55 protein-coding genes, 1 tRNA gene and 1 pseudogene (2 of these 57 only partly in view) are annotated in these 55,608 nt (G+C 72.9%); 31 read left to right on the forward strand and 26 right to left on the reverse strand.

Annotation, left to right across the window (positions count from 1 at the left end):
- The 11 genes from ACFPL3_RS33635 to katG all read left to right on the forward strand — a co-directional run.
- On the forward strand, nt 1-928 hold the 3' portion of the coding sequence (locus ACFPL3_RS33635) for an ABC transporter substrate-binding protein (protein WP_343942988.1). It extends 335 nt beyond the left edge of the window; the window shows 928 of its 1,263 coding nt (coding positions 336-1,263); its start codon lies off the left edge, out of view; the stop codon is at nt 926-928.
- Nucleotides 925-1,905 carry a branched-chain amino acid ABC transporter permease gene (locus tag ACFPL3_RS33640; RefSeq protein ID WP_343942989.1) on the forward strand — a complete coding sequence of 327 codons (981 nt, stop codon included), beginning with the start codon at nt 925-927 and terminating at the stop codon, nt 1,903-1,905. Before ACFPL3_RS33635 ends, ACFPL3_RS33640 begins: the two co-directional genes overlap by 4 nt.
- Nucleotides 1,902-2,948 carry a branched-chain amino acid ABC transporter permease gene (locus ACFPL3_RS33645; RefSeq protein WP_343942990.1) on the forward strand — a complete coding sequence of 349 codons (1,047 nt, stop codon included), beginning with the start codon at nt 1,902-1,904 and terminating at the stop codon, nt 2,946-2,948. The genes ACFPL3_RS33640 and ACFPL3_RS33645 overlap by 4 nt, the downstream gene beginning before the upstream one ends.
- Nucleotides 2,945-3,676 (forward strand): ABC transporter ATP-binding protein, encoded by a 732-nt coding sequence (locus ACFPL3_RS33650; RefSeq protein ID WP_343942991.1) that lies wholly within the window; start codon nt 2,945-2,947, stop codon nt 3,674-3,676. The genes ACFPL3_RS33645 and ACFPL3_RS33650 overlap by 4 nt, the downstream gene beginning before the upstream one ends.
- A complete protein-coding gene (locus tag ACFPL3_RS33655) occupies nt 3,663-4,364 on the forward strand; it encodes an ABC transporter ATP-binding protein (RefSeq protein WP_343942992.1) in 702 nt (233 codons plus the stop codon). The genes ACFPL3_RS33650 and ACFPL3_RS33655 overlap by 14 nt, the downstream gene beginning before the upstream one ends.
- The gene (locus ACFPL3_RS33660; protein WP_343942993.1) at nt 4,364-5,698 is read left to right on the forward strand and encodes an MmgE/PrpD family protein; all 1,335 of its coding nucleotides are present in this window, start codon (nt 4,364-4,366) and stop codon (nt 5,696-5,698) included. Before ACFPL3_RS33655 ends, ACFPL3_RS33660 begins: the two co-directional genes overlap by 1 nt.
- The gene (locus tag ACFPL3_RS33665; protein WP_343942994.1) at nt 5,680-6,300 is read left to right on the forward strand and encodes an aspartate/glutamate racemase family protein; all 621 of its coding nucleotides are present in this window, start codon (nt 5,680-5,682) and stop codon (nt 6,298-6,300) included. Before ACFPL3_RS33660 ends, ACFPL3_RS33665 begins: the two co-directional genes overlap by 19 nt.
- Complete coding sequence (locus tag ACFPL3_RS33670; RefSeq protein ID WP_343942995.1) at nt 6,297-7,664, forward strand: FAD-dependent oxidoreductase; 1,368 nt, start codon at nt 6,297-6,299, stop codon at nt 7,662-7,664. Before ACFPL3_RS33665 ends, ACFPL3_RS33670 begins: the two co-directional genes overlap by 4 nt.
- Complete coding sequence (locus tag ACFPL3_RS33675; protein WP_343942996.1) at nt 7,661-9,136, forward strand: dihydroorotase; 1,476 nt, start codon at nt 7,661-7,663, stop codon at nt 9,134-9,136. Before ACFPL3_RS33670 ends, ACFPL3_RS33675 begins: the two co-directional genes overlap by 4 nt.
- Nucleotides 9,133-10,323: a CaiB/BaiF CoA transferase family protein gene (locus tag ACFPL3_RS33680; RefSeq protein WP_343942997.1), complete on the forward strand. Its 1,191-nt coding sequence runs from the start codon at nt 9,133-9,135 to the stop codon at nt 10,321-10,323. Before ACFPL3_RS33675 ends, ACFPL3_RS33680 begins: the two co-directional genes overlap by 4 nt.
- Nucleotides 10,324-10,421: 98 nt before the next feature.
- Complete coding sequence (katG, locus tag ACFPL3_RS33685; protein ID WP_343942998.1) at nt 10,422-12,677, forward strand: catalase/peroxidase HPI; 2,256 nt, start codon at nt 10,422-10,424, stop codon at nt 12,675-12,677.
- Here the strand turns inward: katG and ACFPL3_RS33690 are convergent.
- Nucleotides 12,616-13,362 carry a hypothetical protein gene (locus tag ACFPL3_RS33690; protein WP_343942999.1) on the reverse strand — a complete coding sequence of 249 codons (747 nt, stop codon included), beginning with the start codon at nt 13,360-13,362 and terminating at the stop codon, nt 12,616-12,618. The two genes, katG and ACFPL3_RS33690, sit on opposite strands and share 62 nt — an antisense overlap.
- 73 nt (nt 13,363-13,435) lie before the next feature.
- On the opposite strand from ACFPL3_RS33690, the gene ACFPL3_RS33695 reads away from it, so the two are divergent.
- Both ACFPL3_RS33695 and ACFPL3_RS33700 read left to right on the forward strand, forming a co-directional pair.
- Entirely contained in the window at nt 13,436-14,068 is a 633-nt protein-coding gene (locus tag ACFPL3_RS33695) for a GNAT family N-acetyltransferase (protein ID WP_343943000.1), read from the forward strand.
- Nucleotides 14,065-14,703 (forward strand): hypothetical protein, encoded by a 639-nt coding sequence (locus ACFPL3_RS33700; RefSeq protein ID WP_343943001.1) that lies wholly within the window; start codon nt 14,065-14,067, stop codon nt 14,701-14,703. The genes ACFPL3_RS33695 and ACFPL3_RS33700 overlap by 4 nt, the downstream gene beginning before the upstream one ends.
- Here the strand turns inward: ACFPL3_RS33700 and ACFPL3_RS33705 are convergent, their stop codons facing one another.
- Together ACFPL3_RS33705 and ACFPL3_RS33710 are read right to left on the reverse strand one after the other, a co-directional pair.
- The gene (locus tag ACFPL3_RS33705; protein ID WP_343943002.1) at nt 14,704-14,955 is read right to left on the reverse strand and encodes an Atu4866 domain-containing protein; all 252 of its coding nucleotides are present in this window, start codon (nt 14,953-14,955) and stop codon (nt 14,704-14,706) included.
- A 68-nt stretch (nt 14,956-15,023) separates the two neighbouring features.
- Nucleotides 15,024-16,193 (reverse strand): erythromycin esterase family protein, encoded by a 1,170-nt coding sequence (locus ACFPL3_RS33710; protein WP_343943003.1) that lies wholly within the window; start codon nt 16,191-16,193, stop codon nt 15,024-15,026.
- A 59-nt stretch (nt 16,194-16,252) separates the two neighbouring features.
- Between ACFPL3_RS33710 and ACFPL3_RS33715 the strand changes: the two are divergent.
- Both ACFPL3_RS33715 and ACFPL3_RS33720 read left to right on the forward strand, forming a co-directional pair.
- Nucleotides 16,253-16,960 (forward strand): annotated as a pseudogene (locus ACFPL3_RS33715) (TioE family transcriptional regulator).
- A 56-nt stretch (nt 16,961-17,016) separates the two neighbouring features.
- The gene (locus ACFPL3_RS33720) at nt 17,017-17,712 is read left to right on the forward strand and encodes a response regulator (protein WP_343943004.1); all 696 of its coding nucleotides are present in this window, start codon (nt 17,017-17,019) and stop codon (nt 17,710-17,712) included.
- On the opposite strand, the gene ACFPL3_RS33725 is transcribed toward ACFPL3_RS33720, so the two are convergent.
- Both ACFPL3_RS33725 and ACFPL3_RS33730 read right to left on the reverse strand, forming a co-directional pair.
- Entirely contained in the window at nt 17,693-18,295 is a 603-nt protein-coding gene (locus tag ACFPL3_RS33725) for a sortase domain-containing protein (protein ID WP_343943005.1), read from the reverse strand. The genes ACFPL3_RS33720 and ACFPL3_RS33725 overlap by 20 nt on opposite strands.
- Nucleotides 18,292-19,224 (reverse strand): excalibur calcium-binding domain-containing protein, encoded by a 933-nt coding sequence (locus ACFPL3_RS33730; protein ID WP_343943006.1) that lies wholly within the window; start codon nt 19,222-19,224, stop codon nt 18,292-18,294. Before ACFPL3_RS33730 ends, ACFPL3_RS33725 begins: the two co-directional genes overlap by 4 nt.
- Before the next feature lie 741 nt (nt 19,225-19,965).
- On the opposite strand from ACFPL3_RS33730, the gene ACFPL3_RS33735 reads away from it, so the two are divergent.
- Nucleotides 19,966-20,040, forward strand: a tRNA-Ile gene (locus tag ACFPL3_RS33735).
- On the opposite strand, the gene ACFPL3_RS33740 is transcribed toward ACFPL3_RS33735, so the two are convergent.
- Together ACFPL3_RS33740 and ACFPL3_RS33745 are read right to left on the reverse strand one after the other, a co-directional pair.
- Nucleotides 20,009-20,425 (reverse strand): hypothetical protein, encoded by a 417-nt coding sequence (locus tag ACFPL3_RS33740; protein WP_343943007.1) that lies wholly within the window; start codon nt 20,423-20,425, stop codon nt 20,009-20,011. The genes ACFPL3_RS33735 and ACFPL3_RS33740 overlap by 32 nt on opposite strands.
- Nucleotides 20,426-20,519: 94 nt before the next feature.
- Complete coding sequence (locus ACFPL3_RS33745) at nt 20,520-21,095, reverse strand: dihydrofolate reductase family protein (protein ID WP_343943008.1); 576 nt, start codon at nt 21,093-21,095, stop codon at nt 20,520-20,522.
- 121 nt (nt 21,096-21,216) lie between these two features.
- On the opposite strand from ACFPL3_RS33745, the gene ACFPL3_RS33750 reads away from it, so the two are divergent.
- Nucleotides 21,217-22,410 (forward strand): YncE family protein, encoded by a 1,194-nt coding sequence (locus ACFPL3_RS33750; protein ID WP_343943009.1) that lies wholly within the window; start codon nt 21,217-21,219, stop codon nt 22,408-22,410.
- Here the strand turns inward: ACFPL3_RS33750 and ACFPL3_RS33755 are convergent.
- From ACFPL3_RS33755 to ACFPL3_RS33780, 6 genes are all read right to left on the reverse strand, one after another.
- A complete protein-coding gene (locus tag ACFPL3_RS33755) occupies nt 22,400-23,248 on the reverse strand; it encodes a MerR family transcriptional regulator (RefSeq protein WP_343943010.1) in 849 nt (282 codons plus the stop codon). The genes ACFPL3_RS33750 and ACFPL3_RS33755 overlap by 11 nt on opposite strands.
- A 48-nt stretch (nt 23,249-23,296) precedes the next feature.
- Nucleotides 23,297-24,049, reverse strand: coding sequence for an SDR family NAD(P)-dependent oxidoreductase (locus tag ACFPL3_RS33760; RefSeq protein WP_343943011.1), 753 nt, complete (start codon nt 24,047-24,049; stop codon nt 23,297-23,299).
- A 29-nt stretch (nt 24,050-24,078) separates the two neighbouring features.
- Nucleotides 24,079-25,170, reverse strand: a complete 1,092-nt coding sequence (locus ACFPL3_RS33765) for an alkene reductase (RefSeq protein ID WP_343943012.1) — start codon at nt 25,168-25,170, stop codon at nt 24,079-24,081.
- A gap of 97 nt (nt 25,171-25,267) precedes the next feature.
- Complete coding sequence (locus ACFPL3_RS33770) at nt 25,268-25,735, reverse strand: MarR family winged helix-turn-helix transcriptional regulator (protein ID WP_343943013.1); 468 nt, start codon at nt 25,733-25,735, stop codon at nt 25,268-25,270.
- A gap of 31 nt (nt 25,736-25,766) precedes the next feature.
- The gene (locus ACFPL3_RS33775) at nt 25,767-26,720 is read right to left on the reverse strand and encodes an SMP-30/gluconolactonase/LRE family protein (RefSeq protein WP_343943014.1); all 954 of its coding nucleotides are present in this window, start codon (nt 26,718-26,720) and stop codon (nt 25,767-25,769) included.
- Nucleotides 26,717-27,574, reverse strand: coding sequence for an MmyB family transcriptional regulator (locus ACFPL3_RS33780; protein WP_343943015.1), 858 nt, complete (start codon nt 27,572-27,574; stop codon nt 26,717-26,719). Before ACFPL3_RS33780 ends, ACFPL3_RS33775 begins: the two co-directional genes overlap by 4 nt.
- Nucleotides 27,575-27,734: 160 nt before the next feature.
- Here ACFPL3_RS33780 and ACFPL3_RS33785 point away from each other — a divergent pair, with 160 nt between their 5' ends.
- The 4 genes from ACFPL3_RS33785 to ACFPL3_RS33800 are packed head-to-tail and all read left to right on the forward strand — an operon-like array spanning nt 27,735 to nt 31,309.
- The gene (locus ACFPL3_RS33785) at nt 27,735-28,382 is read left to right on the forward strand and encodes an ABC transporter permease (RefSeq protein ID WP_343943016.1); all 648 of its coding nucleotides are present in this window, start codon (nt 27,735-27,737) and stop codon (nt 28,380-28,382) included.
- Entirely contained in the window at nt 28,375-29,544 is a 1,170-nt protein-coding gene (locus ACFPL3_RS33790) for an ABC transporter ATP-binding protein (protein WP_343943017.1), read from the forward strand. Before ACFPL3_RS33785 ends, ACFPL3_RS33790 begins: the two co-directional genes overlap by 8 nt.
- Nucleotides 29,541-30,344, forward strand: coding sequence for an ABC transporter permease (locus tag ACFPL3_RS33795; RefSeq protein WP_343943018.1), 804 nt, complete (start codon nt 29,541-29,543; stop codon nt 30,342-30,344). Before ACFPL3_RS33790 ends, ACFPL3_RS33795 begins: the two co-directional genes overlap by 4 nt.
- The gene (locus ACFPL3_RS33800; protein WP_343943019.1) at nt 30,341-31,309 is read left to right on the forward strand and encodes a glycine betaine ABC transporter substrate-binding protein; all 969 of its coding nucleotides are present in this window, start codon (nt 30,341-30,343) and stop codon (nt 31,307-31,309) included. Before ACFPL3_RS33795 ends, ACFPL3_RS33800 begins: the two co-directional genes overlap by 4 nt.
- Before the next feature lie 6 nt (nt 31,310-31,315).
- On the opposite strand, the gene ACFPL3_RS33805 is transcribed toward ACFPL3_RS33800, so the two are convergent.
- The gene (locus tag ACFPL3_RS33805) at nt 31,316-32,227 is read right to left on the reverse strand and encodes a DoxX family protein (RefSeq protein ID WP_343943020.1); all 912 of its coding nucleotides are present in this window, start codon (nt 32,225-32,227) and stop codon (nt 31,316-31,318) included.
- Nucleotides 32,228-32,341: 114 nt separating this feature from the next.
- On the opposite strand from ACFPL3_RS33805, the gene ACFPL3_RS33810 reads away from it, so the two are divergent.
- Genes ACFPL3_RS33810 through ACFPL3_RS33820 form a run of 3 tightly spaced genes read left to right on the forward strand, consistent with a single transcriptional unit; the run spans nt 32,342 to nt 35,487 of the window.
- Nucleotides 32,342-33,286 (forward strand): ROK family protein, encoded by a 945-nt coding sequence (locus ACFPL3_RS33810; RefSeq protein ID WP_343943021.1) that lies wholly within the window; start codon nt 32,342-32,344, stop codon nt 33,284-33,286.
- Nucleotides 33,287-33,341: 55 nt separating this feature from the next.
- Entirely contained in the window at nt 33,342-34,952 is a 1,611-nt protein-coding gene (locus ACFPL3_RS33815) for an alkaline phosphatase D family protein (RefSeq protein ID WP_343943022.1), read from the forward strand.
- Between the two features lie 13 nt (nt 34,953-34,965).
- Nucleotides 34,966-35,487: a GNAT family N-acetyltransferase gene (locus ACFPL3_RS33820; RefSeq protein ID WP_343943023.1), complete on the forward strand. Its 522-nt coding sequence runs from the start codon at nt 34,966-34,968 to the stop codon at nt 35,485-35,487.
- Here the strand turns inward: ACFPL3_RS33820 and ACFPL3_RS33825 are convergent.
- A complete protein-coding gene (locus tag ACFPL3_RS33825; RefSeq protein ID WP_343943024.1) occupies nt 35,465-36,040 on the reverse strand; it encodes a hypothetical protein in 576 nt (191 codons plus the stop codon). The two genes, ACFPL3_RS33820 and ACFPL3_RS33825, sit on opposite strands and share 23 nt — an antisense overlap.
- 89 nt (nt 36,041-36,129) lie before the next feature.
- Complete coding sequence (locus tag ACFPL3_RS33830; protein WP_343943025.1) at nt 36,130-36,870, reverse strand: maleylpyruvate isomerase family mycothiol-dependent enzyme; 741 nt, start codon at nt 36,868-36,870, stop codon at nt 36,130-36,132.
- Nucleotides 36,871-36,943: 73 nt separating this feature from the next.
- Here ACFPL3_RS33830 and ACFPL3_RS33835 point away from each other — a divergent pair, with 73 nt between their 5' ends.
- From ACFPL3_RS33835 to icmF, 3 genes are all read left to right on the forward strand, one after another.
- A complete protein-coding gene (locus ACFPL3_RS33835) occupies nt 36,944-37,210 on the forward strand; it encodes a hypothetical protein (RefSeq protein ID WP_343943026.1) in 267 nt (88 codons plus the stop codon).
- A 53-nt stretch (nt 37,211-37,263) separates the two neighbouring features.
- The gene (locus ACFPL3_RS33840; RefSeq protein WP_343943027.1) at nt 37,264-37,854 is read left to right on the forward strand and encodes a phosphotransferase; all 591 of its coding nucleotides are present in this window, start codon (nt 37,264-37,266) and stop codon (nt 37,852-37,854) included.
- Between the two features lie 91 nt (nt 37,855-37,945).
- Nucleotides 37,946-41,158: a fused isobutyryl-CoA mutase/GTPase IcmF gene (gene icmF, locus ACFPL3_RS33845; protein WP_343943028.1), complete on the forward strand. Its 3,213-nt coding sequence runs from the start codon at nt 37,946-37,948 to the stop codon at nt 41,156-41,158.
- Between the two features lie 33 nt (nt 41,159-41,191).
- Here icmF and ACFPL3_RS33850 read toward each other — a convergent pair whose 3' ends face one another.
- Together ACFPL3_RS33850 and ACFPL3_RS33855 are read right to left on the reverse strand one after the other, a co-directional pair.
- Nucleotides 41,192-42,439: an MFS transporter gene (locus ACFPL3_RS33850; protein ID WP_343943029.1), complete on the reverse strand. Its 1,248-nt coding sequence runs from the start codon at nt 42,437-42,439 to the stop codon at nt 41,192-41,194.
- Nucleotides 42,436-42,921, reverse strand: a complete 486-nt coding sequence (locus ACFPL3_RS33855) for a MarR family winged helix-turn-helix transcriptional regulator (RefSeq protein WP_343943030.1) — start codon at nt 42,919-42,921, stop codon at nt 42,436-42,438. The genes ACFPL3_RS33850 and ACFPL3_RS33855 overlap by 4 nt, the downstream gene beginning before the upstream one ends.
- 59 nt (nt 42,922-42,980) lie before the next feature.
- On the opposite strand from ACFPL3_RS33855, the gene ACFPL3_RS33860 reads away from it, so the two are divergent.
- Nucleotides 42,981-43,775 (forward strand): aminoglycoside phosphotransferase family protein, encoded by a 795-nt coding sequence (locus ACFPL3_RS33860; RefSeq protein ID WP_343943031.1) that lies wholly within the window; start codon nt 42,981-42,983, stop codon nt 43,773-43,775.
- A gap of 93 nt (nt 43,776-43,868) precedes the next feature.
- Here ACFPL3_RS33860 and ACFPL3_RS33865 read toward each other — a convergent pair whose 3' ends face one another.
- From ACFPL3_RS33865 to ACFPL3_RS33900, 8 genes are all read right to left on the reverse strand, one after another.
- Nucleotides 43,869-44,906, reverse strand: coding sequence for an NAD(P)-dependent oxidoreductase (locus ACFPL3_RS33865; RefSeq protein ID WP_343943032.1), 1,038 nt, complete (start codon nt 44,904-44,906; stop codon nt 43,869-43,871).
- Entirely contained in the window at nt 44,903-45,997 is a 1,095-nt protein-coding gene (locus ACFPL3_RS33870) for an ABC transporter ATP-binding protein (protein WP_343943033.1), read from the reverse strand. The genes ACFPL3_RS33865 and ACFPL3_RS33870 overlap by 4 nt, the downstream gene beginning before the upstream one ends.
- Nucleotides 45,994-47,103, reverse strand: a complete 1,110-nt coding sequence (locus ACFPL3_RS33875; protein WP_343943034.1) for an ABC transporter ATP-binding protein — start codon at nt 47,101-47,103, stop codon at nt 45,994-45,996. Before ACFPL3_RS33875 ends, ACFPL3_RS33870 begins: the two co-directional genes overlap by 4 nt.
- Entirely contained in the window at nt 47,103-47,972 is an 870-nt protein-coding gene (locus ACFPL3_RS33880; RefSeq protein WP_343943035.1) for a carbohydrate ABC transporter permease, read from the reverse strand. The genes ACFPL3_RS33875 and ACFPL3_RS33880 overlap by 1 nt, the downstream gene beginning before the upstream one ends.
- Nucleotides 47,973-47,977: 5 nt before the next feature.
- Nucleotides 47,978-48,916 carry a carbohydrate ABC transporter permease gene (locus ACFPL3_RS33885; RefSeq protein ID WP_343943036.1) on the reverse strand — a complete coding sequence of 313 codons (939 nt, stop codon included), beginning with the start codon at nt 48,914-48,916 and terminating at the stop codon, nt 47,978-47,980.
- 81 nt (nt 48,917-48,997) lie between these two features.
- Entirely contained in the window at nt 48,998-50,434 is a 1,437-nt protein-coding gene (locus tag ACFPL3_RS33890) for an ABC transporter substrate-binding protein (RefSeq protein WP_343943037.1), read from the reverse strand.
- Nucleotides 50,431-51,096, reverse strand: a complete 666-nt coding sequence (locus ACFPL3_RS33895) for a histidine phosphatase family protein (protein WP_343943038.1) — start codon at nt 51,094-51,096, stop codon at nt 50,431-50,433. Before ACFPL3_RS33895 ends, ACFPL3_RS33890 begins: the two co-directional genes overlap by 4 nt.
- The gene (locus ACFPL3_RS33900; protein ID WP_343943039.1) at nt 51,093-52,643 is read right to left on the reverse strand and encodes an FGGY-family carbohydrate kinase; all 1,551 of its coding nucleotides are present in this window, start codon (nt 52,641-52,643) and stop codon (nt 51,093-51,095) included. Before ACFPL3_RS33900 ends, ACFPL3_RS33895 begins: the two co-directional genes overlap by 4 nt.
- Before the next feature lie 226 nt (nt 52,644-52,869).
- Between ACFPL3_RS33900 and ACFPL3_RS33905 the strand changes: the two genes are divergently transcribed.
- The 3 genes in view from ACFPL3_RS33905 to ACFPL3_RS33915 are tightly spaced (at most 43 nt apart) and all read left to right on the forward strand, a layout consistent with a single transcriptional unit that may run on beyond the window.
- Nucleotides 52,870-53,694: a DeoR/GlpR family DNA-binding transcription regulator gene (locus ACFPL3_RS33905; RefSeq protein WP_343943040.1), complete on the forward strand. Its 825-nt coding sequence runs from the start codon at nt 52,870-52,872 to the stop codon at nt 53,692-53,694.
- Nucleotides 53,695-53,737: 43 nt separating this feature from the next.
- Nucleotides 53,738-54,385, forward strand: coding sequence for a class II aldolase/adducin family protein (locus ACFPL3_RS33910; RefSeq protein ID WP_343943041.1), 648 nt, complete (start codon nt 53,738-53,740; stop codon nt 54,383-54,385).
- Nucleotides 54,382-55,608 carry the 5' portion of an FGGY-family carbohydrate kinase gene (locus tag ACFPL3_RS33915; protein WP_343943042.1) on the forward strand. The gene runs 276 nt beyond the window's last position, so the window shows 1,227 of its 1,503 coding nt (coding positions 1-1,227); the start codon lies at nt 54,382-54,384; its stop codon lies beyond the right edge, outside the window. Before ACFPL3_RS33910 ends, ACFPL3_RS33915 begins: the two co-directional genes overlap by 4 nt.

Below are 55,608 nucleotides of genomic sequence, written 5' to 3' on the forward strand. Positions count from 1 at the left end.
CGCGGTCGGCCTGGTCGGCACCTACCAGAGCGCGGTCACCGCGAACGTCTCGTCGGTGGCCGAGCGGAACAAGGTGCCGCTGGTCATCGACGTCTCCACCGCCGACTCGATCCTGGAGCAGGGCTACAAGTACACGTTCCGCGTGCAGCCCAGCTCCTCGGTGCTCGGCGCGCAGGCGGCGAAGTACCTGAGCGAGGTCTCCACCGCCGCGAACACCCCGGCCAAGACCGTGGCGATCCTGCACGAGCAGGGCCCGTTCGGGAGCGGGATCCGCGACTCGTTCACGGCGCAGGCGCAGGAGCTCGGCATGACGGTCGGCCCGGTCATCGCGTACGACGCGGCGAGCGTGCCCGACCTCACCACGCAGATGACGCAGGTCAAGGCCGCCGACGTGGACGTGCTGGTGGTGACCGGCTACTACCGCGACGGCGTGCTCGCGGCCCAGGCCGTGCAGACGGTGCAGCCGGGCGTCGACGCGGTGTTCGGCGTGGCCAACGGCGCGTTCGACCTGCCGCAGTTCCCGGCCGAGGTCGGCCAGGCGGGCGAGGGCTTCTTCGACGCGAACTACCACGCCGACATGACCAAGCCCGCGATGCAGGAGCTCGCCTCCCGCTACGAGCAGCAGTACGGCGACGCGATCCGCACCGGTGCGGTGCTCAGCTACGACGCGGTGCAGGTGATCGCCCAGGCGCTCGAGAAGGCCGGGGCGGCCGACCCCACGGCCGTGCGGGACGCCATCGCCTCCGGCGAGGTCGACACATTGCTGGCCAGCGGCGGCCCGATCGCGTTCGACGACACGGGTGAGAACCGCAACGCCATCCCGATCCTCATGCAGGTGCAGGGCGGTGCCGTCCGCCAGGTCCACCCGGACTCGTTCGCCGAGGCCGCTCCGCTCTACCCCGGTCAGCCGGCGCCCGCGGCGCGATGACCACCACGGCACCCGCCGACGCCCCGGCCCGCCCCCGGATCCCCTGGGGGCGGGTGGCGGCCGTGCTCGGCGTGATCGTCCTCGCGATCGTGCTCGCCTACGTGCAGTCGGGCAGCGGCATCGTCGTGTCCCAGGCAGTGATCACCGGGATCCTGGTCGGCGGGGTCTACGGCCTCGTCGCGATGGGCCTCACCCTGATCTTCGGCGTGCTCGACATCGTCAACTTCGCGCACGGGTCGTTCCTCGCGCTCGCGCTGTTCGCCACGTACTGGCTGGTGGCCTCCACCGGGATGCACCCCTACGTCGCGCTCGGCGTCTGTACCGTCCTGATGTTCGCGCTCGGTGCGCTCGTGCAGCGTGGCGTCCTCGCAGGCGCGATGGGTCGGCCGCTGGAGAACCAGCTGCTCATCACGCTCGGGCTGGCGATGGTGGTCGAGAACGCGCTGCTGCTGTTCTTCGGCGCCGACCCGCGCTCGGTCACCCTGCCCGGCGACCGCGGCGTGCCGATCCTCGGCGCGGTGGCCGACCTGTCGCGCATCCTCGCCTTCGCGGGGGCGATCCTGCTGGCCGGGCTGCTGTTCCTGCTGCTGCAGCGCACCCGCCTGGGCACGGCCATCCGCGCGGTGGCAGCCCACCACGTCGGCGCGGAGCTGGTCGGGATCGACACCCGCCGGATCCACATGGTGACGTTCGCGATCGGCACCGCGTGCGCGGGCGCGGCCGGCGCGCTCGTGGCCCCGCTCGTGACGATCGAGCCGACCACCGGCGCCCAGTTCAACATCATCGCGTTCATCGTGGTGGTGCTCGGCGGCATGGGCAACGTCGCCGGGGCGCTGGCGAGCGGCCTGGTCATCGGCCTCGCCGAGCAGGTGGGCGGGCTGCTCCTGCCGGGGCAGAGCCCGCTGCTGTCGGTCTTCATCGTGTTCGTGCTCGTCCTCTTCCTGCGCCCGCAGGGCCTGTTCGGGAGGTCCGGATGACGGCCGCACCCACCATGACCGACGAGCCCGCGCCGCCGGCCGCGCTGCCGCGGCAGCCGTGGAACCGCCACCTCACCGTGGTGGCCGTGCTGGCGGTGCTGCTCGTGCCGTTGCCGCTCGTGCTGCCCGGTGCGCAGGAGGCCGTGGTCGTCCGCGTTCTGATCTTCGCGATCCTGGCCATCGGCTGGAACGTCATGAGCGGTTTCGGCGGCATGTTCAGCTTCGGCCACGCCGCCTACTTCGGCCTCGGCGCCTACACCACGGCCTGGCTGCTCGTCGAGCACGACGTCTCGCCCTGGATCGGGATGGTCGCGGGCATGGCCGTCGCGGCGGGCTTCGCCACGGTCATCGGGTTCCTCGCCCTGCGCTACAGGCTGCGCGGCGCCTACTTCGCGCTCGCGACGTTCGCGTTCGCCGAGATGCTGCGGCTCTGGGCCACGAACAGCGACTTCGTGAACCGCGCCGAGGGCTACCACGTGCCGCTGCTGCCGGAGAACTCGTGGTGGTACCTGCAGTTCGAGCCGGGGTCGCCCAACTACTTCTGGATCGCGCTCGGGCTCACGGTCGCCGCGCTCGTCGTCAGCATCCTGTTCCTGCGGTCGCGGGCCGGGCAGTTCACCCTCGCCGCCCGCGACGACGAGGACGCGGCGGCGAGCGTCGGCATCCCCGTGATGCGCTACAAACTCGTGACGATGGCGCTCGCGGGCGCGATCAGCTCGGTCGCCGGCGCGTTCTACGTGCAGTACTACCTGTTCGTCGACCCCGACCTCGCGTTCGGGTCGAGCCAGTCGATCCAGGCGATCCTGCCCGCCGTGATCGGCGGCGTCGGCACGGTCTGGGGCCCGGTGATCGGGGCGGCCGTGCTCGGCCCGCTGTCCGACGTCACCGCGACGGTGCTGCGCAACCCGCCGCCGTTCCTGGAGTTCCTGCAGGGCCGGGGCGGTCTCGACGTGATCCTCTACGGGGTCCTGCTGATCGTGATCATCCTGCTCCTGCCCAAGGGCATCTACGGGGCGCTGCGCGACAGGTGGTCGCGCCGATGAGCCTGCTGCGCGTGGAAGGGCTCACGAAGTCCTTCAAGGGCCTGCGTGCCGTGGACGACGTCGGTTTCGAGGTGGCCGAGGGGGCCATCCTCGGGATCATCGGACCCAACGGCGCCGGCAAGACCACCACGTTCAACCTGGTGACGGGCGCGCTCGCCCCGGACGCCGGCGCCGTGCACCTCGACGGCACGGACATCACCGGCCGCCCGCCGCACCGCGTGCTCGCCGCCGGGATGGCGCGCACGTTCCAGCTGATGCGCCCGTTCTACTCGATGAGTGTGCTGGAGAACGTCACGATCGCGGTGCTCGCGGGCGGCGGGTCCCGGCGGAACGCGCGCACCACGGCCGCGGAGGTGATCGAGCGGGTCGGCCTCGGCCGGTGGCGCGACGCACCCAGCGAGGGCCTCCCCACGGCCGCGCTCAAGCGCCTCGAGCTCGCCAGGGCGCTCGCGAGCAGGCCACGCGTGCTGCTGCTCGACGAGGTGCTGGCCGGCCTCGTGCCCGCCGAGCGCGAACCGGTGATGGACCTGCTCGACGAGCTGCGCACCCAGGACGGCGTCACGCTCGTGTTCGTCGAGCACATCATGGCGGCGGTCATGCGCCTGTCCGACTCGGTCCTCGTGCTCGACCTGGGGCGGGTGCTCACCCACGGCGCGCCCGAAGAGGTCACGCGGGACCCGCGGGTGATCGAGGCCTACCTCGGGGAGGAGCCCGATGCTGACCGTTGAGGGCCTGTCGGCCGGCTACCACCACCTGCAGATCCTGCACGGCATCGGCCTGACCGTCGGCGAGGGTGAGATCGTCGCCGTCGTCGGGGGGAACGGGGCGGGCAAGACCACCACGCTGAAGACGATCTCCGGGATGCTGGCGCCGACCGCGGGCACCGTGACGTTCCGCGGCGACCCCGCCGTCGGGGTGCGGCCCAGCGAGCTGGTGCGGCGCGGGCTCGTGCACGTGCCGGAGGGCCGGGCGCTCTTCGGCCCGCTCACCGTGCTGGAGAACCTGCGGATGGGCGCCTGGACGCGCGGCGGGAAGCAGGTCGACGACGACCTCGCCGAGGTCTTCGCGCTCTTCCCGATCCTCGCCGAACGCCGCAGGCAGTCGGCCGAGACGCTCTCCGGGGGCCAGCAGCAGATGCTCGCGATCGGGCGGGCGCTGATGGCCCGCCCGCGGCTGCTGATGCTCGACGAGCCGTCCACCGGGCTGTCGCCGAAGCTCACGTGGGCCGTCCTCGACGCCGTGCGGGCGATCCGCGACCGGGGCGTCGCCGTGCTGCTGGTGGAGCAGAACGCCGCGCAGGCCCTCGACATCGCCGACCGCGCCTACGTGCTGGAGAGCGGCAGCATCGTGCTCAGCGGCACCGGCTCCGAACTGGCCCGGGACGACCGCGTCCGCGCCGCATACCTGGGGTTGTGATGGACGCTGCCGGAGCGACGGCCAAGGCCGGGGCGTGGGCCGCCGCGCTGCGCTGGGACGACGTCCCGCCGCGCGTGCGGGAGCGGCTCGAACTGGTGCTGCTCGACACGCTCGGGGTGGCCCTGGCCGGGGCGCGGGAGCCGGAGCAGCGGCGGCTCGTGGAGGCGTGGCGTCCGGCGGACGGCCCCGCTCCCCTGCTGGGCGCGGGCCGCACCACCACCGTCGAGGCATCCGCGTGGCTGAACGCGGCCGCGCTCGTGCGGCTGGAGCTCGACGAGGGCAACAAGTACGCCAAGGGCCATCCCGCGGCGCACGCGTTCCCCGCCGTGCTGGCGCTGGCCGCCGAGCGGGGTGCGTCCGGCCCGGAGACCATGGCCGCGCTCCTCGTGGCGTACGAGGTGGCGAGCCGGTTCGGGCGGGCCACGAGCCTGCGGGCCGGTGCCCACCCGCACGGGTCGTGGGGTGTGGCCGGGGCGGCCGCCGGGTGCGCCCGGCTGCTCGGCCTCGGCGCGGACGACGTCGCGGCGGCGATCGACACCGGGGCCGGGCTGCCGGTCGCGGGCCACTTCGGCAGCGCGCTGGACGGCAACCCGGTGCGCGACGCGTGGATGGCCGCCTCCAACCTCTCCGGCCTCGCCGCCGCCCGGATGGCGCTGGGCGGCGTCGCCCGCAACACCGGAACCGCCGCGATCGCGCTGGGCGAGCTGCTCGGCGGGTTCGACCCGGACGCGGTGGCCGACGGGCTCGGCGAGCGCTGGGACGTCGAGCTGGGCTACTTCAAGCGGTACGCGGCCTGCTCGTTCACCCACCCGGCCGCCGACGTGGTGCTCGCGCTCCGCCCCGAGATCCCGGTCGACGACGTGCGGGAGGTCGTGGTCGAGACGCACGCGCTCGCGGCCGGGCTCACCCGCACGACCTGGGACTCCCGGCTGGGCGCGCTGTTCTCCACCCCGTTCGTCGTCGCATCCGCGCTGGTCCACGGGCACGTGCGCCCGGCAGCGTCGAGCGGCGCAGCCCTGCACGATCCCCGCGTCGAGGCGCTCGCGGCCCGGGTGGTGGTCCGGGAGGCCCCCGACCTCACCGCGCGGCTCCCCGACGAGCGCGCCGCGCGCGTAACCGTCCGGCTCCCGTCCGGGGACGTCACGCGCGAGGTGCCGAACCCGGTGGGCGACAGCGCCCACCACCCGATGGACGCCGCCGCGCTGCAGGACCTGCTGGCGGAGCTGCTCGGCTCCGCCACGGCCATCGAGGTCGCCCGGTGCAGCGCCGAGCTCGCGGCGGCCGGCGACGTCTCGATCCCGCTCAGGAGGCTTGCGTGCGCATCCACGCCGTGACACCGATCCACGTCGACGCCGGCGAGCTGGCCCGCCGCCAGGAGCGCTACGACGCGCTGTGCCCGCCGGGCCTGCACCTCGAGCTGCACGACATCGGCCCGGACGCGCCGCGCGCGCTGGACACCGCCGAGGAGGTCCGCGAGTCCGAGCGGCTCGTCGTCGACGCACTGCGGGCCGCCCCGCCCGGGTACGACGTGCTCCTGCCCGACTGCGTCCTCGACCCCGGCGTCAGCCTGCTGCAGGGCGAGCTGCCGGTCGTCGGCATCCTGCGCCTGTCGATGGGCTGGCAGGTGCTCACCGGACGGCGCGCGGGGGCGGTGGCCCGCAACAAGGCCATCGCGGACGAGCTGGCCGGCAAGGTGGCGGAGTACGGCTGGTCCGGGCAGTTCACCGGCGTCCGCGTGCTCGACCTGGACGTGGACGCGATCGCGGACGCCCAACGCTGGGACGACGCGGTCGGCGGCGCTCTCGCGGCGCTGGAGGGTGACGGGGCGGCGGCCGTCATCAACGGCTGCTCGGCCGTGGCCGTGCCGGAGCGGCCCGGGCTGCCCGTGGTGGACCCGACGGCGCTCGCGCTGCGCGTGCTGGCGGCCGGGGCATGAGCGGGACGGGACCCGACCTCGTCGTCGCGGGAGCGGGCGGCGGGCTCGTCGCCGCGCTGCGGGCCGCGCAGCAGGGCCTCGACGTGCTGGTGGTCGAGGCGAGCGAGCACTACCGCCGCGGGAACAACACCTCGATGTCCACGGCGATGATCCCCGGGGTCGGCACGGGCTGGCAGCGGGCCGCCGGCATCGCGGACTCCCCCGACCTCTTCGTCGACGACGTCCGGCGCAAGACGAAGGGCACCGGGGACGAGCGGCTGGCCCGCGCGCTCGCGGAGGTGAGCCCGCGGCTCGTCGAGTGGCTGGCCGACGACACCGGCCTCGCGCTCTCCCTCGTCACCGATTTCCACTACCCCGGCCACTCGGTCGACCGCTGCCACACGGTGGAGGGCCGGCACGGCACGGTGCTGCTCGACCACCTCGCCGCCGCGGTGGCCGCCTCGCCCCGGATCGACGTCATGGCGCCGGCCCGGCTCGTCGACGTGCGGGTGGACGACGCGGGCGCGGTGCGCGCGGCCGTCGTGGAGACGCCCGACGGCGCCCGCGAGGAGATCGGGACGCCGGCCGTGCTGCTGGCCACGAACGGCTACGGCGCCGACCCCGGGCTCGTCGCCCGGCACTGCCCGGAGATCGCCGGCGCCGTCTACCACGGCAGCGAGACCTCCCGCGGCGACGCGCTGCGCATCGGGGAGGCGCTCGGCGCGCAGACCGCCTTCCTCGACGCCTACCAGGGCCACGCCGCGCTCGCCCAGAAGTCGGCCACGCTGGTCGGCTGGGCCACCGTCATGCACGGCGGGGTCGTGCTCGACCTCACCGGCCGCCGCTTCGGCGACGAGACCACCGGCTACTCCGAGTACGCCGCTGTGCTCGCGGGACGGCCGGACGCCACGGGGTGGCTGGTGTTCGACCGGCGCATCCACGACGCGTGCCTGCCGTTCACCGACTTCCGCCAGACCGTCGACTCCGGTGCGCTCGTCTGGGCCGACGATGCCGAGGCCCTGGCCGAGGCGACCGGGCTCCCTGCCGGCGAGGTCGCCGCGGAGCTCGGCGCGCCGGCCCGGGTCGACGGGGCCGACCGCTTCGGCCGCACCGACTTCGAGGCACCGCTGGAGCCGCCCTACGCGGCGGTCCGCGTGGTGCCCGCGCTGTTCCACACCCAGGGCGGGCTCGTCGTCGACGGATCCGCCCGCGTGCTCCGGACCGACGGCGCCCCGATCCCCGGGCTCTACGCCTCCGGCGGCGCCGCGGCCGGTATCTCCGGCCACGGCGCGTCCGGCTACCTGGCCGGCAACGGCCTCCTCCCAGCGCTGGGCCTGGCGTTCCTGGCCGCCGATCACGTCGCCTCGACGGAAGGACCCCGATGAAGAAGATCCAGACCCTGATCACGAACGTCACCGTCGTGCGGCCCGACACCGGTGCCCCGGACGGGGACAGCCTGGACATCGGCATCGCGGACGGGAAGTTCGTGCGCGTCGAGGCGGGCATCCCCGCCGAGGAAGCCGAGACCGTCGTCGACGGCCGCGGCCTGCTCGCCTTCCCCGGTGGCGTCGACGCCCACCAGCACTGGGGGATCTACAACCCGCTGGCGGAGGACACCGCCACCGAGAGCCGTGCGAGCGCGCAGGGCGGGGTCACCACGGGCCTGACCTACATGCGCACCGGGCAGTACTACCTCAACCGCGGCGGCCCCTACTCCGAGTTCTTCCCGCAGGTGCTCGCGAGCAGCGCGGGGCGCTCGTACATCGACTACTCCTTCCACCTCGCGCCGATGTCGAAGCAGCACATCGACGAGATCCCGGCGATCGTCGAGGACTTCGGCGTGACCTCGTTCAAGATCTTCATGTTCTACGGCAGCCACGGCCTGCACGGGCGCTCGTCGGACCAGAGCTCGTTCCTCATGATCCCGCCGGACGAGCGCTACGACCTCGCGCACTTCGAGTTCGTCATGCGCGGCATCCAGGAGGCCCGGGAGAAGCTGACCGACGTCGCCCCGTACGTCTCGCTGTCGCTGCACTGCGAGACCGCGGAGATCATGACCGCGTACACGAAGCTCGTGGAGCAGGACGGCACGCTCGAGGGCCTCGCCGCCTACAGCGCGTCGCGCCCGCCGCACTCCGAGGGCCTCGCCGTCACGATCGCGTCGTTCCTCGCCGACGAGACCGGCCTGCCGACTATCAACCTGCTGCACCTGTCGTCGCGCAAGGCGATGAAGGCCGCCATGCTGATGGCGAAGACGTTCCCGCACGTCGACTTCCGCCGCGAGGTGACCATCGGGCACCTGCTCGCCGACATCGACACCGCCAACGGGATCGGGTCCAAGGTCAACCCGCCGATCCGCTCCCGCGAGGACGTCGAGGCGCTGTGGGAGCACGTGCTCGCGGGCGACGTGAGCTGGGTCGTCTCCGACCACGCCTGCTGCAAGGACGAGACGAAGTTCGGCGACCCACGCGAGGACGTCTTCGCCGCGAAGTCCGGCTTCGGCGGCGCGGAGTACCTGCTGCCGGGCCTGGTCAGCGAGGGCCGCCGGCGGGGTCTGTCGAACCAGCGGATCGCCCAGCTGACGTCGTGGAACCCCGCGCAGCGCTTCGGCCTGGTCGGCAAGGGCACGATCGCCCCCGGCTACGACGCCGACCTCTGCCTCGTCGACACGTCCTCGTCGTGGACGGTGCACGCCCAGGACTCGCTCTCGACGCAGGAATACACGCCGTTCGAGGGTTTCGAGCTGGGCGCGCGCGTCACCGACACGTGGGTGCGCGGCCACCACGTGCTCGACCGCGGCAACGTCGTCGGCGACCCGCAGGGGCAGTACGTGCGCCGGCCCCAGACCAACCGATGACCGGCCCGCTCGAGGGGATCCGGGTCCTCGACGCCTCGACGATCCTCGCCGGACCGCTGGTGGCTCAGATCCTCGGCGACTACGGGGCCGACGTCGTGAAGATCGAGCACCCCACCCGCGGCGACGGGATGCGCGGCCACGGGCTCGACAAGGACGGCGAGCCGCTGTGGTGGAAGATGATCAGCCGCAACAAGCGCACGGTGGGGCTCTACCTCGGCGACCCCGACGGCGCGCAGGTCTTCCGCACGCTCGCCCGCACGGCCGACGTCGTCATCGAGAACTTCCGGCCCGGCACCCTGGAGCGCTGGGGCCTGGGCTACGACGTACTCTCCGCGGACAACCCCGGGCTGATCCTGCTGCGCGTCACCGGCTTCGGGCAGCGCGGGCCGTACGCGAAGCGGGCGGCGTTCGGCACGCTCGTGGAGTCGATGAGCGGATTCGCCCACCTCACCGGCCAGCCCGACGGCCCGCCCACGCTGCCCGCCTTCGGGCTGGCCGACTCGATCGCGGGCATGGCCGGAGCCGCCGCGGTGTCGATGGCGCTCTACCGGCGCCAGCTCGACGGCCAGGGCCAGGAGATCGACCTCGACCTGCTCAGCCCGATCATGACGGCCGTCGGGCCCGGCGTGATCTACGCCGACCAGCTGGGCATCGACCAGGAGCGCACCGGCAACCGCTCGACGTTCAACGCGCCGCGCAACACCTACCGCACCGAGGACGGGCAGTGGGTGGCGATCTCGACGAGCGCAGGCAGCATCGCCCACCGCGTGCTGGAACTGGTGGGCCACCCCGAGGTCACCCAGGAGGCGTGGTTCGCGACCGGCCGCGGGCGCGCCCAGCACGCCGACCTGCTCGACGAGTACGTCGGGAGCTGGATCGCCGAGCGCACTCGCGACGAGGTGACCGCCGCGTTCGAGGAGGCAGGCGCCGCCGTCGCCCCGATCTACCGGCCCAGCGAGCTCCTCACCGACCCGCAGGTCCAGGCCCTCGACATGATCACCACCGTGGACGATCCGGAGCTGGGGCCGGTGCGCATGCAGAACGTCGTGTGGCGGATGGGCCGCACGCCCGGCAGCATCCGCTCGACCGGACGCGCCCTGGGCGCCGACACCGACGAGGTGCTGACCGGGGCCGGCCTCTCCGAGAGCGAGGTGGCCGCCCTGCGCGAGCGGGGCGTGGTGCGCTGACCAGGTGTTCTCCCGCTGGGACGTGACGCGGGCCGTCCGACGTACTTACGCTGGGTGGGACGTTGCAGGACGGGACGAACCAAGGGCGGTTCCCCACCATGACCGAAGTGCAGAGCCCCGGCACGGCGCCGGGTCCGGTCCGCAACGACGCGGGCGGTCTCGGCCTCCCCGCCCCGGCGGCACCCAGCGGACGGCCCACCCGGGGCGTCACCAACCACGACTGGTGGCCGGGCCGGGTCGACGTCGACGTCCTGCGCAAGCACGCCCCCGCCTCCGACCCGATGGGCGAGGAGTTCGACTACGCCGCGGAGTTCCAGACCCTCGACCTCGACGCCGTGGCCCGCGACATCGACGAGGTGCTGACCACGTCCCAGGACTGGTGGCCCGCCGACTTCGGCCACTACGGCCCCCTCGTGCTGCGGATGGCCTGGCACTGCGCGGGCACCTACCGGGTGCGCGACGGCCGCGGCGGCGCGAGCGCCGCCATGCTGCGGTTCGCCCCGCTGAACAGCTGGCCCGACAACCGCAACCTGGACAAGGCCCGCCGGCTGCTGTGGCCGGTCAAGAAGAAGTACGGCCGCAAGCTGTCCTGGGCCGACCTGATGGTCTTCGCGGGCAACCGCGCCCTGGAGTCGATGGGCTTCAAAACCTTCGGCTTCGCCGGCGGCCGGGAGGACGTGTGGGAGCCCGACGAGGACGTCTACTGGGGTCCCGAGCACGCCTGGCTCGGCGACGAGCGCCACGACGGCGTCCGTGACCTGGAGGAACCCCTGGCCGCCGACCAGATGGGCCTCATCTACGTCAACCCGGAGGGGCCGAACACGGTCCCGGACCCGCTGACGTCGGCCCGGGACATCCGCGACACGTTCCACCGCATGGGCCTGAACGACGAGGAGACCGTCGCGCTCATCGTCGGCGGGCACACGTTCGGCAAGACCCACGGCGTCGCCGACCCGGAACGCCACCTCGGCCCCGAACCCGAGGGCGCCCCGATCGAGGACCAGGGCATGGGGTGGCGCAACAGCCACGGCACTGGGAAGGGCGCGGACACCGTCGCCAGCGGGCTGGAGGGCACCTGGACGCCCACCCCGACGCAGTGGGACAACACCTTCCTCGAGAACCTGTACGGCATCGAGTGGGACCTGGAGCTGAGCCCGGCGGGGCTGTGGCAGTGGCTCCCGCGCGGCGGCGCGGCGGAGGGCACGGTGCCGGACGCCCACGACCCGGAGAAGCGGCACCACCCGACGATCCTCACCACGGACCTCGCCCTGCGGCTCGACCCGATCTACGGGCCGATCTCGCGCCGCTTCCTCGAGCACCCCGACCAGCTGGCCGACGCGTTCGCGCGCGCCTGGTTCAAGCTCACCCACATCGACATGGGGCCGATCCAGCGCTACCTCGGCCCGCTCGTACCGCAGGAGCAGCTGATCTGGCAGGACCCGGTGCCGCCCGTCGACCACGAGCTCGTCGACGCCGCCGGCGTCGCCGCCCTGAAGGAGCGGGTGCTGGCCTCCGGGTTGTCGGTGCCCGACCTCGTGTCCACGGCGTGGGCGGCGGCCTCGACGTTCCGCATCAGCGACCGGCGCGGCGGCGCCAACGGCGGCCGGATCCGCCTCGAACCGCAGCGCAACTGGGACGTCAACGACCCCGACGCGCTGGCGCGCGTGCTGCGGACCCTGGAGGAGATCGCGGAGTCCTCCGAGCAGCCGATCTCCGTGGCCGACCTCGTCGTGCTCGCGGGCTGCGCCGCCGTCGAGAAGGCGGCCGCGGATGCCGGCGTCCCCGTCGAGGTGCCGTTCACGCCGGGCCGGACCGACGCCTCGCAGGAGCAGACCGACGTCGAGTGGTTCGCCGCGCTCGAACCCACGGCCGACGGCTTCCGCAACTGGCGCGGCAAGGGCGCCCGCCTGCCCTCGGAGCACCTGCTCGTCGACCGGGCCAACCTGCTCACGCTCACCCCGCCGGAGATGACGGTGCTGGTGGGCGGCATGCGGGCACTCGGCGCCACGCACAAGCAGTCGCCGCGCGGCGTCCTCACCGCCACCCCCGGCAGGCTCACCAACGACTTCTTCACGAACCTGCTCGACATGGACATCACCTGGGAGCCGCGCGCCAAACACTCCGACACCTACATCGGCCACGACCGCGACAGCGGTGAGGTCCGGTGGACCGCGAGCCGCGCCGACCTGATCTTCGGCTCGCACTCGGAGCTGCGGGCGCTCGCCGAGGTCTACGCGAGTGACGACGCGCGCGAGAAGTTCGTGCGCGACTTCGTGGCGGCGTGGGTCAAGGTCATGAACCTCGACCGGTACGACCTCGCCGACAGACGAACATCCGGTCCTCACCGGAGCTGACGTAGGAGCAGCCGGTGGCGCGCAGCTCGCTCTCCACGCCGCTGTCGGCCAGCGCCGCGCGCAGCTCGTCCAACGCGGGGAAGGCCGTCCCGGACGTGTCGTGCACCGGGAACACGCGCACCTCGCCGTCGGTCACGCGGGCGAGCTCCACCAGGCAGCGGTGGTGCTCGTCGAGGTCGAACACCTCGGGGTAGACGAACAGCAGGAACCCGCTCACCGCCAGACGGAAGTGACCGTCGTCGAACGGGAGGTCGGGCAGGCTCGCGGCCACGTACCGCCGGCCGTCGAGGGCGAAGTCCGCGGCGAACTCCTCCAGCCCGCGCCGGAAGAACGCGTCGACGGCGTTCGGGGACACCAGATAGCCCCAGTTGAAGTTGTCGGGCCGGGCCCGGTGCCACGCCACCACCCGGTCCAGGTCGGCCCGCGCCCGCGCCAGCAGCTCCGCCCGGTCCGCCGCGTAACCGGGATCGACGCTCACCGCCGTGCCGCCGAGGGCGCGCAGCTCCGCGCCGAACGACGCGGCACCGCCGGGGCAGTCGAGGATCGGTCCCGCCACCAGCTCCTCGTCGGTGAGCAGGAACATGTCGCGGTAGGCCTCGAGCGGGCGCGACGTGACGGCCAGCCCGCCGAGCTGCCCGCCGGCCGCGACCGTGCTCGTCGACGGGGTGTCCGGTCGTGTGTTCACGGCTGGACGAGCGCCGGAGCCACCGCCGAAATACGGTTGTCCGCGCCGCTCCGGTCGCTGGCAGTCTGGGCGTGTGTCCCGCTGGACGCCGCGCCTGCGGCTCGACCCGGTCGGCCCGGCCAACGCCGAGGACCTGTGGCTCGTGCACGCCGACGACCAGGTGTGGCCGTGGTACCACGACGATCGGCCCAGCATCGAGGACGCGCGGGAGTGGGCCGCGTCGATGGCCGGCTCGTGGCGCTCCCACGGCGTCCACAAGTGGATCGCCTACGACCGCGCGGGCGGCGAGGTCGTCGGCCGCGGCGGGCTGTCGCGCACGCCCGCCGACGACGACTGGGGCCAGATCCACGCGTTCCTCCCCGACCGGCCGTGGGTGCGCGAGGTGCACGCGGCGCGCTCGCCGTTCCCCGCGCACGCGCACTGGCTCGAGATCGGGTGGGCCCTGCGCGGCGGGTACCGCGGCCGCGGCTACGCGGCCGAGATCGGGCGCGCCGGGCTGGCGTACGCCTTCGACGTCCTCGGCGCGCGCGCCGTCGTGTCCTGCACCGTCCGGCACAACACGCGCTCCCGCGCCGTCATGGAGCGCATCGGCATGCGCTACGCCGGGGAGATCCGCAGCCGTGGCCGCGTCGAGGGCGTCGCCGGGGAGCGCGACGACGCGCCGTACGCGGTGTGCGTGCTGCTGCGCGAGGACCGGGACCGGTGACGGCCCTTCCGCGGGACCGGCTCCGGCACGTCTACTGGATCGGCGGCGGCAGCGGTGCCGGGAAGTCGACGATCGCGCATCGGCTCGCGGCGCGGCACGGGATGACGGTGTACGCGACTGACGACGTCATGGCCGACCACGCGCGCCGGAGCACTCCCGAGACCGCGCCGGAGCTGTGCCGCTTCCTCGGCATGAGCATGGACGAGCGCTGGGTGACCCGCACACCCGAGGTCATGCTGGAGACGTTCCACTGGTTCCGCGGCGAGGCCTTCGACCTCGTCGTCGAGGACCTGCTGCGACTGCCCCCGGGACGCGGCGTCGTCGCCGAGGGGTTCCGATTGCTGCCCCACCTGGTGGAGCCACTGCTCACCGACCCGAGCCAGGCGATCTGGCTGCTCCCGACACCCCGGTTCCGCTGGTCGGCCCTGAACAGCCGCGGCACGTCCTGTGACATCCCGGGCCGCACGAGCGACCCGGAGCGCGCCCAGCGCAACCTCCTCACCCGGGACCGCCTCTTCACCGACCGCCTCGCCGCGGAGACGGCGAGCCGCGGCCTGCCCGCCGCCACCGTCGACACGGCGACGAGCGAGGAGGAGCTCCTCGCGCTCGTCGCGGAGCGGTTCGGGCTCGCGTGATCAGGACTCCCGGTACAGCACGAGGTGCTCGTGGTGGAGCACCCCGTCGCGGATGTCGCCGGTGGCCGTGAAGCCGGTGTCGTCCACGTAGTCCAGGTGCGCGCCCGTCACCGTGTACCGGCCGGTGTACGCGCCGGCCCGGTCGCCGCGGGCCTCGTCGTAGCGGCCGTCGGCGCGCAGCTCCTGGCGGATGTAGCCGTCGGCGGTGACCCACATGCCGACGACGTCGACCGCGTTCTCGGTGTCGCTCATGCCGTCCACGGTGCAGGCGGCCGCTCCCCGGTGGCAGGGTGCGCTTCTCCCAGGGAGCGGGCGGCCGGTCACCCCCGTCCGACGTCCCGGACGAAGACGATCCCGTCGTAGCGCGGCAGGTGGGCCGGGTCGAGCGGGGCGTAGCCGAACCAGGGGGACATGCGGGCGACGAGCCCCGTCGGATCGAGATCGGCGGGGTCGACGAGGCACCGCAGCGTGGGCAGCGCGGACAGGCGCCCCTCGATCGTGGTCGCGGGCGGTTCCCCCACGCCGTGGTGGTGGATCGTGCCGAGGGCCATCGCCAGGAAGCCGTACTCCTCCCCCAGGTGTGCGTCCACGAGCGCCCCGGCGCTCCACCAGCTCACCCGCAGGTCGCCCATCGCCATCGAGCTCTCGTCCCGCTGGAGGTGGGCGTTGTGCGCGAAGGCCAGCACCGGTCCCCGTTCGGCGGCGGCGAGGAGGTTGTCGGCCATCATCCGGTCGCGCAGGCCGCACAACCGGGACACGCGGTGCGGCGACGGGTCGGCCATCCCGTGGTGGTAGCGCAGCAGCCCGGTGGCCGTGCGCCCGTACAGGCGGGCCCGCTCCCAGTCGTCGCGCGACCCCGTGGCGAGCAGGCGCGGCGCTTGCGTGGCGAGCACCGCCACGAGGTCGTCGGCGACCAGCCGCAGCTCCCGGGCCTCGGCCGACCGCCCGATCGACCGCGCCGGGTCCATCATCGCGGCGGGCTCGGTCCACCGGTCGTCCGCGCCGAGGAGCCGGTCGAGCGTCTCCGCGGTGCACGGGAGCAGGTCCTCCCCCAGCCCCTTGGCGAGGTAGTCGTGGAGTGCGGTGAGGGCCTGCCGTGGGCTCGCGGCGCCGGTGATCTCCAACGGGCCGTCGGCGCCGGCGAAGCGGACCTGCTCGGCCGCGGGCCGTCCCTCGTTGTGCTCGCGCATCCACCGCACGAGCTCGCGGTTGGCCGCCGACGCGCCGAACCCGTGGCTGAACCCGCGCTCCATGACCTCGTCGAGGCTGCCCGCGCCCGAGGTGACGTGGTCGTCCACGAGCAGGCCCGCCATGCAGTCGCTCTCGAGCGCGACCGTCCTATAGCCGTGCTGCTCGACGAGCTCCCGGAAGAGCGCGTTGCGCACGTCGAGCAGGTCGTCCTCGCCGTGCGTCGGCTCGCCCAGGGCGAGCAGCCTGGGCCGGGCCGGGAACTTCGCCATCACGGTGGCCGCGTCGATGTCGGTGGTCATGCCCGTCAACCGTATCGTTGAACCCTCGGTTGGAACTTTGGCTGGAAAAGTGCAGGACGATGGCGCGAAACCCTCAAACCCGGCTGCGGCCGGTCGACCTGGCTCGCGCGCACGGGTTGTCCACCCAGGCGGTCCGGAACTACGAGGAGACCGGCGCCCTGCCGGCCGCGGACCGCACCCGCCACGGCTACCGCACCTACACCCCGCTGCACGCGCAGGCCCTGCGCGCGTTCCTCGCGCTGGTGCCCGCCCACGGCCACCGGAGCGCCACGGCGATCATGCGCGCCGTGCACGCAGGAGACCCCGACGAGGCGTTCCGGCTCATCGACGAGAGCCACGTCCAACTCCTCGAGGACCGCCGAACCCTGCGCGCCGTGCAGAACGCGCTGCGCGACCTGGAGCCGGTGGTGGTCTCGGAGCGCGGCGTCACGTTCATCGGGCCGCTGGCCCGCAGGCTCGGGATCCGGCCCGCGACCCTGCGCGCGTGGGAACGCGCGGGGCTGGTGCGCCCGCACCGCGACCCGCACACCGGGTAACGCGTCTACGACGAGGCCGACGTGCGCGACGCCCGCATGGTCCACCAGCTCCGGCGGGGCGGCTACCTGTTGGAACAGATCGCCCCGCTGATCGACCAGGTGCGGGCGGCCGGAGGGCTGGAGCCGCTGGACGCTGCTCTGCAGGAGTGGAACGCCCGGCTGGCCGCCCGCGGGCGCGCCATGCTCGCGGGCGCGGCCGAGCTGGAGGCGTACCTGCGCGACGCGCGGTAACGCGAGCACCACGGTGGGCGACTCACGGCGAGATCGAAAGGAGCCTCGGAGTCCCCATGCTTCAGCAGATCGCCGAGCTCGTCGGCGTGGTCGTCTGGCCGACGGTGCTCGTGTTCGTGGTGCTCCTCTTCCGCCGCTCCCTGCGCGGCCTCATGGAACGGGACAACTTCTCGGTCAAGGCACCCGGCGGGTTCGAGCTCTCCGCGAGCCGGCGCGCCGAAGCCGCCGTCGCGCTCGCCGACGCGACCCAGACCAAGGACGGCCAGCCGGTCAGCGCATCCGCAGCCCTGGAGACGGTGGACGACGCGGCGCGCACCGTGCAGCGCGCCGGCGTGGCGCCGCGCATCCTCTGGGTGGACGACGTGCCGAGCAACAACCGCTACGAGCGCAACGCGCTGGCGGCGATCGGGATCGCGGTGGACCTCAGCACCTCCACCGACGACGCACTCGAGCGGATCCACGCGGGCACGACCTACGACGTGATCATCTCCGACATGGCCCGCCCGCCGAACCGGCAGGCCGGCTACGAGCTGCTGGAGAAGCTGCGCGCCGAGGGGAACCGCACCCCGTACATCATCTACGCGGGGTCGACGAGCCCGGACCTCTTCGACGAGGCGGTCCGGCGCGGCGCCGAGGGGTGCACGAACCGGCCGCAGGAACTGATCGACATGGTGCTCAACGTGCTGCGCCGGAGCCCGTCCGCGCAGGCCGCGTCGGCGCGCACGCGGTCCGTCACGGGGCGAGCGTCGTGAACGCCACGACGTTGTCGACGTAGTGCCCCGTCGCCTCGTCGAACGCCCCGCCGCACGTCACGAGGTTCAGCCGGATCGCGTCGTCGGCGAGGTAGATCCGCTCCCCGGGGAACTCGTCCTTCGCGAAGGACTCCACCGACTCCACGACGAACCGCAGCCGGTTGCCGCCCTCCTGGTCGACGAACACCTCGTCGCCCGGCGCGAGCGTGGCCAGGTCGGCGAACAGCCCCGGCTGCCCCTTCTGCCCGGCCGGCGTGAGCCCGTCCACGTGGGCGGCGATGACGGCCGAGCCGCGCTGGCCCGGCTTCGTCTCGTCGCCGTCCTCGGCGACCTTCCCGCCCGCGTACCAGCCGGCGATCTCCGGCTGCTCGACCGGCGGCACCTGGATGGTGCCGTCGGGGTTCAGGCCGAGGTCGATCAGCTCGGACTCGGCGCCGAGCTTCGGGATCGAGACCGCCACCGGGTCGGCGACCACGGGCAGCGCCGGCGACGCCGGTGCCGGGGCGGGCACCCCGGGCGTGGTGGCCGAGCACCCGCCGACCAGGAGGGCGGCGAGCGCCACGAGCCCGACGACCGGCCTCACCGGCCCGCTCCGGTGGCGACGCCGCCGACCGGGACCGGGATGGAGTCGCCGTAGGAGTGGTTGCTCACGGAGACCGTCCTGCCGCCGCTCGACGAGTCGCCGTCGCCGTCGCCGTCCTCGCTGTCGCCGTCGTCGCCGCGGCCGTTGTCGTCGTCGTGGTCGCCGGAGCCGCCCCACTCGCAGCCGATGCCGTCATCGTCGGCGTCGAGGTGGCTCGCGTAGCCGTCCTCCCACCAGTAGATCGGCGCTGCGCCCGCCTCGCGCGCCTCGGCGCAGTTCTCGTAGCGGACGCCGTCGTGGTCGCCGGGACCGTCCCACTCGCAGCCGATGCCGTCATCGTCGGCGTCGAGGTGACCGGCGAAGCCGTCCTCCCACCAGTAGATCGGTGCCGCACCCGCCTCCCGCACCTCGGCGCAGTCCTCGTAGCGGACGCCGCCGTCGTCGCTCCCGTCGTCACCGCCGTGGTCGTCCGGGTCGTCGTGGCACCACCCGGGGCGCCCGACCACGAAGGCGGCGTCCTCGACCTCGAGCTCGACCTCGGCGGGCTCCTCATCGCTGCTGTCACCGCTGTCATCACCGCTGTCGGAGTCCTCGTCCGGCTCGGGCTGCGGCTCGGGATCGTCCAGGTCGGGCGCCTCCGTGGGTTCGTCACGGGGCAGCGTCGGCTCGGGCAGCTCGATGGACGGCGCCTCCGTGGGTAGCGGCGCCACGACGTCCGGCTCCGGGACCGGGGTGACGGGTGGCTCCACCGGCACCGTGGTCACCGGCGGCGGGGGCAGGGTCGGCACGACGGGCGGCGGAACGACCACCTGCTCGTCGTCACACCGTTGCGGGTACGGGTCTGCAGCCGGGTCACCTGCCCACGCGGGCGTGGTCGCCATGGCGAGCGAGATGAGCGTGGCGGCGGCCACGAGGGCGGTCCTCGTCAACGTGCCTCTCCTGTCGAGCGGAAAAATCTGGGGGATCGCAGCGCGTGACACGCCGATCGGGGAGCGTGACTACCGAGCAAGCAAGTCGACGTCGCGCAGCGCGCTGTTACGCGGCCCGAGCGGGAGCGGCTTCGCACCACCGGGGCTCCTGGTGCGTCTGGGCGGGCGTGCTGCTGTGTCCGACGTCCTCCCCGTTCCGCCGAACGGCCGCTGAGCCGACGACCGCTGCCAATGCGGATAACGATCTCGTTGCGGCGGATCGGGGGCAGGTTCCGCGGAACCCGGCGGGCGCCCGGGTGGGCGGGGATGGCGCAAATCGACGGCGGCTCGCGTCGTGACCAGCGATCCTCGGTTGGGCGGGCGTGCGAGGTGCTCGCCTCACTCTTCCGGACTCGTGGACGAGCACGTCTCGTGGGCTCGCGCTGACGCGGTGATCGGGCCACCGCACACACCGGGTGGGGACGGCGCACACCGCCCGCAATGTGCGGTCCCGACTCGGTTTGTGCGGTGCCCGGTGGCGCCGGGTGGTCGACCTCCAGAGGTGCATCCGGACGCGGCTCCCGCAACGGCCTCGCCGAGCAGCACTCCAGCGTGGTGGCCACGACCGCGACGTGCTGCTGACCTCCCGGTGATCCGCTCGAGCAGTACACGGCGGCATCCACCGCGACGCTCGCGTGCGACTCGCGGGGCTGGGCGGCTGACGTCCTCAGCGCCGCGAGGGTTCGGTAGCCTCGCGGCGCCGGGGCGGTAGCTCAGCTGGTCAGAGCAGCGGACTCATAATCCGTCAGGTCGTGGGTTCGAACCCCACCCGCCCCACCGGCTTCACCTGCACGTGTGCCCCAAGCGGCAGGTGCCGAGGCACCTCTCGCGGGACATCCAGGGGACAGCGGCCACAAGCAGGGGCTGCGTTCCGGTAACGGGGTCGAGGGTTCCGGGTTGAAACCGCCCGACCCCACCCCACCGGCACCACCGCGAGCACCCCGCACACGGCCGCGAAACCGCGCGCCACCCAGGGCCCGTGCTGCTCCACGAACGTCGTGTACGGCGGATCGGCCGGCCTCGTCGGATACACGTCGTCGGCAACGCCGACCGCGTAGCCCAGCACGCCGATGCCGGCGACCAGCACGCCGGCACCGGCCCAGAACGCCGCCTGCCGGCGCCACGACCGCGGCGGGTCGCTCGATGCCGTCTCCTCGTCCACAACATCCCCCCGAGCGCCCGCATTCGTCCCACCGGCCATCCGCATCCGTAGATTCCGGCGCGCGCTGATCGGTTGGGGCTGATCGCGGCTCTCGTCAGTGGGGGGCCACCCGATAACGCAGGTGCGTGACACCGGGCGCCTCGAGCACCCGGATCACCTCGAGCTCGATGCGGTCCGCATCGAACAGCCGCCGCCCGGCACCGAGCACGACCGGGATCAGGTGGATCTCCATCTCGTCGAGCAGGCCCTCGCGCAGCAACGCCTGCGCGAGCCCGGCACCGTGCACCATCACGTCCTTGTCGCCGGCGGCCACCTTGGCCTCACGCATCGCTGTGGCGGCGTCGGGCACGTAGTGGACCCAGTCGCTCTGCGGCGCAGGCGGCACACCGCGCGTGGGTACGAAGATGGGAACACCGTGGTGGTCGCCGTTCCAGTGGCCGGCGTAGTCGAACGTCTTGCGACCCACGACGACCGCCCCCGTCGCCATCAGCTCGCTGAACACCTGCCCGCTCGGCCCCGGGGGGTCGAAGTGCGGCAGGTCGGACGTGGGATCACCGAGCCACTCGTGCAGCCGGAGGCCGCCGTCCCCGAGCCCGTTGCCAGGGCCGTCGCCCGGTCCGGCGATGAACCCGTCGAGCGACATGGACATGTACAGCACGGACTTCGCCATGTGGTCTCCATCCCCCAGCCACCGGGACTGTGTCAGGTGCGGCGCCGGGGCACCACCGGCTGCGTCGTGATCGCGGGCGACCTGACGAAATGTTCGCGCCGAGCAGGGCGACTGGACACACGTGGAGCATCGGCACCGGAGCGGTGGTGCAGTCGTCGCGCTGATCGCGCTCGCCTCGGCGTTCCTGGCTGCGTGTGGCGCCGCCGCGGCCCCACTGGAACCGGATCCGCCTGCTGCCGCGGACCCACCGGCCGCCGCCGCGGCCGCGGACCCGGACGCCCTGCCGGGCATGCCACCGGTCACCGACCGGCGCAACGTCTATGCCGACGCCGGCGCCGGCATGCTCTCGCCCACCGTGCGGTCGGCGAAACCGCTGGTCTACGTGCCGCACACGAAATCGGGTGAGGTACGGGTGATCGACCCGGCCACCTTCGAGACGGTGGGCAGGTACCGGCTGGGCGGCGAACTGCAGCACGTCGTGCCGTCCTGGGACATGACCACGCTCTACGCCACCGACGACACCGGCAACAAGATCGTGCCGTTCGACCCGGCCACCGGCACCCCCGGCGCCGCGATCCCGGTCACCGACCCCTACAACATGTACTTCACCCCCGACGGCACCGTCGCGATCTCCGTCGCCGAACGACTGCGCCGGCTGGTCTTCTACGACCCCCACACCTGGGCCGAGCTGGGCGAGCTGCGCACCCCGGACTGCGCCGGCATCGACCACGCCGAGTTCAGCCCCGACGGGCGCACCGCGGTGTTCACCTGCGAGTTCGCCGGCCGCGTCGCCGTGGTCGACGTTCCGGGCCGCAGCCTGCTGCGGATGATCGACATGCCGCACCGCAACACCAGGATGGGCCCGCAGGACATCAAGCTCGCCCCCGACGGCTCGGTCTACTACATCGCCGACGCCCAGCAGAACGGGCTGTGGGTCCTCGACGGCGCCGCCACCGCCGTGATCCGGGAGATCCCCACCGGGCACGGCGCGCACGGGCTCTACCTCTCCCGCGACGCCACCCGGCTCTTCGTCACCAACCGCCACGAGGGCTCCGTCAGCGTGCTCGACGCCTACACCGGCCAACCCGTCACGAAGTGGCACATCCCCGGCGGCGGCAGCCCCGACATGGGCAACGTCACCGCCGACGGCTCGCAGCTGTGGCTCTCCGGCCGCTACAGCCGCTCGGTCTACGTGCTCTCCACCGACGACGGGCACCTCATCCGGAAGATCGCGGTCGGCAACGGCCCGCACGGGCTCTGCGTCTGGCCGCAACCGGGCCGCTACTCCCTCGGGCACACCGGCATCACCCGATAGATCCGGCCCCGTTCTCCAGATACAGGGTTTCGCCTTCTGCACGTGCTCGGCACGCGGCCCGTGTGCGTCTGAGCATGTGCGCGGGCAGACGGTCTTGCAGTTCTTCGTCGGTGCACCAGGCCCAGCCGCGGAGTTCCTCCGGCGGCAAGGTGATCGCGGCTGCTTGTTCGGACGAGAGCGTGGGGCCGTCGTAGACGAACAGCAGCCCCTCGATGCGATCGGGACCGGGTGGGACCCAGTCGACCACCAGCAACCGCCCGGGCTCGACGGGCAGATCGAGTTCGTCCCGTACGGCTCGTGCCGCCGCCGAGAAGGGCGACTCGTCCGTCCGGACGACGGCACCGGGCAGCAACCAGTACGGCCGGTAGGTCGGCTCGACCAGCAGGACGCGGCCGAAATCGTCGACGAACTGCGTGCCGGCCGCCACCCGCTTCTTCGGCAGTCCGGCGAGGTATTCGGCGCGCTCCGGCGTCATCGCCTCGAACAGGTCCTCGGCGGGCATGTCGGTCCCTTCTTCCAGGTGGTCGATCGTGGCGGCCACCGTCCCCGCCAGCCGGCGGAGCCGTTCCCACTCGTCGAGCAGGCGGCGACGATGGCGGCGAAGCGCCTCGACGGGATCGCGCTCGGCGTCGACCACGTTGCCGATCGTCGCGAGGTCCATTCCCAGTTCGCGGAGGAGCAGGATCTGCTGCAGCCGCAGCAACTGCTCGCGTTCGTAATAGCGGTAGCCGTTGGCGCCCACTCGGGCCGGACGCAGGAGCCCGATCTCGTCGTAGTACCGCAAGGCTCGGGCCGTTGTCCCCGACGCGCGAGCTACTTGCTGTATCGACCAGCCCATGTTCGGACGGTAGAAGTTGCCGCGACGAGAAGGTCAAGCCTGGCCGGATCAGTTCATGAACATGCCACCATCGACGTTGAGCGTCTGACCGGTCACGAAGTCGGCGTCCGGCGAGGCGAGGAAGAAGATCGGGCCGACCAGGTCGCCGGCGTGCTGGTCGCGCCGGAGAGCGCGACCCTCGCGCTGGGAGGCGATCAGCTCCGCTGGGAACTGGTCGAGGACGGGCCCGGTGAGCGTCAGGCCCGGGGTGAGGAGGTTGACGGTGATCGCGTCGTCGCCGACCTCCCGGGCCAGGCTGCGCGTGAAGCCCACCAGGCCCGCCTTCGCCGAGACGTAGTGGACCTGGCCGGCGACACCCGGGTACATGGACGCGGAGCCCACGTTGACGATCCGGCCCCATCCGCGGCTCCGCATCAGGGGCAGGAGGGCGTGGGTGACGAGGAAGTAGCCGGTGAGGTTGATGTCGATGACGGTGCGCCAGCGCTGCGGGGTGGTGTCGGCGAAGTGGTCGAAGGGGAAGAAGCCGGCGACGTTCAGCAGGACGTCGACGCCGCCCCCGTCACGTGCCGCGGCGGCGAGGGTCTCGACGTCCTGCTCGTCGGCGATGCTGCCTGCGACGGTGACGAGGTCGTCCCCGGCGTCGAGGCGGGAGCGGAGGGCGTCGAGGGCGTCGGCGGAGACGTCGGTGGCGATGACGCGGTCGCCGTTGCCGAGGAAGCGCTCGACGAGCGCGGCGCCGACGCCGCCCGCGGCGCCCGTGATGACGACGGTGCGGCCGGTCGCGTGGGATGTGGTGGTCATGGGTTCGTCCTCCGGAGAACGGGTGAGGGTCAGGACGCCGCGAGCGCGGGGTAGTCGGTGTAGCCGCGGTCGTCGCCGCCGTACGCCCGTGACATGTCGGGCAGCGCGAGCTCGGCACCGTCGGTGAGGCGCGTGACCAGGTCGGGGTTGGCGATGAAGAGCCGGCCGAAGGAGACGACGTCGGCGGCTCCGGCGTCGACCAGGTCGAGGCGGCGCGGGTGGTCGAGCGGGTCCGGCGTGGCGGCGTTCAGGACGAGGGCGCCGTTCCACGCGGACCTGAGAACCGGGGTGAGCGCCGGGTCGCCCGCCTCGACGAGGTGCAGGTAGGCCAGGTCGAGCTCGTTGAGCCCCGCGACGAGCAGCGGGTAGGTCGTGGCGTGGTCGGGCTCGTGGGTGTCGCCGAGCCCGTTGTTCGGCGAGAGGCGCAGGCCGGTGCGGTTGGCGCCGACCGCGTCGGCGACGGCGCGGGCGACCTCGATGGTGAGCCGGATGCGGTTCTCGGGGCTCCCGCCCCACCGGTCGGTGCGGCGGTTGGCGTTGGTCGCGAGGAACTGGTGCAGCAAGTAGCCGTTGGCCCCGTGGATCTCGACGCCGTCGAAGCCGGCGGTGACGGCGTTGCGGGCGGCGTCGGCGAAATCGGCGATGGTGGCGACGATCTCGTCGTCGGTCAGCTCCCGCGGCACGACATGGTCCTGCAGGCCCGTGGGCGTGAAGATCTGCCCGGCGGCACGGACCGGGGACGGCCCGACGGGGACGACGCCGGCGGTCGAGCTCGGGTGCCCGATCCGGCCCGTGTGCATGAGCTGGGCGACGATCGTCCCGCCGCGGGCGTGCACCGCGTCGGTGACCGCCCGCCACGACTCGACCTGGCTCGCGGAGTGGAGGCCGGGCGTCGCCGGGTAGCCCTGGCCGGTCGGGCTGGGCTGGATCCCCTCGGTGACGATCAGGCCGGCGCCTGCGCGCTGGGAGTAGTAGGTCGCCATGTCGGGCGTCGGGTGGGTGTCGTAGGACCGGCTGCGCGTCATGGGCGCCATCGCGATCCGGTTGCGCAGCCGCAGGCTGCCGAGCTGAACGGGCTCGAAGGCCGTCCGGTGGGTCCGGACGTCGGGGTGCCGGGACATCGGTGCTCCTCGTTGGTGGTCGTTCGGTGCTTCAGTTAGCCGAACAACTAAATTGGCGGGAGCATTCCTTGTCCGGCCAACTTTTTCGAGGAGCGGGTCAGTGACCGTCGAGATGGGCCTGCTCCGCGGCGGCCTGCAGGCCGGCCTCCAGCTCGGTGAGCAGCGCCAACGCCTCGCTCGTACGTTGCGGCGACAGCCCGTCGACCGTGAGCCGCTCGAGAGTGGCCCACGCCTGCTCGACCTTCTCCCGCAGCGGCAGGCTCGCCTCGGTCGCCTCCACGATGACGGCGCGGCCGTCGGACGGGGAGGGCGAGCGGCGGACCAGGCCCGCCTTCTCCAGGCGGGCGATGCTGCGGGCCATCGTCGGCGCGTCCGAGTCGAGCGTGCGGACGAGATCGACCTGCCGCTGCGGGCCGTCGCGCCACAGCGTCATGAGGACCAGCTCCTGGCCGGGGTGCAGACCGCTCTCCCGCAGCAGGCGGGCCGCGATCGACTTGTGCAGCCGGGCCAGCCGGAAGATCGCCGAGCTCAGCGGGCCGACCTCGAACACGGGCCGTCCATCCATGCCCGCGAGCGTAACGGGGAAGGTTGTCCGGCTAATCAAGACCACCCGCGACGAGCCGCGCCACCCGCAACGCGGGCCGGTCTCCGCCGAGCAGCGCGCCGTTGGTGATGAACGCGGTGCCGTCACGGACGACCACCGCCGTGGTGCCCTGCAGCCCGTCGCCGCCGTCGAGGAGCACGCGGTGCGTGCCGTCCTGCGCGACGACGACCACCTCGCTGGTGTCGTTGAGCGCCGCGAGGATCTCGTCGTCCCGGCCGGTGAAGTCGAAGTCGTCCACGCCGGCCAGGCCGGTGGCGTGCACGGTGGCCGGCCCGGCCGCGCCCGACGGCTGCACCGGGATCCGCAGGATCGTGCCGCGGTCGTAGTTGCTCACCCACACCGCTCCCCCGTGCAGCTTGAGCCCGTTGGCCCCGAAGAAGCGGGACGGAGCGAGGGCGGGGTCGGCGCTCCAGACCGCCGGTTCCCCGCCGTGCAGCGGCGCTTCCCACACGCGGCCGCCGGTCGAGTCGGTGACGAGGAAGCGGCCCGCGGCCTCGTCGACGATCAGGGCGTTCGGCATGGTGTCCGCGGGCAGCGGGACGATCAGGTGGGGCTCGGTCGCGCCGGGCGGCAGTCGCCAGATGCCGGTCATCCCGCCCCGCCCGGCCGCGTAGAGGAAGACCACCGCGCCGCCGGGGTCGCGGGCCACCCCGGTGACCTGCGCGGCGCCGACCACCGGTGTGGTGCCGTCGCCGCCCGCGGGCAGCGGCATGGCGGCGAGCACCTTGGCGCCGCCGTCGCCCCGCACCCGGACCACCTGCCGGGCGCCGATCATGCCGATCACCGCGTCGCCCCCCGGTTCCACCGCGATGCTCTCGGCGTTCTGCCCGGCGGCCGCGTCGAACTCGGCCAGCACCCGGACGTCGGTGAGCTCCGTTCCCGCGGTGGGCGCACACGCGGCCAGAGCCGTCGTGGCGAGGAGGGCGAACGCCCGCACGGCCTTCACGACGTCCGCCGGGGCGCCGCGGTGCCGAACCGCTCCCGGCCGAGCACGCCGAGCAGCTCGAGCTTCCCCACGGCCTCGCTCCCCGGGGCGGGCGAGTACACGACCAGCCGCTGTCCCTCGCCGGTGGCCAGGACGTCGAAGTCGAGCTCGACCAGCCCGACGGCCGGGTGGAGGATCCGCTTGCGGGCGCTGCGGCGGACGGCCACGTCGTGCTCGGCCCACCGCCGCCGGAACTCCGGGCTCGCGGCGCGCAGGGCCCGCACCAGCCCCGTGGCGCACCGGTCCCGGCCCCGCGCCGCGACCGCCGCCCGCAGGTCGCCGACCTGCGCCCGGCTCTCCGCCTCGTGGTCCTCGACGGGCAGGCCGGCGCGGAACGCAGGATCGGTGAACCAGTGGTACGTGCAGCTGCGGGCGTGGCCGCGCAGCCCGGTCTGCTCGCCGAGCAGCGCGTCGGCGAGCGCGTTCTGCGCGAGCACCACGTTGAGGTCGGAGGCCACCAGCGCGGGGAGGGTGGCCAGGTCGTCGAGCAGGCGCAGCAGGGCGCGGTCGACGTGGTCGGCGCGCCCGGCCACGGGCGGTGCGGGGTGCCCCGCGAGCCGCAGCAGGTGGTCGCGTTCGTCCCGGTCGAGCCGCAGCGCCCGGGCGAGGGCCGCGACGAGGGCGGCCGAGGGCGCGGCGCCGCGACCCTGCTCGAGCCGCGCGAGGTAGTCCGGGGACATCCCGGCCAGCTGCGCCACCTCGAACCGGCGCAGGCCCGGCGTCCGGCGCCGGCCCACCGCGGGCAGCCCGACGTCCGCGGGTTGCAGCACCGCCCGCCTGCTGCGCAGGAAGTGCCCGAGCTCACCGTGATCCACGCGTTCCAGCATGGGTCGGCCGGCTGCGGACAGCCAGGACCTGTCATGTCCATGGTCGGGCGCCCGTCATGTCCGGCGGGCGGACGTCAACCGGAATAGGGTTCCCGAACCGCCGGGCCGAGCCACGACCGGCGGACTGGAGGAGGAAAGGGGGTCGGGGGTGAGTCTCTGGCAGTACGTCGCCGAACGCTGGGACCGGCTGTCGTTGCAGGCCTGGTTGCACGTCAGCGGCGTCGTGCAGTGCACGATCCTCGCCGCGATCATCGGGGTCGTCGTCGGGATCATGGTCTACCGCAGCCCCGCGGGGTCGGCGATCGCCACGGCGTTGTCCAGCACGATCCTGACGATCCCGTCGTTCGCGCTGCTGGGTCTGCTGATCCCGATCGTCGGGCTGGGCGTCACGCCCAGTGTGATCGCGCTGACGCTCTACGGCCTGCTGCCGATCGTGCGGAACACGATCGTCGGGCTGTCCGGGGTGGATCCTGCGGTCTCGGACGCCGCGAAGGGCATCGGCATGGGCCGGGTCGGGGTGCTCACCCGTGTCGAGCTGCGCCTGGCGTGGCCCGCGATCCTCACCGGGATGCGGGTGGCCGCGCAGATGCTGATGGGCATCGCGGTGATCGCCGCCTACGCGAAGGGCTTCGGGCTGGGCTCCGAGGTGTTCTCCGGGTTGACCCGCGCCGGCTCGGCCAACTCGCTCAACCAGGCGCTCGCCGGCACCCTCGGCGTCGTCGTCCTCGCCCTGATCCTCGACGGGATCTTCGTGTTGATCTCCCGTCTGACCGTCCCGAGGGGGATCCGTGACTGAGACCATCGAGCAGCCGACGGAGCAGGGCGTCAGCGGCGCCGAGATCCGGCTGGAGAAGGTCACCAAGAAGTACCCGAACACCTCGGCGCCTGCCGTCGAGGAGTTCACGATGACCATCCCCGCGGGGAAGGTGGTCGTGTTCGTCGGCCCGTCGGGCTGCGGCAAGACCACGACCATGCGGATGATCAACCGGATGGTCGAGCCGACGTCGGGCACGATCACGATCGACGGCAAGGACGCGCTGCACATCGATCCCGACCAGCTGCGGCGCACGATCGGCTACGCCATCCAGCAGGCCGGGCTGTTCCCGCACTACACCGTGGCGCAGAACATCGGCGTGGTGCCGGGCCTGCTGAAGTGGGACAAGAAGCGGATCGCCGATCGCGTCGACGAGATGATGGAGCTCGTCGGGCTCGACCCCGCGACGTTCGCCCACCGGTTGCCACGCCAGCTCTCCGGTGGCCAGCAGCAGCGCGTCGGGGTGGCCCGGGCGCTCGCCGCCGACCCGCCCGTCCTGCTGATGGACGAACCGTTCGGCGCCGTCGACCCGATCACCCGCGGCAACCTGCAGGACGAGCTCATGCGCCTGCAGGCCGAGCTGGGCAAGACGATCGTGTTCGTCACCCACGACTTCGACGAGGCCGTGAAGCTCGGCGACAAGATCGCCGTGCTCGGGGACCGGTCGAGCATCCAGCAGTACGACACCCCGGACGCGATCCTCGCCAACCCCGCCAACGACACGGTGGCCGGGTTCGTCGGCGCGGGCGCCTCGCTCAAGCAGCTCACGCTGACGCGGGTGCGCGACGTCGACTACTCCACCGACCAGGTGCTCGCGGTCGGCGACAACGAGCGCCCGGCCGTCGTCGCCGAGAAGCTCACGAAGTCCGGCCGGACCTACGCGCTCGTCCTCGACGCGCGCCGGCGCCCGCAGCGCTGGGTGCACGTGCGGGAACTGGTGGGCAAGCAGTCCCTCGACGGCGTGGGCAGGCCGGTCGGCGACACCGTGTCGACCCAGTCGACGTTGCAGGACGCGCTGGAGGCGATCCTCACCGAGGGCGGGTGCGCGCCCGTCACGGGCAGCCGCGGCGAGCTGCTCGGCTCGATCGACATCAACACCGTCACGAGCGTGATCGCCAACGTCCGTGAGGAGCACGGCGCATGACGGCCGCGGTGGAGGGCCTGCCCGGCGTCAGCGGCACCCGGGCGGTCGAGCAGCGGCCCAGCGTCGCGCTGCGGTCGGACCGGCTGCGGCTGTTCGTGCAGCCGATCGCGGTCGTGCTGATCGTCGGCGCGGTGATCGTGTGGGCGCTGAGCGGCGAGCTCAGCGCGAACGAGCGGGAGACGCTCAACCTGCCGACGATCCTCACCCTGACCGGGCAGCACGTGCTGATCACGCTGGTCGTGAGCGCGCTGGTGGTCGTGATCGCAGTCCCGCTGGGCATCGCGCTGACGCGGCCGGCCCTGCGCTGGTCGAGCCCGGTGTTCCTGGCGATCGCGAACGTCGGGCAGGCCGCACCCGCGCTGGGCGTGATCGTGCTGTTCTTCCTGTGGACCGGGATCGAGGGGCTCTGGGCCGTCGCGATCCCGCTGGTCTTCTACACGCTGCTGCCGGTGCTGCGGAACACGATGGTCGGCATCCAGCAGGTGGACCCGTCGCTGATCGACGCGGGCCGCGGCATCGGGATGTCCGCGTGGGGGGTGCTGCGCCGGGTCGAACTGCCGCTGGCCGTGCCGCTGATCCTGGCGGGCCTGCGCACGGCGCTCGTGCTCGCAGTCGGCACGGCCACGCTCGCCTTCTTCGTCAACGGCGGTGGGCTCGGAGAGCTCATCGACACCGGTTACAAGCTGCAGCTCAACTCCGTCATGTACGTCGGGTCGGCGCTGGCGATCGGGCTGGCGCTGCTCGTCGACTGGGTCGGCGGGATGGCCGAGCGCTGGCTCGCACCGAAGGGGGCCGAATGAGGAGGCCCGCCGCGGCGCTGCTGGCCGCCGCGATGTTCGTGCTGACCGGCTGCGGGCTGACGCAGAACACCGCGGTGCCGTTCACCGTCACCCCGGGCACGATCACCCCGGTCCCGGCCCTGGAGGGCGTGACGATCACGGTGGGGTCCAAGGACTTCACCGAGCAGATCCTCGTCGGCTACATGGCCGAACTCGCCCTGACGGCGGCGGGGGCGGACGTCCGCGACCTCACCAACATCCAGGGGTCGTCGAACTCGCGGCTCGCCCTCAAGACCGGTGACATCGATCTGACCTGGGAGTACACCGGCACCGGCTGGATCAACTACCTGGGCAACACCGATCCGATCCCCGACGAGCAGGCGCAGTACGAGGCCGTGCGCGACACCGACCTGCGCGAGAACGGGATGCGCTGGCTGCCGTACTCCGAGCTGAACAACACCTACGCGTTCGGCGTGACCGAGGCCTACGCGCAGGAGCACAACCTGCGCACCACCTCGGACATGACGGCGTTCCTGCAGCAGAACCCGGACGAGGCCGTGTTCTGCGTGGAGACCGAGTTCGCGAGCCGGCAGGACGGCATGCCGGGGGTGCAGGCCACCTACGGCTTCCCGACCACCGAGGTGAAGACCTTCGGCACCGGCGCCATCTACGCCGGCATCGCCAACGGCACCTGCAACTTCGGTGAGATCTTCACGACCGACGGCCGGATCGCCGGGCTGAACCTGCGCGTGCTGGAGGACGACAAGCGGTTCTTCCCCCAGTACAACATCTGCGTCGTGCTCCGGGAGGAGCTCTACCAGCGCCACCCGGAGATCGAGCAGGTGATGCAGCCCGTGGCGATGGCGCTGAACAACGAGGAGATGATCGAGCTCGGCAAGAAGGTCGACGTCGACGGCGCCGACCCGGGCATCGTGGCCCGAGACTGGATGATCTCCAAGGGGTTCATCGGCCCCGACACGGCCTGACGCCGGTCAGTGGGTGAGGGCGTGGGCGCGCTTGCGCGCGTCCGCGGCCAGCCCGCTCGCCTGGTGGGCCACCGCGCTGCCCGCCGCGGAGGCGCGGGCCGCGACGTCGTGCCCGAGCTTGCTCGCCACGCCCGGCGCCTTGTCGAGGCGCTTCTGCAGCTCGGCCGTGCGCTTCGCGGCGCGCTTCTGCAGCTGCGCGGTGCGCTTGGCGGCGACCTTCTGCAGGTGCGCGCTGCGCCGGTCGGCCACCTTCTGCAGGTGGGCGCTGCGGCGCTCCGCCCGCTTGCGGGCCTTGGCGGCGCTCTTCGAGAGCGCGGCACCGGTGGCGGGTGCGAGCCCGGCCAGCCCGGCGGCGACACCCGCGACCGCGCCGCCCGCCTGCTGCGCGGAGCCCGAGACCTTGCCGCTCGCGTCGTGCACGGCACCGGTGACGCGCCCGGCGACGTCCGACGCGGCTCCCGTCACCACGCCCGTCTGCGCGGCGGCGAGCTTCGCGGCCCGGCGGCCGCGCCAGCCCAGCGACGGCTTGCCCTCGGTGTCGGCGGCCGCGATCAGCAGGCCGCCCAGCAGCCCGACGTTCTTGAAGAAGTGGATCTGCTGCTCCTGCTTGCGCTGCGGGTCGGTCTCCTCCCAGAACCGGTGGCCGGCCAGCGTGGTGGGCACCAGCGTGGCCGCCAGTGCCGTCGCGGCGAGGCGGGGCCACTTGCCGAGCGCGAGCATGGTGCCCGCGGCGATCTTCACCCCGGCGTCGATCTTGACCAGCAGCACGTCGTCGGGGCGGTGGTCGACCGGGGCGACCTCGGTCGCCTTGTCGACGGCCGGCGCCACCGCGTCGAGCACCGGCCGCGCGGCCTCCACGTGTGCCTCCGGGGCGCGGAGGGCGTTGATGCCGCCCTGGATGAAGAGGGCGGCCAGCATCGGTCGGGCAACTCGTCGAAGGAGCATGTCGAGCGCATAGCCGCGCAGGGGCGCATCCAAACCCAGCGTCGACCATCCGCTGTATCGATCAATCGGTGGTGACATCATTCGGGGGTGACGACCCCCAGGCTGGCCATCGGGCTTGACATCGGCGGCACCAAGATCGCCGGTGCCGTTGTCGACGAGCGCGGCACCGTCGTGGCGGAGCTGGTGGAACCGACGCCGGAGGAGTCCGACGCCGAGTCGGTCACCGAGGTGCTGCTCTCCCTCATCGAGCGCTTCCGCGCGGCCCACGACGTCGCCGCGATCGGTGTCGGCGCCGCAGGCATCGTCGAGTGGCCCGCCGGCCGGATGCTGTGGGCGCCGAACAACTCCTACCGCGACTGGCCCGTGCGCGAGCAGCTGGAGAAGGTCACCGAGCTGCCCGTCATCGTCGACAACGACGCCAACGTGGCCGCGCTCGCCGAGGCCCGGCTCGGGGAGCCCTACCCGAACATGGTGCTGGTGACGGTGGGCACCGGCATCGGCGGCGGCCTCGTGATGGACGGCAGCATCTACCGCGGGCCCACCGGCCTGGGTGCCGAGCTCGGCCACATCATCCTCAACCCGGACGGTCCGCGCTGCGGCTGCGGCAACCACGGCTGCTTCGAGGCGTTCGCGTCGGGCACCGCGCTCACCCGGATGGCCCGCGAGGCGGCCGAGGACCACCCGGACGGCCTCATCGCCCGCATCGGCGCCGAGGAGGGCGAGGTCACCGGCCACACGGTGCTCGAGGCGGTGCAGCAGGGCGACGAGGTGGCGAAGGCGCTGTTCGCCCGGCTCGGCCGCTGGCTCGGCGTCGGCATCGCGTCGCTGGCCAACATCTTCGAGGTCGACGCCGTGGTGGTCGGCGGCGGGCTGGTGGAGACCGGCGAGCTGCTCCTCGGACCCGCCCGCACCACCGCGCGGGAGTACGCGTACGCGCCCGCCGCGCGCGGCGTTCCCCCGGTCGTCGCGGCCACGTTCGGCGGCGACGCGGGCAAGATCGGCGCGGCGCTGCTGGCGCTCGACCACGCCTGACGCGGGCCCGTTCGCACGGGCGGCGGTGTACCCCGTCACTCACTAGTGTGGTGGAGTGACACTCGTACTCGGACCGGTGCTGCGCCACGTCGGCGAGACCACGGCGTCGGTGTGGGTCCAGACCGAGCGCGCGGCCACCGTGTCGGTGCTCGGCGCCACCGCGCAGACCTTCGAGGTGGCGGGGCACCACTACGCGCTCGTGCCGGTCACCGGGCTGAAACCGGGCGCGGTGGTGCCCTACGAGGTGCACATCGACGGTGAGCGGGTCTGGCCGCAGGACAACAGCCCGTTCCCGGCGAGCGTGATCCGCCCGCGCTCGGCGAGCGGCGGGCAGCTGCGCGTGATCTTCGGGTCCTGCCGCTACTCGAAGGTGACCGACCCGAAGCTGGCGGCGCAGCTGGGCGTCGACGCGCTCGACGCGTACGCGGCGCGCATGGTCGACCGCCCGCTCGAGGAGTGGCCCGACGCGCTCCTGCTGCTCGGCGACCAGGTGTACGCCGACGAGCTCACGCCCCGCCACCGGCGCCGGATCGCCGGGCGGGCAGACCGGCATCTCGACTGGCCCGACGACGAGATCGTCGGCTTCGACGAGTACGTCGGCCTCTACAGCGACGCGTGGACCGACCCGGAGATCCGGTGGCTGATGTCCACCGTGCCCACAGCGATGATCTTCGACGACCACGACGTGCGCGACGACTGGAACACCTCCGCCGCCTGGCGCGCCGAGATGAACCGCACGCCGTGGTGGCGCGAGCGGATCCGGTCGGCGCTCGCGTCGTACTGGGTGTACCAGCACATCGGCAACCTCCCCCCGGAGGAGCTCGCGGCCGACACCGACTACCGCAAGATCGTGGAGCACGGCGGTGACACCTGGCCGCTGCTCGTCGAGCTCGCCGACCGCGCCGACGCGGAGTCCGGCGGCGCGAAGGGCGTGCGGTTCAGCTTCCGCTGGGACATCGGCCGCTCCCGCCTCATCATGATCGACTCCCGGAACGGGCGGATCCTCGAGGACGGCGCCCACCTCATGCTCGGCGAGTCGGAGTTCTCCTGGATCGAGAATCAGGCGGCGGCCCCGGGGGAGGTCGACCACCTCCTGATCGGCACGTCTGTCCCCTGGTTGCTGCCGCACGCCATCGGCGACCTCGAAACCGTCAACGAGATCGCTGCCGCCCGGCCGGGCCCGCGCGGCAAGCTGGCCGAGGCCCTCCGCCAGGCCGCCGACCTGGAGCACTGGCCCGCGTTCCGGGCCTCCTTCGACCGGCTCACGGCCATGATCGAGCGGGCCGCCGCGAGCGGGATCGCCGCCGTCACCGTGCTCTCCGGCGACGTGCACCACAGCTACGCCGCGCGGGCCGACCTCCCGAGCCGCCCCGCGGCCCCGGTCCACCAGCTCACGTGCTCCCCGGTGCACAACATGATCCACGTGTTCGTGCGGCCGGGGTTCCGGCTCGGGTGGTCGCGGGCCGCCCGGTGGCTCGCCGAACGCTGGGCCCGGCGCGCCGGGGCCCCGCCCAAGCCGCTGACCTGGGAACGCCTGGTCGGCCCCCTGTTCGGCAACACGATCGCCACGCTCGACATCCACGAGCGCCGGGCAGAGGCGATCTTCGAACAGCCGCTCTCGTCGGCATCGCTCGTGGAACGTGCCCGCCTCGATCTCACCACCTGAAAGGGACCCCCCGATGACGGCCATCGCCACCGAACCGTCCGCGATCGCAGGCCAGACCGTCGTACTCCGCCCCACCACCCCCGAGCACGTGCCCGTGTTCCTCTCGATCCTGCGGCACGAGGAGATCGCCCCCTGGTGGGGCGGCTACGACCTCGAACGCGTCCGGCGCGAGCTGCTCGGGCCGCAGGGCTACGCGATCGAGCTGGCGGGCGAGGTCGTCGGCCTGATCCTCTACCGCGAGGAGACCGACCCCGACCACCGCCACGCCGCGCTCGACCTCGCGCTGCACCCCGACTTCCAGGGCCAGGGCCTCGGCTGCGACGCGCTGCGGGCGATGGCGCGGTTCCTGTTCCGCAGCCGCGGCCACCACCGCGTCACGATCGACCCCGCCGCCCACAACGAGCGGGCGATCCGCAGCTGCGCCCGGGCCGGGTTCGAGCCGGTCGGCGTGATGCGCCGCTACGAGCGCTCCGCCGACGGCGGGTGGCACGACTGCCTCCTCATGGACCTCCTCAGCCCCGACCTGCCGTCGTAGCCCGCGAACCGCTCTCCCACAGCGGGCCGGCCACCAGCCAGATCCCGACCACCGCCCAGGCCCGCCCGATCCACCACGACAGCAGCCCGGACTGCTCGGGCGTCGCGACGAACAGGATCAGCCCGCCCAGCACCACCGAGGCGATCGCGGCCGCCACGACAACGCGGTTCCACTCCCGCCAGAGGGCCGCGACGCGCTCGGGCGTGCCCTTGGCAGGTTTCACCGGCGGCGGTCCACCGGCGAACCGGTGCGCGAACCGCACGTCGGCCCAGCGCACGATGCTCGGCCCGAACGCCACGCTGGACCCGAGGTACAGCGCGGCGAGCCCGTGCACCGAGCGCGGCTCGGCACCCCGCAGCAGGTCCAGCGTGACGGTGACGACGAGCACCACGTCCAGCAGCGGGATGGCAGCCAGCAGCAGCGTGCTGGGCGTCCGGAGCCGCAGCAGGTACCGGGTGACGAGCCCGAGCCCGAGCAGCACCCACAGCCCGATCTCGCACGCGACGATCAGCGCGACGATCGGGTCGCGCACCAACTGCACCAGGTTCTCCACGCGAAGAACGCTATGGAGACGGATGCGTCCAGGAATCCGGAGAAATGGCGAGGTCCGCGTCGGCGGAAAGGATGACGCGGGCCGCCCCGTCAGAAGGGGGTGCGTTCCAACCAGGTGCGCCACGCCGCGGCGTCGCCGAACACCTGCAGGCGGGGGTCGTCGGGCGGGATCCGCCCCAGCACCGCCTGCAGGAGGGCGGCCGCGCTGCCCCGCACCGCGACGGAACCCTTCGCGTGCCCGTGCTCCCACGCGACGCGCCCGTCCTGCGAGCGCACCAGCCACTCGCCGTCGGCCCCGAGGCCGTCGTCGGTGGCGTGCAGGTGCAGCGTGGCGCCCGCGGGCAACGCCGGCCCCGCCTCGGGAACCCGCCGGGAGGTGAGGATGTCGAGCCACTCGGACACCCCGTCGGCGGCCAGCTCGGGTTCGATCACGAACGGCACGCCGAGCGCGATCGCCGCATCGGCCCGGTGCACCGTGGCCTCGTGCAGGCGGCGCCGCACCCACCACGCCGCGGGCTTCGGGCCGGTGAAGGTCCACACCGGCACGTCCGGGTCGGCGGCGACCGTGTCGACCAGCATCCGTGCGCTGTCGGCGAGCCAGGCGATCGGGTCGCCGCTCGGCTTGCCGTCCGGCACCGCGCGCTGGTCGATCCGCTCGTTCGAGCGCTCGCGCACGATCATCGCCGCCCAGCGGTCGCCGCGCCCGACGTGGGTGAGCAGCTGCCGCAGCACCCACCCGGGGCACGTCGGCACCGGGGTCTCGGGGTCCGCGGGCGCCAGCAACGTGCCCAACCTGCGGTTCTCCTCGAGGAAGGCGGTGGCGATCTCCATACCCTGACGCTAGCCCCATGGGGTGATCGGGGGTGCCCGCATGGTCGAACGCCGGACGGGGTAGGAAACGCATATGGCGCCAGAGAAGCGGGAATGGTCGGTCCCCGGCCCGATCCGGGCCCTCCTGTGGTGGCCCGGAGTCGCGTTCGTGCTGGTCATGGTCGCGCCGGACTCCGCGGCGGTGGGGATCGCCGTCTCCGGCGCCGCGCTGATGGTGCTCGGCGCGGTCGTCCCGATGGTGTCCCGGCGGCTGCGCGCCCCCCGCCCGCCCCGGGTGGTCGACGCCCCGACCGTCGAGATGCCCACCGTGGAGATCCCGCCCGTGGAGCGCGTCGCCTGAAGCTGCTCGGATCCGGCCGCACGGCCGACGTCTACGCCCTCGACGACCGGAGGGTGCTGCGCCGCTACCGCGCCCGCGGTGAGGTCACCCGCGAGGCCGCCACGATGGCGCACGTGGTCGCGCACGGGTTCCCCGCCCCGGCGGTCTTCTCCGCCGAGGGCACCGACCTGGTGATGGAACGGCTGCACGGGCCCGTTCTGCTCGACGCCGTGGCGTCGGGTGACCAGGACGCCGGTGCCGCCGCCCGCGTGCTCGCCGACCTGCACGCCCGGCTGCACGCCCTCCCCGCCCGCTCCGGCGCCGCCGACGAGCGGGTGCTGCACCTCGACCTGCACCCCGCCAACGTCGTGCTCACGGAACGCGGCCCCGTGCTGATCGACTGGACGAACGCCACCGACGGGCCCGCGGATCTCGACGTCGCCCTCACCGCGGTGATCCTCGCCCAGGCCGCGGTCGACCCCGGCCAGGTCTACGCACGGATCGCGCGGGAGATGCTCACGGAGTTCGTCGCGGCGACGGGGCAGCAGGCGCTCCCCCTGCTCGACCGGGCCATCGCCCGGCGGGCCGCCGACCGTTCGCTCACCCCCGCCGAGGTCGGCCTGCTCGACGACGCGGCCGCCCTCATCACCGTCACCGCCCGCTGACCCGCCGTAGCGCAACTCACCCCAGAGACAACTTGCACGTCCGATACTCGGAAGCCAAACTAAATCGGAGGTGCGGGTGAGAGGACGATCGATGTCAGAGCTGCACGAGCCGGCACACCCGGTGCGTTTCGTCACCGCCGCGAGCCTCTTCGACGGCCACGACGCGGCGATCAACATCATGCGGCGCATCCTGCAGCGCCAGGGCGCCGAGGTGATCCACCTCGGGCACAACCGCTCGGTCGACGAGGTCGTCACCGCGGCGATCCAGGAGGACGCCCAGGGCGTGGCCGTCAGCTCCTACCAGGGCGGGCACGTCGAGTACTTCAGCTACCTCGTCGAGCTGCTGCGCGAACGCGGCGCCGGGCACGTCAAGGTCTACGGCGGGGGCGGCGGCGTGATCGTCCCCCGCGAGATCGAGCTGCTGCACTCGCGCGGGGTGTCCCGGATCTTCTCCCCGGAGGACGGCCAGCGGCTCGGGCTGCCCGGGATGATCAACGAGATGATCCGGGAGTGCGACGTCGACCTCGCCGCCACTCCCCCGGCCTCCTTCGAGGGCCTCTACACCGGCGAGCAGAGCACCCTCGCCCGTGCGTTGACGCTCGCCGAGGCGGGGCGGCTGCCCGCCGACCTCGACCTCACCCCGCGCCGCACCGTGCCCGTTCTCGGGATCACCGGCACCGGCGGCTCCGGCAAGTCGAGCCTCACCGACGAGCTCGTCCGGCGCTTCCGGCTCGACCAGGAGGACAAGCTCCGGATCGCGGTCCTCGCCGTCGACCCCACCCGCCGCCGTGGCGGGGGCGCGCTGCTGGGCGACCGGATCCGGATGAACGCCCTCAACGGGGGCAGCCAGGTCTTCTTCCGCTCGATGGCCACCCGGGGCACCGAGGCCAGCCTCCCGGAGCGCCTGGGCGACATGATCGGCGTGCTCAAGGCCGCCGGGTTCGACCTCGTGATCGTCGAGACGCCCGGCATCGGGCAGGGCGACGCCGGCATCGTGCCGTTCGTCGACCGCTCGCTGTACGTCATGACGCCCGAGTTCGGGGCGGCGTCGCAGCTGGAGAAGATCGACATGCTCGACTTCGCCGACGCCGTGGCGATCAACAAGTTCGAGCGCCGCGGCGCCGAGGACGCCCGCCGCGACGTCGGCCGCCAGCTCGTGCGCAACCGCGAGGAGTTCGGCGCCTCCTGGGAGGACATGCCAGTCTTCGGCACCAGCGCCGCCACCTTCAACGACGACGGCGTCACCGCGCTCTACCACCACGTGCGCGACCTGCTCGCCACCGACGGCCTCGCCGTCGGCGAGGGCAGGCTGCGCCGCCCCGACCGCAAGACCTCCAGCGAGTACGCCGCGATCATCCCGCCGCAGCGGGTGCGGTACCTGTCCGAGATCGCCGAGACCGTGCGCGGCTACCACGCCGACACCGCCAAGCACGTGGACGCGGCGCGGCGTCGCCAGCACCTGCGCACGGCGCGCGAGGTGGTCGGGGACGCCGCCGCGAACGTCCTCGACGAGGCCCTGCAGGCGGCCGAGCGGGAGCTCCCGGCGGGCAGCGCAGCCCTGCTCGACGAGTGGCCGCAGGTCGTGGAGGCGTACTCCGGCGACGAGATGGTCGTGAAGGTCCGCGACAAGGACCTGCGCACGCAGCTCACCCGCGAGACGCTCTCGGGCAACAAGGTGCCGCGCGTCGCGCTGCCGCGCTTCTCCGAGGACGCCGAGCTGCTGCGGTTCCTGCGCTCCGAGAACCTGCCCGGGCGCTACCCGTTCACGGCGGGCGTGTTCCCGTTCAAGCGCGAGGGCGAGGACCCCGGCCGCATGTTCGCGGGCGAGGGCGACGCGTTCCGCACCAACCGCCGCTTCAAGCTGCTGTCCGAGCACTCGGAGGCCAAGCGGCTCTCCACCGCCTTCGACTCGGTCACCCTCTACGGGCGCGACCCCGACACCCGCCCGGACGTCTACGGCAAGGTCGGCACGTCCGGGGTGTCGATCGCGACGCTCGAGGACATGAAGGTCCTCTACGACGGCTTCGACCTCACCTCGCCCACCACGTCGGTCTCCATGACGATCAACGGGCCCGCGCCCACGATCCTCGCGTTCTACCTGAACACCGCGATCGACCAGGTGATCGACCGCTTCCGGGCCGAGGAGGGCCGCGAGCCCGACGCCGCGGAGCGCGAGGAGCTCACGGCGTGGGCGCTGCAGAACGTGCGCGGCACGGTGCAGGCCGACATCCTCAAGGAGGACCAGGGCCAGAACACCTGCATCTTCTCCACCGAGTTCAGCCTCCGGATGATGGCCGACATCCAGGAGTGGTTCATCCAGCACAAGGTGCGCAACTTCTACTCGGTCTCCATCTCCGGCTACCACATCGCCGAGGCCGGGGCGAACCCGATCAGCCAGCTCGCGTTCACGCTCGCCAACGGGTTCACGTTCGTCGAGAGCTACCTCGCGCGCGGAATGGACATCGACGACTTCGCCCCCAACCTGTCGTTCTTCTTCTCCAACGGCATGGACGCCGAGTACTCCGTGATCGGGCGGGTGGCCCGGCGGATCTGGGCGATCGCGATGCGGGAGAAGTACGGGGCGAACGAGCGGTCGCAGAAGCTCAAGTACCACGTGCAGACCTCGGGCCGGTCGCTGCACGCGCAGGAGATGGACTTCAACGACATCCGCACCACCCTGCAGGCCCTCTGCGCGCTCTACGACAACGCCAACTCCCTGCACACCAACGCCTACGACGAGGCCGTCACCACCCCCACCGAGGCCTCCGTACGCCGGGCCATGGCCATCCAGCTGATCATCGGCAAGGAATGGGGCCTGTCGATGAACGAGAACCCCCTGCAGGGCTCGTTCATCATCGAGGAGCTCACCGACCTCGTCGAGGAGGCCGTGCTCGCCGAGTTCGACCGCATCTCCGAACGCGGCGGCGTGCTCGGCGCGATGGAGACCGGCTACCAGCGCGGCCGCATCCAGGACGAGTCACTGCTCTACGAACACCGCAAGCACGACGGCTCGCTGCCGATCATCGGCGTCAACACGTTCGTGCGCGAGCACGACGGCCCTCCGCAGGAGATCGAGCTCGCCCGCGCCACGGAGGAGGAGAAGCAGAGCCAGCTCCACCGGCTCGGCGACTTCCAGCAGCGCCACGCAGGCGAGGCCGCCGACGCGATCCGGCGGCTGCAGGACGTGGCCACGGGCGACGGCAACGTCTTCGACGAGCTGATGCGCGCCGCCCGCGTGTGCTCGCTGGGGCAGCTGACGGACGCGTTCTTCGAGGTGGGTGGGCAGTACCGCCGGAACATGTGACGGGGCGACCGGGGAAGTTCAGGAAAGCCACATTCAGGGCCCCACAGGGCTTGAATGTGGCTTTCCTGGCCTCACGGGGCGCCGCAACGCCGGCGTCACCACCGCCACCGCCGCCACCCCCAGCACGCACAGCACGCCACCCGAGACCGCGGCCACGCCCGCCGACGTCGCCCCGGCCACCAGGCCGGCGCGGAAGTTGCCCAGGTGCGGGCCCGCCATGCCCACGACGTCCTCCACCGCGCTGACGCGGCCGCGGTAGTCGTCCGGGGTGACGAGCTGCACGAGCGCGCCGCGGGAGATCACGGAGATCGTGTCGGCGGCGCCCGCCACGGCGAGGCAGGCGAGCGCGAGCCAGACGGACGGTGCCCACCCGAACGCGGCCAGCGCGAGCCCCCACATCCCGGCCGCGACGAGCATGACGCGGCCGGGCCGGCGGGAACGCGTGGCCATCCCGGACGCGAGCCCGGCGGTGATGCCGCCGACGGCGATGGCGGACAGGAACAGCCCGAGCGTCTGCGGGTCGCCGCCGAACTGCTCGGCGTTGACCACCGGGAACAGCGAGATCGGCATGGCGAGCACGGTGGCGATCAGGTCGGTGAGGAACGCCCCCGCGAGCACGGGGCGGCTCACGATGAACCGCCAGCCCGCCACCACGGCGCGCAGACCCGGGCGGGCGGCCGTCCCGTCGGGCGGCAGCGGCGGGAGGCGCAGCACGCCGTAGAGGGAGGCGAAGAACGTCAGCGCGTTGACGGCGTAACAGGCACCCGTGCCCCATCCGGCCACGACGAAGCCCGCGATCGCCGGCCCCACCAGCAGGGAGACGTGGAAGCCGAGGTTGATCAGCGCGAGCCCGGCGCCGATCTGGTCGGCAGGCAACAGGCGGGCCGCGAACGTGCGGCGTGCCGGGGTCCCGAGAGCAGCGCCCGCCGACTGCAACGCCACCAGCCCGAGCAGCACGGCGAGCGAGCCCAGCCCGGCGAACGCCTGCGCGGCCAGCAGCGCGGTGACGACCACCTGGCCGAGCGAGGTGGCCACGACCAGCCGCCTGCGGTCGACGGCGTCGGCCAGCACCCCTCCCACCTGCCCCATCAGGACCAGGGGCACGGCCTGGGCCAGGCCGATCGCACCGACCGCCACCGGGTCGGCCGTGAGCTCCCAGGTCTGGTACAGCACGGCGACGACGGTGAGCTGGCCGCCCACCATCGACAGGACGTTGCCCACCCACACGCGCCGGAAGTGCGGGCTGGATCGCAGCGGCCGGGTGTCGATCAGGAGCTTCACGGCTCGCGCCGATCGAGCCGGTCGGCGATCCGGTCGTGGAAGGAGCGGCGGGCGAGCGCCGCCTCCAGGTCGTGCGCCACCTGGCTGAGCGCGTACGGCACCTCGGCGTCCAGCTCGGCGACCGCCTCCTCGGTGGCCCGCCACTCGGCCTCGAGCAGGGGCAGCAGTTCCCGCGCCCGGTCGGTGAGCACCACCTCGCGGGTGCGGGCGTCGGCGCCGGAGACGGTGGTCACGAGGCCGTCGCGCTGCAGGGCGGCCACCGTCTGGCTCATCGCGGAGTGCGTGACGTCGAGCGAGTCGGCCAGTGCCCGGATGGTCATGCCGCCGCGGCGGCCGAGCCGGATCAGCGGGCCGACGAACCGCGGCCGCACCCCCGTGATGCCGCGTTCGGTGTAGATGCGGGCGATGTCGGCGTTCATCGCGTCCAGCAGCAGGAAGACGTGGTGCCACCGGCTCTGCTCGGACGGGTCCGGAGTGGTCACGCGGCAGATCGTAACAGCACTTATACAAGCACTTGTACAAGCACTGTCATGATATTCCGATGACTTCCTCCCGCATACTCGGCACCGTGCTCGAGGAGGTCCCGCTCGCCGAGGGAAACGTGACCGGCGGCGTCGTCCGGGTCGGGGACACGGTGCGCCGCCCCGCCGGGCCGTGGACGCCCGCCGTGCACGCCCTGCTGGCCCACCTGAACGACGTGGGGTTCCCCGCAGCGCCCCGCCCCCTCGGGCTCGACGAGCGGGGCCGCGAGGTGCTGACGTTCGTGCCCGGCACCACGGTGTGGCCGGACCGGTTCGCCGAGGTGGGGCCGCGGGCCCGGCTCGAGAAGGTCGGCCGGCTGATCCGGGACCTCCACGACGCGGTGGCCGGGTTCACCCCGGCGCCGGACGCGCGCTGGCACGTGGTGATCCCGCCCGAGGACGACGGCCGCGGCGAGATCATCGCCCACCACGACCTGGCGCCCTGGAACCTCGTGGTCGACGGGGAGGCCTGGACGTTCATCGACTGGGACGGCGCGGGCCCCGGCTCCCGGCTCTGGGACCTCGCCTACGCCGCGAAGGCCTTCGTGCCGCTCTCGGCCGACCCGGCGCTGCAGCGGCCGGACGCCGCCGCCCGCCTGCGCGTCCTCGCCGACGCCTACGGGCTCGACGAGGAGCAGCGCAGACGGCTCGCGCCGATGCTCGCCCGCCGCTCGAGGGCGATGTACGAGCTGCTCGCGACCGGCACCGGCCCCTGGGCCCGCCTGTGGGCGAAGGGGCACGGCGAGGTGTGGCAGGCGGACACGGCCTACATCGCGAGGCACGAGGCCGACTGGCTGACGGCGCTGCTGGCCTGAGGCCCTCCCCGGAGGCCAGCTCGGACGCCAGCATGGTGGCTTTGCTGGCGCATTACGCCAGTAAAGCCACCATGCTGGCATTCAGGCCGGCGTTCAGGCCGGCAGGAGCTCCGGGTTCGCGCAGTTCGCCGGCCGACCGCCGGCGAGCACCTTCGCCACCTCGGCCCCGATCCGGGCGGCCGACTCCTCCGCCACCTGGCGGGAGGCGCCCGCGAGGTGCGGGGTCGCGAACACCTGCGGGCGGCGGGGCAGGGGGTCGTCGGGTGCGGGCGGTTCGGGGTCGAACACGTCCAGCACGGCCGCCCGCAGGTGTCCCGTCTCCAGCGCGGCGTCGAGGGCGCGGGTGTCCACGAGCTCGCCGCGGGCGGTGTTGACCAGCACCGACCCCGGGCGCATCGCGGCGAGCGCCGCCGCGTCGATCATCTGCTTCGTCTCGGGGGTGAGCCGGGCGTGCAGGCTCACCACGTCGCTCGCGCCCAGCAGCTCCGGCAGGTCCACGAGCTGCACGCCGACCCGCTCGGCGTCCTCCGCGGACGCGTACGGGTCGTGCGCGAGCACCCGGGAGCCGAACCCGCGCAGCAGCTCCGCCACCCGCAGGCCGACGGCGCCGAGCCCCACGAGGCCGACCGTGGCGGCCCGCAGCTCCAGCCCGGTGCGCTCGTAGCGGAAGCCCGCGGCGTCCCAGCGGCCGGCGGCCAGCTCCGCGGCGGCGGCGGGCAGGCCGCGCATCGCGCAGATCATGGTGCCGACGCAGAACTCGGCCACCGCGCCCAGGTTCCGCCCGGGCAGGTGCACGACGAGGGTGCCGGCGGCGGTGGCGGCGGGCAGGTCGACGTTCACCGGGCCGCCCCGCGTCACGCCGACGACGCGCAGCGTGCCCCGGCCGGCGTCGAGCACCTCGGCCGTGAGCGGGGCGAGGTGCGTGACGAGCGCGTCGGCGCCCCGCACCAGCTCCGCGAGCCGGGCCGGGTCGCCCGCCGCCTCCCGCACCCCGTCCAGGGCGCCGAACGGCTCGGTGGGCCACGGCGTGTCGATCCGCCGGAACTCCGCCTCGACGCCCGCGTCGGCGAGCGCGCGGGCGAGCAGGTCGGAGGAGATGAACTCGTCCCCCGCGCAGACCACCACGGTCATCGCAGGCGCTCCCCCGTGGCCGGGTCGAACACGTGCACGCGCTCGGGCGGTGCCGCGATCGTCACCGGGTCGCCCGCCCGCAGCGGGTGCCCCGGCTCCACCTGGGCCACGAGCCGGGTGTCCACCCCGGGCAGCTCCACGGTGGCCAGCCCGTACTCGAGCAGGTCCTCGAACACCAGAACGGTTCCCTCCAGGCCAAGGCCCTCGGTCGGATGGCAGTCCTGCGGGCGCAGCCCGACCACCACGTCGGCGCCGTCGGGCACCCGCACCGCGGTGGCCAGTCCGCCGACGCCGCCGACGCGCACGCCGCTGCCGGTGCCGACGCCGGGCAGCAGGGTTATCGACGGCTCGCCCACGAAGTCGGCGACGAACTTGTCGGCCGGTGCGTCGAAGACCTCGTCCGGCGTGCCGAACTGCTTGATCACACCCGCGTCCATCACGGCCATGCGGTCGGCGAGGCTGAGCGCCTCCAACTGGTCGTGCGTGACGACGATCGTGGTGTAGCCGAACTCGCGCTGCAGCACCTTCAGCTCCCGGCGCACGCGCTGGCGCTGCCCGGCGTCCAGGTGCGAGAGCGGCTCGTCCAGCAGCAGCACCGGGGGGTTGCGCACCAGGGCGCGGGCGAGCGCCACCCGCTGCTTCTGGCCGCTGGACAGGCTCGCGGGCCGCAGGTCGAGCAGGTCGGTCATCTCCAGCCGCTCGGCGAGCGCGTCCACCCGGGCGTTCGCGTCCTTGGCGCGCCGCGCCTTCAGCCCGTACGCGAGGTTCTCGCGGACCGTCAGCGGCGGGTACAACGCGTAGCTCTCGAACCCGACGCCCACGTTGCGCTTGCCCGGCGGCAGGTCGGCCACCGAACGGTCGCCGATCATGATGCGCCCGGCCGTCACGGTCTCCAGCCCGGCGATCATCCGCAGGGTGGTGGTCTTCCCGCACCCGGACGGGCCGAGGAGGGCCACCAGCTCCCCCGGCTCGATGTCGAGGTCGATGCCCTTCACGGCCTCGAACGGCTCGCGGCCGCGTGCGGTGTAGGTCTTGCGCAGCGACTCGAGCCGCAGGCGCTGGGCCGTGGCGGTAGCGGTAGCCGTGGTCATCGGGCACCTCCGGTGAGCGCGCCCTCGGGTCGCCGGGCGGCGCCCAGCCGGGTGCCCTCGGCGGAGAAGACGTGCACGCGGTCCCAGTCGACGGCGAGCGCGATGTCGTCGCCCTCGTGCACGCGGTGGTCGGAGGTGACGGTGATGACCTGCACGCCGGCCACGTCCACCGCGAGCTCCACCGACCGCCCGAGCCGCTCGGCCAGCTTGACGCGCCCGCGCAGCACCAGCCGGTCGGCAGGCGGCTCGCCGTCCACGATCTCGAGGTCGCGGGGCCGCAGCCCGATCTGCACGGCGCCATCGGCGTCGCCCGGTACGCCGACGGCGAAGGCGTCGCCCACCCGGGCGACGCCCGCCTTCGCACCGGCGTCGAGGAGGTTCATCTCGGGCTGGCCGAGCGAGCGGGCGACGAACGTGTCCACCGGCTCCGACCAGAGCTCCGTCGGCGTGCCGACCTGCACCAGCCTGCCCTCGCGCAGCACGCCGATGCGGTCGCCGAGCGCGAGCGCCTCCTGGTAGTCGTGCGTGACGTAGAGCGTGGTGGTGCCCGACAGCTCGCCGAGCTGCTTGAGCTCCGCGCGCATGGCGGCGCGCAGCTTCGCGTCCAGGTGCGAGAGCGGCTCGTCGAGCAGGTAGACCTCGGCGGGGCGCACCAGCACCCGGCCCAGCGCGGTGCGCTGGCGCTGCCCGTTGGACAGCTCCCGCGGGTAGCGCTTGAGCAGGTGGTCGATGCCCAGGGTCGTGGTCACCTGCTTGATCCGCTCGGCCTGCTGCTGCGGCGTCCAGGTGCCGTTGCGGCCCGATCGCAGCGGGGAGGCGAGGTTCTCCTCCACCGTCTTCTGCGGGTACAGCGCGTAGCTCTCGAACGCCATCGCGACGCCCCGGTCGTACGGCTCGACGCCGGTCATGTCCCGGCCCGCGATGCGGATCTCGCCCTCGGCCCCGTCGACGAGGCCGGCCACGCTCTTGAGCGTGGTGGTCTTGCCCGCGCCCGAGGGGCCGAGCACCACGAAGAACTCGCCGTCGGCCAACTCCAGGTCGATGCCCCGCAGGGCCACCGTCTTGCCGTAGCGGGCGGTCAGGCCCGTGATCGAGAGGGATCCCACTAGGACTTCACCGCCCCGAACGACAGCCCGCGCACCAGGTAGCGCTGGATCGACAGCGCCACCAGCAGCGGCGGCAGCGCGGCGATCAGCGCGGCCGCGGCCGTCAGGTTGTAGTAGGCCTGCCCGCCGCCGCCGAGGAACCGGGTGACGGCCACCGTCACCGGCGTGTGCTGGCTGCCGGTGAGGATCAGCGGGAACACGTAGTTGTTCCAGGCGAAGATGAACGCCAGCAGCGCCGCCGCCGCGATCCCCGGGCGCACCAGCGGCAGCGCCACCATGACGAACGCGCGCTTGCGGGTGTAGCCGTCGAGGAGCGCGGCCTGCTCCAGCTCGGCGGGCATGTCCTGGAAGTAGGAGCGCAGGATCCAGACGATCAGCGGCATCGTCACCAGCTGCAGCACCCAGATCATACCGACGTTCGTGTCGAACAGACCGATCTGGTTGTAGATGACGAAGAGCGGCACGATCACCATCAGCTCCGGCGCGAACCGGAACGACAGGATCGTGAACATCACGTCGTTGGATCCCTTGTACTGCCAGCGGCCCGCCGCGTACGCCGCCGGGATGCCGATCACCAGCGAGACGATCACGGCCCCCACGCAGTTGATCACGCTGGTGAGCAGGGCGTCTGTGAAGTTCACGCTGGTGAGGCGCTCGCCCTCGTCGGACAGCACGGTGGCGAAGTTCTCCAGCGTGGGCGTGAACGCGAAGTACGTGCTGATCTGCTCCGCGTTGGTCTTGAGCGCCAGCAGCACCATCCAGACCAGCGGGAACAGCGAGAACACGAACCACGCCAGCAGCGCCACGTCGGCGCCCACCGACGCGGGCGAGAACCTCCGCTGCCCCGGCCCCAGCTCCCTCGAAGCCATGGTGCCTACTCCTCCGATCCTGCGGCGCGCCGCTGGGCCTTGCCCAGCACGCTCACCAGGTAGCGGGCGGTCACGAAGACGATCGCCCAGAGCAGGAACATGTACGTGCTGCCCTGCGAGTACTGCAGCTGGATGATCGAGTTCTGGTACGCGCCGATCTGGAGGGTGCGCGTGGCGTCGCCCGGGCCGCCCGCCGTCAGCACGAACACGTGGTCGAAGATCTTCAGGCAGTCCATGAACCGGAAGATCACCGCCACCAGGATGTAGGGCCACATCATCGGCAGCATCAGGCGCCGGAACATGTAGAACCAGCCCGCGCCGTCCACCGCGGAGGCCTCGAACGGCTCCTTCGGCAGCGACCGGATCCCCGCCAGCACGAGGATCGCCACGAACGGCGTGAAGATCCAGACGTCGACGAGGATCACCGACCAGATCGCGGTGCCCTCACCCAGCCAGTCGAACGTCGATCCGAGGCCGAGCACGTGGTTGAGCACCCCGAACTGCGGGTTGAACATCAGGCCCCAGATCACGCCCGCGATCACCGGCGCGATCATCAGCGGCAGGATCAGCACCCGCTCGAACACCCGCCCGATCAGGCTCGACCGGTTGAGCAGCAGCGCGATCCCGACGCCCAGCACCGTCTCGACGACCGTGGCCACCACCGCGTAGAGCAGGGTGACGCGCACGCTCGTCCAGAACGACGGGTCCGAGAGGATCTCGGCGAAGTTCTCCAGCCCGATGAACACCGGCCGGCGCACCACGGCCGCGTAGTTGAGGAACGCGTAGTAGGCGCCCAGCACGAACGGGTAGAGGATCCCGACGATGATCAGCACCGCCGGGATCGACAGCACGTACGGCCGCAGCGAGCGCCGCCAGGCCGGCACCGGCCGCGGCTCGCGCCGCACGGCCGGTGCCGGGGTCTTCGGTGGGGCGGTGGTGGTCACGGCGTGCTCCGGTATGCCGGCAAGGTGGCTTCACTGGCGTCATACGCCGGCAAAGCCACCTTGCCGGCGTGGAGGTGGCGCCTAGCCGGCACGGTTGACCGCCGTCGTGTTGGCCGCCGCCAGCGCGTCGAGGCGCGTCTTCGCGTCCTGGCCCGCGTAGATGTCCTGCAGGGCCACCGCCCACTCCTCGGTGGTCTCGAAGAACTGGGTCTGCGGCGTGAACTTGATGTCGGTGGCGCCGATGACCTTCTCGAAGGTCTCCTGGTAGCCGGGGAAGCCACCGAGGGTCTGCTTGAACGCCCCCTCGAACACCGACGCGCGGGTCGGGTCGGCGAAGCCGGCCTGCCCGGTCTGCACGGCCTTGGTCTGGGCGTCCTTGCCGGTGGCCCACTGGATGAACAGCCACGCCGCGAGCTTCTTCTGCGACGCCGAGTTCATGGCGAGCGACCAGGTCCACAGGTTGGTGTCGTAGCTGCCGTCCGGGCCGGCCGGGCCCGGGTGCCAGGCGAGGTTGCCGGCCTGCGCGCTGTTGCCCGCGATGTTCTGCGGGTACGTGGCCGAGTCGGCGTCGTACACCATCATCGCGGTGCCCGCGCCCAGGTCACCGGTGCAGTCCGGGTACTCGTACGTGGTCCACGAGGTCGGGCCCGCGGCGCGGGCGAGCTCCACCCACTTGCGCGTGAAGTCCACGGCCTGCGGCGAGTTCATCGTGGCCTGGAGCTGGTCGCCCTGCAGCTCGTAGTCGGTGCAGCCCTCGCGGGTGAACTGCGTCATGAAGCCCGGGTGGATCGTGGCCCACGACCGGGACCCGCGGAACGCGATGCCGTAGGTGTTGTTGGCCCGGTCGGTGAGGTCGGTGGCGAGCTGGACGAGGTCGTCGAAGGTCTCGGCGGGCCGGATGCCGCGGCGGTCGAACTCCGTCTTGTTGTAACAGAGCACGTTGGTCTCGAAGCCCCACGGGATCGCCCACTGGCCACCGGTGCCGAGCGGGCTGCCCACCTGGAAGTCCCAGGACGTCGAGCGGCGCAGGCCCTCGTAGATGTCCTCGAAGTCGTAGTCGGGGTTGGTGGCCGAGCTGTTCTCCAGCCAGGGCTTCAGGTCCTCCATCCACCCGGGAGGCCCGTAGGTCCAGATGAAGTAGGCGCCGGTCATGAACGCGTCGTAGTTGCCGGCGCCGCTCGCGAGCTCGGTGTTGAGGCGGGTGAAGTAGTCGGCCTCCGCCACCAGGTCGGCCTTCACCGTGATGCCCGTGAGCTCGGTGAACTCGGCCAAGAGCGGCTGGAACGCCACCTGGTAGGGGTGCGGCGTCTGCAGCACGGAGATCTCGGTGCCTTCCGCCTTGCGCCAGTCGAAGCCGCCGGTGACCTCGGCAGCACCGTTCTCGGTGGCGGGGCCGTCCCCGCCGGTGCCGAGGCCGCACGCGGCGAGCAGCGACGACGCGCCGACGGCAGCGCCGCCGACGCCGAGCATGCGCAGCAGGTCACGTCGGGTGGGGGTCCAGAGCTCGCGGCCGGTCATGCGGTCCTCCCTGCGGTCGGGGCCGGCTCGTCTGCGGTGACGGCCGGTGAGGTGGGGACGTTGAGTGCCAGCAGCGCAGGCGGGGAGCCGCCGTCGGCCGGCACGCGCAGGCGGGTGGCGGCGGCGTTCTCCAGCCGCGGCAGCACCGCGCGGTAGCGCGAGAGGGGGATGCCCAGCCACGCGCACAGCGCGAGGCGCAGCAGCGTGTTGTGGGCGATCACGAGCACGGACCGGCCCGCGTGGCGCTCGGCGATGTCGCGCAGGGCACCGACGGCGCGCTGCGCGGCGTCGGCGGGCGGTTCGGCGCCGGGGAACGGGTGCGCGGCCGGGTCGGCGACGAACGCCTCGGTGGCCTCGGGGTAGGTCTCGCGCAGCTCGGCGAGGGTGCGGCCCTCGGCGATGCCGAAGTCGACCTCGCGCAGGCCGGGCACCACCTCGGGCTCCAGCCCGAGCGCGGCGGACACCGGCGCGGCGGTGGCCAGCGCGCGCGGCACCGGGGAGCAGACGAGCACGTCGAACTGCTGGCGGGCGGCCCAGTCGGCGAGGGCGACGGCCTGCGCGCGGCCGGTGTCGTCGAGCGGGACGTCGCTCACGCCGGTGTAGCGGTTCTCGGCGTGCCAGATGGTGCGTCCGTGGCGGACGAGGGTGAGGTGGGTGGTCACGAGTGGCTCCCGCCGGCGGCGTCGGAGGCCAGGAAAGCCACTTTGCTGTCCTGTGCGGCCCTGAATGTGGCTTTCCTGAACTCGCGGAACCCCGGCTCGAGCCACCCCCGCTCCACGAGCGCCTCCACCAACCTCTCGTAGCCCTCGGTCAGCTCGCCCGCCCGGGACGGGTCCGGCTCGAACCGCTTGCGCATCCGCACCATCGCCTCGGCGGTGGCGGCGAGTTCACCCCGCGGTGCGGCCGCGAGCACGGCCGAGCCGATCGCGGAGCCCGCGTGCTCCGGCACGGCCACCGGCCGCTGCAGCACGTCGGCGCGCAGCTGGGTCCACCAATCGTTGCGGCTGCCCCCGCCGGTGGCGACCACCGGGCCGGAGACGTCGGCGCCGAGCCCGGCGAGCACGTCGAACGCCAGCCGCTCGACGTATGCCACCCCGTGGGTCACCCGCTGGAACCGGCCGGCGGGGTCCGGGTCGGCCGGCCCGCCGACGTCGAACCCCTCGGCGTCGTCGGCGACGAACGGGAAGCGCTCCCCCCGTCCGGCCAGCGGGTAGGTCGCGCCCGCGGGTACCCCGCGTGCCCGCGCGCGCTCGGTCAACTCGTCGAGGTCGGCCCCGGGCAGCTCGTCGGCGAGGACGCCGGCGCCGGTGCTGGAGGCGCCGCCGGGCAGCCAGCCGCCGTCGGGGTTGCGGTGGCTGTACACGGCGCCGGACGGGTCGTGCAGCAGCTCGGGTGTGGAGCCCTTCAGCACGAGCGTGGTGCCCAGCGCCGAGCACCAGCTCCCGGGGGCGAGCGCGGCCGTGGCCACCTGGGCGGCGCACCCGTCGGTCATCCCCGCGACGATCGGGGTGCCTGCCGGGATGCCGGACTGCGCGGCGCCCGCAGCCGACACCGCAGCCACCCGCTCCCCCGGCGCGACCACCGGCGGGAGCACCGCGGGGTCGACGCCGATCCGGTCGAGCACGGCGGCGGGCCAGCCGTCGGCGAGCAGGTCGTAGCCGGTCTTGAGCGCGTGGCTCCAGTCGGTGGGCACGGGGTGCCCGGCGAGGCGGGCACCGATGTGGTCGGCCTGGTGGGCGAGCCGGTGCCCGGCCGGCACGGGCGCGTGCGCCGCGAGCCAGGCCACCTTGGGCAGTGCCCAGCTCGCCTGCATCCGGTAGCCGAGCGCGGTCCACAGCTGGGCGCCCTCGTCCTGCACGCGTGCGGCCTCAGCGGCGGCGCGCCGGTCGTCGTACATCAGCGCCGGTCCGGTGGCCTGGCCCTGCGCGTCCTGGACGACGAGGGTGCCGGAGGTCGAGTCGATGCTCACGCCGCCCACGGGGCGCCCGTCCAGCCCGGCGAGTGCCTCGCGCGTGGCCTCGCAGGTGGCGCGCCACCAGTCGGCGGGGTCCTGCTCGTGCCGGTCGCCGGCGCGCACGTCGCTCTCCAGGGCCGCGGACCCGGTGCCGAGCAGCGCGCCCGCGCCGTCCACGAGGACGGCGCGCACGCCCTGCGTGCCGAGGTCGATGCCCACCCAGAGCGGGGCGTCGACGGGCGTGGTTCCGGGCAACGGTGCTCCTCACGGTCAGCGCGCTGTGCGCGGCGACACAGTAGGACGGCCCTCATCTCACGTCAACACGTTGTTGTCACACCGAGATCCGTGAAGTGTTGGCCCAGTCTGATCCACTCCGTGCCGGACTTCACATCGAAAGCAGCGTTGTTCACATCGCAGCTTGACGGATCCGCTGTGACACGCTGTGATGCCAGTCGCAAGAGCCCGACGAAGGAGGCGAGCGGTGGCAGAGCGGGAGGCGCACGCAGCCGGCCCGGCGCCCGATGCACCCCGCACGCTCGGTCCCGAGGGCAGGCAGGCCCGGATCACCGACCTCGTGCTCAGCACCGGTTCGGTGTCGGCGCAGGAGCTCGCCGAGACCTTCGGCGTGTCCGTGATGACCATCCACCGCGACCTCGACGAGCTGCAGCGCCAAGGGGTGCTCCGCAAGTCGCGCGGGATCGCCACGGCACAGCCGAGCGGCACGTTCGAGTCCAACGTCGAGTACCGCGCCAAGGCCAACATCGAGGCGAAGCGGCTCATCGCCCAGCACGCCTGCCGCCACGTGGAGCCCGGGATGTCGGTGCTCCTGGACGACTCCACCACCGCGCTGCAGATGCTCCCCCACCTGGCTGCGCTCGCCCCGCTCACGGTGGCCACGAACTACCTCGCCGCGCTCGTCGAGCTCGCCCGGATGCGCGACGTGCAGGTGGTGGCCCTCGGCGGGCACTACGACGTGCAGCACGACTCGTTCCTCGGCTCCACCTGCGTGGACGCCGTGAACTCCATGCGTTTCGACGCCGCGTTCGTCAGCACGTCCGCGGTCGGTGACGGTTACGCCTTCCACCAGGAGGACAAGATCGTCACGGTGAAGCGCGCGATGGTGGACGTCGCCGCGCGCACCCACCTGCTGATCGACCACACGAAGCTCACCCGCAACGCACTGCACCGCCTGCTGCCCCTGCACCGGTTCGCGTCGGTCGTCGTCGACCCCGCCGTCTCGTCCCGCGACCTGGCCGCGCTGCGCGAGAACGACGTGCTCGTGGAGGTCGCGAGCGGTGCCGGCTGAGCGGCACGGCCGCTCCAGTGAAGAGAGATCGAGAGGATCGCCCATGCTCCTGCACGACGAACGCGTCCAGCTGGTGGAGTACTGCCGCCGGATGCAGGCCGACCAGCTCACCGTCGGCACCTCGGGCAACCTGTCGATCCGCTCCGGTGACCACATCGCGATCACCCCGAGCGGCGCGGCGTACGAGGACCTCACCCCCGAGTCGATCTGCGTGATCGACCTGGACGGCAACAGCCTCGAGGACGGGCTCGAGCCGTCGTCGGAGGTGCCGATGCACACGTCGGTGTACAAGAGCACCGATGCGACGGCGGTGGTGCACACCCACCCGCTCTACGCCAGCACGCTGTCCGCGGTGGTGGACGAACTGCCCGCGGTGCACTACATGGTGGCGCTGCTGGGCGGCCCGGTCCGCGTGGCGCCGTACGCGACGTTCGGCAGCCCGGAGCTGGCCGACAACAGCATCAAGGCGATGGAGGGCCGGTTCGGCGCGATCCTGCAGAACCACGGCGCCACCACCTACGGCGACAGCATCGCGAAGGCCTACACCCGCAGCGTCTACCTGGAGTGGGTCTGCCAGATGTACTACCAGGCGAAGCTGTTCGGGCAGCCCAACATCCTCCCCGACGAGGAGATCGCCCGCGTCGCCGAGAAGCTGACCACCTACGGGCAGTCGGTTCCGGCCCGGTCATGACTCGCGCCTGGCTCGGCATCGACGCCGGGACGTCGGTGGTGAAGGCCGCCCTGTTCGACGACACGGGCGAGGCGCTGGCCGTCGCGGGCCGCCCTCTGGAGCTCGTGCACGGCGCCGACGACGCGGTGGAGCAGGACCTCGACGCTATCGTCACCGCGATCGCGGAGGTCGCGCAGGAGGTCTCGGCGGGCCGCACCCCGCACGTCGTCGCGATCACGGGCCAGGGCGACGGCTGCTGGGTCACCGACGAGGCGGGCCGGCCGGTACGGCCCGGGCTGTCGTGGCTGGACGGCCGGGCGAGCGCGCTGCTGGGCCGGTGGAACGCCGAGGGTGTGACGGAGCGGGTGTTCCGCGCCAACGGCACCACGGTGTTCCCCGGGGCGCCCGGTCCGCTGCTCGCCTGGCTGGACGCGCACGAGCCGGACGTCCTCGACCGGGCCGCCACGGCGGGCGCCTGCAAGGACGCCGTGTTCACGCGGCTCACCGGGGAGCGCGCCACCGACCCCAGCGACAGCTCGATGCCCTTCGGCGACGGCACCGGCACCGGCTACAGCGCCGACGCCCTCGAGGCGATGGGGCTGACCCACCGCCGCGACCTGCTCGCGCCGATCACCGTGCCCGTGCCCCAGGCGCCGCTGTCGGACGCCGGTGCCGAGCTGCTGGGCATGCCGGCGGGCACGCCGATCAGCTCGGGGCCGTTCGACTTCCCGGCCTGCGCGCGCGGCGGCGGGGTCCGCGAGGTCGACGAGGCGCTGCTGATCGTCGGCACCACGCTGGGCTGCATGGTCCACGTCGACCGCCTCGCCACCGAGGGCGACCCGGCGGGGTTCTCCGTGGCCACCGGGGAGCCCGGGCGGTGGCTGCGGGCGATGCCCGCGATGGTCGGCACGGCCTCGATGGACTGGATGTTGCGCACGCTCGGCCTCGGCGTCGACGCGATCGACGCCGCGCTCGCCACCAGCCCGCCGGGCGCGGGTGGCGTGGAGGTGCTGCCGTACTTCGCGACGTCGGGCGAGCGCGCCCCGTTCGTCGACCCGCACGCGTCCGGGCAGGTCACCGGTGTGCGGCTGACCACGACGCGGGAGGACCTGGTGCGGGCGGTCTGCGAGGGGCTCGCGTACGCGGCGCGGCACTGCTTCGATGCCGCCCGTAGCGTGCGCACACCCGGCGCGGAGGCGAGCGGGCCGGCGCGGATCGTGGCCTGCGGCGGCGGCACCCGCTCC

The sequence above is a fragment of the Pseudonocardia zijingensis genome (assembly GCF_042657305.1).
In the GTDB taxonomy this organism is placed as follows: Bacteria; Actinomycetota; Actinomycetes; order Mycobacteriales; family Pseudonocardiaceae; genus Pseudonocardia; species Pseudonocardia zijingensis.

Excerpts from the sequence above, each read along its gene's own strand:
- ACFPL3_RS33650 (WP_343942991.1), top strand. The coding sequence starts at position 2,945 with ATGAGCCTGCTGCGCGTGGAAGGGCTCACGAAGTCCTTCAAGGGCCTG.
- icmF (WP_343943028.1), top strand. The coding sequence starts at position 37,946 with ATGTCAGAGCTGCACGAGCCGGCACACCCGGTGCGTTTCGTCACCGCC.
- ACFPL3_RS33655 (WP_343942992.1), top strand. The coding sequence starts at position 3,663 with ATGCTGACCGTTGAGGGCCTGTCGGCCGGCTACCACCACCTGCAGATC.
- ACFPL3_RS33720 (WP_343943004.1), top strand. The coding sequence starts at position 17,017 with ATGCTTCAGCAGATCGCCGAGCTCGTCGGCGTGGTCGTCTGGCCGACG.
- ACFPL3_RS33835 (WP_343943026.1), top strand. The coding sequence starts at position 36,944 with ATGGCGCCAGAGAAGCGGGAATGGTCGGTCCCCGGCCCGATCCGGGCC.
- ACFPL3_RS33660 (WP_343942993.1), top strand. The coding sequence starts at position 4,364 with ATGGACGCTGCCGGAGCGACGGCCAAGGCCGGGGCGTGGGCCGCCGCG.
- ACFPL3_RS33800 (WP_343943019.1), top strand. The coding sequence starts at position 30,341 with ATGAGGAGGCCCGCCGCGGCGCTGCTGGCCGCCGCGATGTTCGTGCTG.
- ACFPL3_RS33680 (WP_343942997.1), top strand. The coding sequence starts at position 9,133 with ATGACCGGCCCGCTCGAGGGGATCCGGGTCCTCGACGCCTCGACGATC.
- ACFPL3_RS33830 (WP_343943025.1), bottom strand. The coding sequence starts at position 36,870 with ATGGAGATCGCCACCGCCTTCCTCGAGGAGAACCGCAGGTTGGGCACG.
- ACFPL3_RS33675 (WP_343942996.1), top strand. The coding sequence starts at position 7,661 with ATGAAGAAGATCCAGACCCTGATCACGAACGTCACCGTCGTGCGGCCC.
- ACFPL3_RS33880 (WP_343943035.1), bottom strand. The coding sequence starts at position 47,972 with ATGGCTTCGAGGGAGCTGGGGCCGGGGCAGCGGAGGTTCTCGCCCGCG.
- ACFPL3_RS33645 (WP_343942990.1), top strand. The coding sequence starts at position 1,902 with ATGACGGCCGCACCCACCATGACCGACGAGCCCGCGCCGCCGGCCGCG.
- katG (WP_343942998.1), top strand. The coding sequence starts at position 10,422 with ATGACCGAAGTGCAGAGCCCCGGCACGGCGCCGGGTCCGGTCCGCAAC.
- ACFPL3_RS33710 (WP_343943003.1), bottom strand. The coding sequence starts at position 16,193 with ATGACCACCGACATCGACGCGGCCACCGTGATGGCGAAGTTCCCGGCC.
- ACFPL3_RS33890 (WP_343943037.1), bottom strand. The coding sequence starts at position 50,434 with ATGACCGGCCGCGAGCTCTGGACCCCCACCCGACGTGACCTGCTGCGC.
- ACFPL3_RS33640 (WP_343942989.1), top strand. The coding sequence starts at position 925 with ATGACCACCACGGCACCCGCCGACGCCCCGGCCCGCCCCCGGATCCCC.
- ACFPL3_RS33795 (WP_343943018.1), top strand. The coding sequence starts at position 29,541 with ATGACGGCCGCGGTGGAGGGCCTGCCCGGCGTCAGCGGCACCCGGGCG.
- ACFPL3_RS33760 (WP_343943011.1), bottom strand. The coding sequence starts at position 24,049 with ATGACCACCACATCCCACGCGACCGGCCGCACCGTCGTCATCACGGGC.
- ACFPL3_RS33820 (WP_343943023.1), top strand. The coding sequence starts at position 34,966 with ATGACGGCCATCGCCACCGAACCGTCCGCGATCGCAGGCCAGACCGTC.
- ACFPL3_RS33870 (WP_343943033.1), bottom strand. The coding sequence starts at position 45,997 with ATGACCACGGCTACCGCTACCGCCACGGCCCAGCGCCTGCGGCTCGAG.
- ACFPL3_RS33770 (WP_343943013.1), bottom strand. The coding sequence starts at position 25,735 with ATGGATGGACGGCCCGTGTTCGAGGTCGGCCCGCTGAGCTCGGCGATC.
- ACFPL3_RS33765 (WP_343943012.1), bottom strand. The coding sequence starts at position 25,170 with ATGTCCCGGCACCCCGACGTCCGGACCCACCGGACGGCCTTCGAGCCC.
- ACFPL3_RS33755 (WP_343943010.1), bottom strand. The coding sequence starts at position 23,248 with ATGGGCTGGTCGATACAGCAAGTAGCTCGCGCGTCGGGGACAACGGCC.
- ACFPL3_RS33860 (WP_343943031.1), top strand. The coding sequence starts at position 42,981 with ATGACTTCCTCCCGCATACTCGGCACCGTGCTCGAGGAGGTCCCGCTC.
- ACFPL3_RS33745 (WP_343943008.1), bottom strand. The coding sequence starts at position 21,095 with ATGGCGAAGTCCGTGCTGTACATGTCCATGTCGCTCGACGGGTTCATC.
- ACFPL3_RS33670 (WP_343942995.1), top strand. The coding sequence starts at position 6,297 with ATGAGCGGGACGGGACCCGACCTCGTCGTCGCGGGAGCGGGCGGCGGG.
- ACFPL3_RS33910 (WP_343943041.1), top strand. The coding sequence starts at position 53,738 with ATGCTCCTGCACGACGAACGCGTCCAGCTGGTGGAGTACTGCCGCCGG.
- ACFPL3_RS33705 (WP_343943002.1), bottom strand. The coding sequence starts at position 14,955 with ATGAGCGACACCGAGAACGCGGTCGACGTCGTCGGCATGTGGGTCACC.
- ACFPL3_RS33805 (WP_343943020.1), bottom strand. The coding sequence starts at position 32,227 with ATGCTGGCCGCCCTCTTCATCCAGGGCGGCATCAACGCCCTCCGCGCC.
- ACFPL3_RS33865 (WP_343943032.1), bottom strand. The coding sequence starts at position 44,906 with ATGACCGTGGTGGTCTGCGCGGGGGACGAGTTCATCTCCTCCGACCTG.